Annotated in this window: 54 protein-coding genes (2 of these 54 running past the window's edge); 23 read left to right on the forward strand and 31 right to left on the reverse strand. The window is 68.3% G+C overall.

What is annotated here, in order from left to right:
* Positions 1 to 839, forward strand: the 3' portion of a protein-coding gene (locus EJP69_RS28025) for an ABC transporter permease (RefSeq protein ID WP_093206395.1). 94 nt of this gene lie to the left of the window's left edge; 839 of the gene's 933 nt are visible here — the last part of the coding sequence; its start codon lies beyond the left edge, outside the window; the stop codon is at positions 837 to 839.
* Entirely contained in the window at positions 836 to 1510 is a 675-nt protein-coding gene (locus tag EJP69_RS28030) for a cysteine hydrolase family protein (RefSeq protein WP_126473602.1), read from the forward strand. The genes EJP69_RS28025 and EJP69_RS28030 overlap by 4 nt, the downstream gene beginning before the upstream one ends.
* A gap of 6 nt (positions 1511 to 1516) precedes the next feature.
* On the opposite strand, the gene EJP69_RS28035 is transcribed toward EJP69_RS28030, so the two are convergent.
* On the reverse strand, positions 1517 to 2275 hold the full coding sequence (locus EJP69_RS28035; protein WP_126473604.1) for a hypothetical protein: 759 nt from the start codon (positions 2273 to 2275) through the stop codon (positions 1517 to 1519).
* A gap of 46 nt (positions 2276 to 2321) precedes the next feature.
* Between EJP69_RS28035 and EJP69_RS28040 the strand changes: the two genes are divergently transcribed.
* Genes EJP69_RS28040 through EJP69_RS28050 form a run of 3 tightly spaced genes read left to right on the forward strand, consistent with a single transcriptional unit; the run spans position 2322 to position 4385 of the window.
* Positions 2322 to 2921, forward strand: a complete 600-nt coding sequence (locus EJP69_RS28040) for a LemA family protein (protein WP_420824236.1) — start codon at positions 2322 to 2324, stop codon at positions 2919 to 2921.
* Between the two features lie 10 nt (positions 2922 to 2931).
* Entirely contained in the window at positions 2932 to 3834 is a 903-nt protein-coding gene (locus EJP69_RS28045; protein WP_126473606.1) for a TPM domain-containing protein, read from the forward strand.
* 5 nt (positions 3835 to 3839) lie between these two features.
* A complete protein-coding gene (locus EJP69_RS28050) occupies positions 3840 to 4385 on the forward strand; it encodes a TPM domain-containing protein (RefSeq protein ID WP_126473608.1) in 546 nt (181 codons plus the stop codon).
* Between the two features lie 114 nt (positions 4386 to 4499).
* On the opposite strand, the gene pdeM is transcribed toward EJP69_RS28050, so the two are convergent.
* Positions 4500 to 5177 (reverse strand): ligase-associated DNA damage response endonuclease PdeM, encoded by a 678-nt coding sequence (gene pdeM, locus EJP69_RS28055; protein WP_126473610.1) that lies wholly within the window; start codon positions 5175 to 5177, stop codon positions 4500 to 4502.
* 65 nt (positions 5178 to 5242) lie between these two features.
* On the opposite strand from pdeM, the gene trxC reads away from it, so the two are divergent.
* A complete protein-coding gene (gene trxC / locus EJP69_RS28060; RefSeq protein ID WP_093206391.1) occupies positions 5243 to 5692 on the forward strand; it encodes a thioredoxin TrxC in 450 nt (149 codons plus the stop codon).
* Positions 5693 to 5696: 4 nt separating this feature from the next.
* Here the strand turns inward: trxC and EJP69_RS28065 are convergent, their stop codons facing one another.
* The 20 genes from EJP69_RS28065 to EJP69_RS28160 all read right to left on the reverse strand — a co-directional run bounded on the left by EJP69_RS28065 (position 5697) and on the right by EJP69_RS28160 (position 26693).
* Positions 5697 to 8459 (reverse strand): ligase-associated DNA damage response DEXH box helicase, encoded by a 2763-nt coding sequence (locus EJP69_RS28065; protein ID WP_170217246.1) that lies wholly within the window; start codon positions 8457 to 8459, stop codon positions 5697 to 5699.
* Positions 8456 to 10111, reverse strand: a complete 1656-nt coding sequence (locus EJP69_RS28070) for an ATP-dependent DNA ligase (RefSeq protein ID WP_126473613.1) — start codon at positions 10109 to 10111, stop codon at positions 8456 to 8458. Before EJP69_RS28070 ends, EJP69_RS28065 begins: the two co-directional genes overlap by 4 nt.
* A 1-nt stretch (position 10112) precedes the next feature.
* On the reverse strand, positions 10113 to 11144 hold the full coding sequence (locus EJP69_RS28075; RefSeq protein ID WP_126473615.1) for a ligase-associated DNA damage response exonuclease: 1032 nt from the start codon (positions 11142 to 11144) through the stop codon (positions 10113 to 10115).
* Positions 11145 to 11221: 77 nt separating this feature from the next.
* Positions 11222 to 11764: a DUF3617 domain-containing protein gene (locus tag EJP69_RS28080; protein WP_126473617.1), complete on the reverse strand. Its 543-nt coding sequence runs from the start codon at positions 11762 to 11764 to the stop codon at positions 11222 to 11224.
* Positions 11765 to 11841: 77 nt separating this feature from the next.
* Positions 11842 to 12552: a phosphatase PAP2 family protein gene (locus EJP69_RS28085; RefSeq protein WP_240652313.1), complete on the reverse strand. Its 711-nt coding sequence runs from the start codon at positions 12550 to 12552 to the stop codon at positions 11842 to 11844.
* Between the two features lie 25 nt (positions 12553 to 12577).
* A complete protein-coding gene (locus EJP69_RS28090; RefSeq protein WP_093206386.1) occupies positions 12578 to 13744 on the reverse strand; it encodes a Gfo/Idh/MocA family protein in 1167 nt (388 codons plus the stop codon).
* A 170-nt stretch (positions 13745 to 13914) separates the two neighbouring features.
* The gene (locus EJP69_RS28095) at positions 13915 to 14877 is read right to left on the reverse strand and encodes a substrate-binding domain-containing protein (protein ID WP_093206385.1); all 963 of its coding nucleotides are present in this window, start codon (positions 14875 to 14877) and stop codon (positions 13915 to 13917) included.
* A 43-nt stretch (positions 14878 to 14920) separates the two neighbouring features.
* The gene (locus EJP69_RS28100) at positions 14921 to 15955 is read right to left on the reverse strand and encodes an ABC transporter permease (protein WP_126473619.1); all 1035 of its coding nucleotides are present in this window, start codon (positions 15953 to 15955) and stop codon (positions 14921 to 14923) included.
* Entirely contained in the window at positions 15915 to 17549 is a 1635-nt protein-coding gene (locus EJP69_RS28105; RefSeq protein ID WP_126473620.1) for a sugar ABC transporter ATP-binding protein, read from the reverse strand. The genes EJP69_RS28100 and EJP69_RS28105 overlap by 41 nt, the downstream gene beginning before the upstream one ends.
* Entirely contained in the window at positions 17546 to 18715 is a 1170-nt protein-coding gene (locus EJP69_RS28110) for an ROK family protein (RefSeq protein WP_126473690.1), read from the reverse strand. Before EJP69_RS28110 ends, EJP69_RS28105 begins: the two co-directional genes overlap by 4 nt.
* A 248-nt stretch (positions 18716 to 18963) precedes the next feature.
* On the reverse strand, positions 18964 to 19383 hold the full coding sequence (locus tag EJP69_RS28115; RefSeq protein ID WP_019657634.1) for a F0F1 ATP synthase subunit epsilon: 420 nt from the start codon (positions 19381 to 19383) through the stop codon (positions 18964 to 18966).
* Between the two features lie 12 nt (positions 19384 to 19395).
* A complete protein-coding gene (atpD, locus tag EJP69_RS28120) occupies positions 19396 to 20796 on the reverse strand; it encodes a F0F1 ATP synthase subunit beta (RefSeq protein ID WP_093206381.1) in 1401 nt (466 codons plus the stop codon).
* 134 nt (positions 20797 to 20930) lie between these two features.
* The gene (locus EJP69_RS28125) at positions 20931 to 21329 is read right to left on the reverse strand and encodes a hypothetical protein (RefSeq protein WP_093206380.1); all 399 of its coding nucleotides are present in this window, start codon (positions 21327 to 21329) and stop codon (positions 20931 to 20933) included.
* An 88-nt stretch (positions 21330 to 21417) separates the two neighbouring features.
* Entirely contained in the window at positions 21418 to 22293 is an 876-nt protein-coding gene (gene atpG, locus EJP69_RS28130) for a F0F1 ATP synthase subunit gamma (RefSeq protein WP_093206379.1), read from the reverse strand.
* 32 nt (positions 22294 to 22325) lie between these two features.
* Positions 22326 to 23879, reverse strand: a complete 1554-nt coding sequence (gene atpA, locus EJP69_RS28135) for a F0F1 ATP synthase subunit alpha (protein WP_093206378.1) — start codon at positions 23877 to 23879, stop codon at positions 22326 to 22328.
* Between the two features lie 38 nt (positions 23880 to 23917).
* On the reverse strand, positions 23918 to 24448 hold the full coding sequence (locus tag EJP69_RS28140) for a F0F1 ATP synthase subunit delta (protein ID WP_093206377.1): 531 nt from the start codon (positions 24446 to 24448) through the stop codon (positions 23918 to 23920).
* A gap of 8 nt (positions 24449 to 24456) precedes the next feature.
* Positions 24457 to 24927 (reverse strand): F0F1 ATP synthase subunit B, encoded by a 471-nt coding sequence (locus tag EJP69_RS28145; RefSeq protein WP_093206376.1) that lies wholly within the window; start codon positions 24925 to 24927, stop codon positions 24457 to 24459.
* Between the two features lie 82 nt (positions 24928 to 25009).
* Positions 25010 to 25273 carry a F0F1 ATP synthase subunit C gene (gene atpE / locus EJP69_RS28150; protein WP_019657641.1) on the reverse strand — a complete coding sequence of 88 codons (264 nt, stop codon included), beginning with the start codon at positions 25271 to 25273 and terminating at the stop codon, positions 25010 to 25012.
* Between the two features lie 60 nt (positions 25274 to 25333).
* Positions 25334 to 26203, reverse strand: coding sequence for a F0F1 ATP synthase subunit A (atpB, locus tag EJP69_RS28155; RefSeq protein WP_093206375.1), 870 nt, complete (start codon positions 26201 to 26203; stop codon positions 25334 to 25336).
* Between the two features lie 4 nt (positions 26204 to 26207).
* On the reverse strand, positions 26208 to 26693 hold the full coding sequence (locus EJP69_RS28160; RefSeq protein ID WP_093306922.1) for an ATP synthase subunit I: 486 nt from the start codon (positions 26691 to 26693) through the stop codon (positions 26208 to 26210).
* 157 nt (positions 26694 to 26850) lie between these two features.
* On the opposite strand from EJP69_RS28160, the gene EJP69_RS28165 reads away from it, so the two are divergent.
* Genes EJP69_RS28165 through EJP69_RS28205 form a run of 9 tightly spaced genes read left to right on the forward strand, consistent with a single transcriptional unit; the run spans position 26851 to position 35502 of the window.
* Positions 26851 to 27759 carry a D-amino acid aminotransferase gene (locus EJP69_RS28165; RefSeq protein WP_126473622.1) on the forward strand — a complete coding sequence of 303 codons (909 nt, stop codon included), beginning with the start codon at positions 26851 to 26853 and terminating at the stop codon, positions 27757 to 27759.
* Positions 27756 to 28064, forward strand: coding sequence for a YbeD family protein (locus EJP69_RS28170; protein WP_093206372.1), 309 nt, complete (start codon positions 27756 to 27758; stop codon positions 28062 to 28064). Before EJP69_RS28165 ends, EJP69_RS28170 begins: the two co-directional genes overlap by 4 nt.
* Positions 28065 to 28095: 31 nt before the next feature.
* Positions 28096 to 28797, forward strand: coding sequence for a lipoyl(octanoyl) transferase LipB (lipB, locus tag EJP69_RS28175; protein WP_126473624.1), 702 nt, complete (start codon positions 28096 to 28098; stop codon positions 28795 to 28797).
* 7 nt (positions 28798 to 28804) lie between these two features.
* Complete coding sequence (lipA, locus tag EJP69_RS28180) at positions 28805 to 29806, forward strand: lipoyl synthase (protein ID WP_126473626.1); 1002 nt, start codon at positions 28805 to 28807, stop codon at positions 29804 to 29806.
* Positions 29803 to 31188 (forward strand): glycosyltransferase family 4 protein, encoded by a 1386-nt coding sequence (locus EJP69_RS28185; protein WP_240652314.1) that lies wholly within the window; start codon positions 29803 to 29805, stop codon positions 31186 to 31188. The genes lipA and EJP69_RS28185 overlap by 4 nt, the downstream gene beginning before the upstream one ends.
* A complete protein-coding gene (locus EJP69_RS28190) occupies positions 31185 to 31964 on the forward strand; it encodes a hypothetical protein (protein WP_126473628.1) in 780 nt (259 codons plus the stop codon). The genes EJP69_RS28185 and EJP69_RS28190 overlap by 4 nt, the downstream gene beginning before the upstream one ends.
* A gap of 30 nt (positions 31965 to 31994) precedes the next feature.
* Positions 31995 to 32963 (forward strand): Gfo/Idh/MocA family protein, encoded by a 969-nt coding sequence (locus tag EJP69_RS28195; RefSeq protein WP_126473630.1) that lies wholly within the window; start codon positions 31995 to 31997, stop codon positions 32961 to 32963.
* Complete coding sequence (locus tag EJP69_RS28200) at positions 32960 to 34135, forward strand: DegT/DnrJ/EryC1/StrS family aminotransferase (protein WP_126473632.1); 1176 nt, start codon at positions 32960 to 32962, stop codon at positions 34133 to 34135. The genes EJP69_RS28195 and EJP69_RS28200 overlap by 4 nt, the downstream gene beginning before the upstream one ends.
* On the forward strand, positions 34117 to 35502 hold the full coding sequence (locus EJP69_RS28205) for a glycosyltransferase family protein (RefSeq protein WP_126473634.1): 1386 nt from the start codon (positions 34117 to 34119) through the stop codon (positions 35500 to 35502). The genes EJP69_RS28200 and EJP69_RS28205 overlap by 19 nt, the downstream gene beginning before the upstream one ends.
* A 118-nt stretch (positions 35503 to 35620) precedes the next feature.
* Here the strand turns inward: EJP69_RS28205 and EJP69_RS28215 are convergent, their stop codons facing one another.
* Together EJP69_RS28215 and baeS are read right to left on the reverse strand one after the other, a co-directional pair.
* Positions 35621 to 36325 (reverse strand): response regulator, encoded by a 705-nt coding sequence (locus EJP69_RS28215; RefSeq protein ID WP_093306914.1) that lies wholly within the window; start codon positions 36323 to 36325, stop codon positions 35621 to 35623.
* Positions 36326 to 36341: 16 nt separating this feature from the next.
* The gene (gene baeS, locus EJP69_RS28220; RefSeq protein WP_093306997.1) at positions 36342 to 37730 is read right to left on the reverse strand and encodes a sensor histidine kinase efflux regulator BaeS; all 1389 of its coding nucleotides are present in this window, start codon (positions 37728 to 37730) and stop codon (positions 36342 to 36344) included.
* Positions 37731 to 37865: 135 nt separating this feature from the next.
* Between baeS and EJP69_RS28225 the strand changes: the two genes are divergently transcribed.
* Genes EJP69_RS28225 through EJP69_RS28235 form a run of 3 tightly spaced genes read left to right on the forward strand, consistent with a single transcriptional unit; the run spans position 37866 to position 43754 of the window.
* Positions 37866 to 39119, forward strand: coding sequence for an efflux RND transporter periplasmic adaptor subunit (locus tag EJP69_RS28225; RefSeq protein WP_206169389.1), 1254 nt, complete (start codon positions 37866 to 37868; stop codon positions 39117 to 39119).
* 13 nt (positions 39120 to 39132) lie between these two features.
* Positions 39133 to 42279 (forward strand): efflux RND transporter permease subunit, encoded by a 3147-nt coding sequence (locus EJP69_RS28230; RefSeq protein ID WP_126473636.1) that lies wholly within the window; start codon positions 39133 to 39135, stop codon positions 42277 to 42279.
* On the forward strand, positions 42276 to 43754 hold the full coding sequence (locus EJP69_RS28235) for an efflux transporter outer membrane subunit (protein WP_206169390.1): 1479 nt from the start codon (positions 42276 to 42278) through the stop codon (positions 43752 to 43754). Before EJP69_RS28230 ends, EJP69_RS28235 begins: the two co-directional genes overlap by 4 nt.
* A gap of 6 nt (positions 43755 to 43760) precedes the next feature.
* On the opposite strand, the gene EJP69_RS28240 is transcribed toward EJP69_RS28235, so the two are convergent.
* Positions 43761 to 44252, reverse strand: a complete 492-nt coding sequence (locus EJP69_RS28240) for a hypothetical protein (RefSeq protein WP_126473640.1) — start codon at positions 44250 to 44252, stop codon at positions 43761 to 43763.
* 32 nt (positions 44253 to 44284) lie between these two features.
* Positions 44285 to 44527 carry a GlsB/YeaQ/YmgE family stress response membrane protein gene (locus EJP69_RS28245; RefSeq protein WP_093206317.1) on the reverse strand — a complete coding sequence of 81 codons (243 nt, stop codon included), beginning with the start codon at positions 44525 to 44527 and terminating at the stop codon, positions 44285 to 44287.
* A gap of 221 nt (positions 44528 to 44748) precedes the next feature.
* On the opposite strand from EJP69_RS28245, the gene EJP69_RS28250 reads away from it, so the two are divergent.
* The 5 genes from EJP69_RS28250 to EJP69_RS28270 all read left to right on the forward strand — a co-directional run bounded on the left by EJP69_RS28250 (position 44749) and on the right by EJP69_RS28270 (position 49588).
* Complete coding sequence (locus tag EJP69_RS28250) at positions 44749 to 46281, forward strand: class I adenylate-forming enzyme family protein (protein WP_126473642.1); 1533 nt, start codon at positions 44749 to 44751, stop codon at positions 46279 to 46281.
* Complete coding sequence (locus EJP69_RS28255; RefSeq protein WP_126473644.1) at positions 46262 to 47395, forward strand: SLC13 family permease; 1134 nt, start codon at positions 46262 to 46264, stop codon at positions 47393 to 47395. The genes EJP69_RS28250 and EJP69_RS28255 overlap by 20 nt, the downstream gene beginning before the upstream one ends.
* A gap of 52 nt (positions 47396 to 47447) precedes the next feature.
* The gene (locus EJP69_RS28260; RefSeq protein ID WP_093206315.1) at positions 47448 to 48143 is read left to right on the forward strand and encodes a helix-turn-helix transcriptional regulator; all 696 of its coding nucleotides are present in this window, start codon (positions 47448 to 47450) and stop codon (positions 48141 to 48143) included.
* 197 nt (positions 48144 to 48340) lie between these two features.
* Positions 48341 to 49180: a DMT family transporter gene (locus tag EJP69_RS28265; protein WP_093206314.1), complete on the forward strand. Its 840-nt coding sequence runs from the start codon at positions 48341 to 48343 to the stop codon at positions 49178 to 49180.
* A gap of 90 nt (positions 49181 to 49270) precedes the next feature.
* A complete protein-coding gene (locus EJP69_RS28270) occupies positions 49271 to 49588 on the forward strand; it encodes a hypothetical protein (RefSeq protein ID WP_093206313.1) in 318 nt (105 codons plus the stop codon).
* Positions 49589 to 49624: 36 nt separating this feature from the next.
* On the opposite strand, the gene EJP69_RS28275 is transcribed toward EJP69_RS28270, so the two are convergent.
* The 5 genes from EJP69_RS28275 to EJP69_RS28295 all read right to left on the reverse strand — a co-directional run.
* On the reverse strand, positions 49625 to 50644 hold the full coding sequence (locus EJP69_RS28275; RefSeq protein WP_126473646.1) for a fimbrial protein: 1020 nt from the start codon (positions 50642 to 50644) through the stop codon (positions 49625 to 49627).
* Positions 50641 to 53307, reverse strand: coding sequence for a fimbria/pilus outer membrane usher protein (locus tag EJP69_RS28280; protein ID WP_126473648.1), 2667 nt, complete (start codon positions 53305 to 53307; stop codon positions 50641 to 50643). Before EJP69_RS28280 ends, EJP69_RS28275 begins: the two co-directional genes overlap by 4 nt.
* A gap of 10 nt (positions 53308 to 53317) precedes the next feature.
* Complete coding sequence (locus EJP69_RS28285) at positions 53318 to 54136, reverse strand: fimbrial biogenesis chaperone (RefSeq protein ID WP_240652315.1); 819 nt, start codon at positions 54134 to 54136, stop codon at positions 53318 to 53320.
* 194 nt (positions 54137 to 54330) lie between these two features.
* Complete coding sequence (locus EJP69_RS28290) at positions 54331 to 54888, reverse strand: fimbrial protein (protein WP_126473650.1); 558 nt, start codon at positions 54886 to 54888, stop codon at positions 54331 to 54333.
* Between the two features lie 173 nt (positions 54889 to 55061).
* Positions 55062 to 55694, reverse strand: partial view of an NADP-dependent oxidoreductase gene (locus EJP69_RS28295; protein ID WP_126473652.1) — the 3' portion only. 411 nt of this gene lie beyond the right edge of the window; the window shows 633 of its 1044 coding nt (coding positions 412–1044); the start codon falls outside the window, past its right edge — the gene reads right to left on this strand; the stop codon is at positions 55062 to 55064.

Here is a 55694-nt window from a genome sequence, read left to right on the forward strand (position 1 = left end):
GCGCGGGCGTGCTCGCGCTCGGCGCCGAGGGCCTGATGCTGGTCGGCGCGCTGGCTGGCATCGGCGCGCAGATCGTCATCGGCCAGCCGGCCGTGTCGCTGGTGCTCGCGATGCTGGCAGCCAGTGTCGTGTCCGTACTGTTCGCAGTGATGGTGATCTGGCTGCGCGTGAACCAGGTGATCGCCGGGCTCGCGCTGGTGTTCTTCTGCCAGGGGCTCACGGCGCTGGTCGGCTCGATGGCCGAGTGGACCAACCATGCCACCGAAGGCATCGGCACGATGGGCCTGTGGCCGCTGTCTCTGCTGCCGGTCGTGGGCAGACTCTTCGAGCAGAACGCGATGGTATGGCTCACGCTGCCGATCTTCGGCGCGGTGGCATGGTTCTTCGCGCGCACTTCCGCCGGCCTGCGGCTGCGCGCGGTGGGCGAGAACCCGCAGGCGGCCGACGCAGCGGGCATCCGCGTGACGGCATGGCGCTTCGCGGCGGTGCTCGCGGGCTCGGCGCTCGTGGGGCTGGCGGGCGCCTACATCTCGGTGGTGAGCACCAAGCTGTGGATCGCGGGCATGACCGGCGGACGCGGCTGGATCGCCGTGGGCCTCGTGATCTTCGCGCGCTGGTCGCCTTGGAAGGCGCTGGTGGGCGCGCTGCTCTTCGGCTGCATCGAGGCGCTGATCCCGCAACTGGCCGCGGCCGGCGTGCAGCTGCCGCAGTACTTCGTGATGATGACGCCGTATGCGGTGACGCTGGGCGTGATGGTGTGGGTCGCGCTCTCCCGGCGCGGCGCCGATGAAGAGCCCGGTGCGCTGGGCCAACCCTATGTGCGGGAAGAACGCCGATGAAGGCCTGGGTCTACGACGAGGAGCGCGAGCTCGACACGGCGAAGTTCGCCGACTACCTGAATCCCACGACCACCGCGGTCGTCTCCATCGACATGCACCGTGGCCATCTCGACGACAGCCCCGACTGCCCCTGCCCCGCGCCGCGCGCACGCGACGTGGTGGCGCCCATCGACGGCTTCCACGACGCGGTGCGGGCTTTGGGCGTGCGCATCGTGCATGTGCGGTCGGTGCTGCGGCCCGGCGGGGTGGACGACATCAACGGCATTCCGTCCGCATGGCGCCGCACCTTTCCGCTGCACGTGGGCGAGATTCCGAATGCCGACGCGCATGCCATCGAGGGCTCGAAGTGGACCGAATGGGTCACGCGCGTGGAGCCCGGCGACATGCGCGTGGACGGCAAGCGCCGGCTCTCGGCCTTCTACCCGACCGACCTCGACTTTCTTCTTCGCAACCAGCGCATCGAGACGGTGGTACTCAATGGCGGCTTCACCGACTGCTGCGTTCTCAACACGGCCTTCGACGCCAGCAACCGCAACTACCGCGTGATCGTGCTGCGCGACCTGGTGCGCGGCACCGATGCGCACCTGGAAGGCGCGGCGCTGGCGATGGTGTCGCTGCACCTCGGGCTGGTGGTCGACTCGGAGCAACTGCTGCGCCAGTGGCGCGGCTGAACCTCGTCAGCCCAGCACACCCAGCCAGCGCGCGGCCACAGCCGGCATGTCGCCCTGCGCGGACTCCCACACCAGTTCGGGGGCAGCCACATGCACGCCGGGCGGCGCGATGCGCAGCGCCACGTCGACCAGCTCGGCCACCTTCGCCGCACGCACCGGCTGCTCGCTGCTGGGCACCATGAAGCGCACGACCGACAGCATCCACGCGGCCACCCGCTCGAAGGGGTTGGCGAGCTTCGCGTTCGCCGGCTTGCGCGCCGATCGCACGAGGATCACGCGCTCGAAGCCGCAGGCCACCACCGCCTGCTCGTCGAGGCTGGCGAGCCCGCGCTTGAGCGCCTCGGGCAGCTTGCCCTGGTCGTGCGGCTGCACGATGGCCAGCGTCTGTACGCCGCAAGCACGCAGCCAGCGGGCCAGCTCAGGCAGGTCGGAGGGCTCGGGTACCCACAGCGCGCGTTCGCGGTCGTGGTACAGGCGCGGCGGATCGAAGGCGATGATGGCGGTGTGGGCCGAGGTCGGCGGCCACTGCCCGATGGGCAGCTCCGGGCTCAGGTAGGTCTCGACACCGCGCAGCCCGTCGCGGATCGGCTCTTTCGCCAGCACGCGCGTATGTGCATGTCGGTGGCTGCCCGCCAGTCGCCGCAGCAGCTCTGCACCCAATGCGCCGGTCGCGCCCGCGATCAGCAGCGTTCCGAAGGCGGAAGAGGCAACAGGCAATACCGCACGATTGGCGGCTTGCAGGGCTTGTAGAGGATCGACGGGCATGGAGCCGTCTATGCTACCTTCCGCATCTTCTGCGGAGGTAATGCAAATGATGATGAAGCGCTGGCTCTTGATTCTCGCGGCTGTCGTGTCCCTGAGCGGCTGCGGCTACAACCAGTTCCAGTCCCTCGACGAGGCCAGCAAGTCGGCCTGGAGCGAGGTCCTCAACCAGTACCAGCGGCGCGCCGACCTCGTGCCGAACATCGTGGCCACCGTCAAGGGTGAGGCCAGCTTCGAGCAGGACACGCTCACCAAGGTGATCGAGGCGCGCGCCAAGGCCACCTCGATCCAGGTGACGCCCGAGACGCTGAACAACCCCGAAGCGTTCAACAAATTCCAGCAGGCGCAGGGCGAGCTTTCTTCCGCGCTGTCGCGGCTGATGGTGGTGTCCGAGCGCTACCCCGACCTCAAGGCCAACCAGTCGTTCCGCGACCTGCGCGTGACGCTCGAAGGCACCGAGAACCGCATCACCGTGGCGCGCAACCGCTACATCGAGAGCGTGCAGGAGTACAACGTGCTCGCACGCAGCTTCCCGACCAACATCACGGCCAAGGTCTTCGGCTACGCGACCAAGCCGAACTTCTCAGTGCAGAACGAGGCGCAGATTTCCGCGCCGCCAACCGTCGATTTCAGCGCTCCGAAAAAGTAAGCCAGCGCCGATGGCCATTGCCGCACTGCTCCGTCGCGCGCTGGCCGCGGTCGTCCTCGCGGCCCTGGCCGGCGTTGCGCTCGCACAAGGCCTGCTTCCGATCCCCACGCTCACCGCGCGCGTGATCGACCAGACCGGCACGCTCGACAGTGCGCAGCGCAACGGGCTCGAGACCAAACTCGCGGCCTTCGAGCAGCGCAAGGGCTCGCAGATCGTGGTGCTGATGGTGCCGACCACAGCGCCCGAGGACATCGCGAGCTACACGCAGCGCCTGGGCGATGCCTGGAAGATCGGCCGCAAGGACGTCGGCGACGGCCTGCTGGTGGTGGTGGCCAAGGACGACCGCAAGATGCGCATCGCCACGGCCAAGACGCTTGAGGGCGCGGTGCCAGACATTGCGGCCGCACGCATCATCGACGAGGAGATGAAGCCGCGCTTTCGCAACGGCGACTTCGCGGGCGGGCTGAACGCGGCGGTGGACCGGCTCATCGGGCTGGTCGACGGCGAGCCGCTGCCCGAGCCCTCGCGCAACACGGGCGGCGGCGGTGGCGGCAACGAGGGCTTCGACTGGGAGAACCTCGCGATCTTCCTGTTCGTGGGCGTCTTCATCGGCGCGCCGATCGCGCGCGCCATCCTCGGCAAGAAGCTGGGCACGATGGTCGTGGGCGGCGGCGTGGGCGTGGTGGTGTTCTTCATCACCACCAGCATCGTCATCGCGGTGATCGCGGGTCTGGTGGCGCTCATCGTGTCGCTGATCGCTGGCACGGGGCGGCCGGGCGGCGGCGGTGGTGGCGGCTGGAGTTCCGGCGGCGGAGGCTGGAGCAGTGGCGGTGGTGGCGGCGGCGGGGGCGGAGGTTTCAGCTCCGGCGGTGGCGGCAATTTCGGCGGCGGCGGCGCGTCGGGGGACTGGTGAAAACGATGCAGACCATGAACGCGAAGCCGACCGACGCGGGCCTCTTCACGAAGCTGGGCCGCATCTGGCGCCATCGCTGGATCGACGAATCCGAGGTTCGGCGCGCGATTCCTCCGGCCGCGCTGGAGCGCCTCGCCGGCCGCGTGAGCGCGAGCGAGCGGCGCCACAGCGGCGAGATCCGCATCTGCGTCGAGGCCGGCCTGCCGATGTCGTACCTGTGGCGCCATGCGCCACCGCGCGAGCGTGCCGTCACGCTGTTCGGCAAGCTGCGCGTGTGGGACACGGCGCACAACAACGGCGTGCTCATCTACCTGCTGCTGGCCGAACACGCCATCGAGATCGTGGCCGACCGGGGCATCGACGCGCACGTCGACGACGCCGAATGGGCTGCGATGGCGCAGCGAATGAGCGCGGCCTTTCGCGAAGGCCGCTTCGAGGACGGGCTCACGCAGGCGCTGGAAGAAATCTCCGCTCTGCTGGTCGAGCACTTTCCGCTGGCCGATGGTGAAGTGGACGTGAACGAACTGCCCGACGAGCCGGTCGTTCTCTGACTTCCTCCTCCCTCCCCCGCTGGGGGAGGGTTGGGGTGGGGGCAAGCAGCGCCCGCACTCGGCGCTCTGCCTGCCCCCATCCCGGCCTTCCCCCAACGGGGGAAGGAGCAAGAGTCACTCCTGGAACGGCAGCGACCACACTGCATCACCGCCCACAGCATGAAAGCGCCGCCCCGGCGCCGACTCCATCAACCAACCGCCCGTGAACTCGCCGAAGGCCGGCAGCACGGCCTGCTGCTCGTCGCTCGCGAAGCACGGCAACCGCACGCTGTCGCGACCCCGCCCCTGGAGCCTGCAGACGGGATGCAGATGGCCCGCGAGCACGAAGTGTGTCGCATGCGTCTGCGGATGGTGGCAGCAGGCGAAAGGCCCCAGCAGGAAGGGCTCGTCGACCACCTCGATGTGAAGCGCCTCCGGTGGGTCGCCCGCGCGGCTGTCGTGGTTGCCGCGCACCAGCGTCATGGAGATGGCCGCATGGCCTACGCGCCAGGCCTCCACGGCGGCGAGCACCGTGCGCGCCTGGGCCGCATGCAGGAAGTCGCCGAGGAACACGATGCGCTGCGGCTCATGCCTTTCGAGCAGCGCATCGAGCCGCGCCAGGTTCTCCTGCGTGGTGCCGCCCGGCACCGGCTGGCCGAGGGCGCGGTAGGTTGCGGCCTTGCCCAGGTGCAGGTCGGCCACGAACAGCACGCGCTGCGCGGGCCACCAGAGTGCGCGCTCCGGCAGCAGGTGCAGCAGCTCGCCTGCCCAGTGGACGGCAAGCGGCGAAGCGGAGGTATCGGGAGAAGCCACGAAGCCAGTGTCGCAAAACCTGCGACCGCCTTGCAAAGGCCCTCCAGAGCCCCCATCTGCCGGCCATGACCGAATCGCCCCCGCTGCACATCGTCTGCCCGCACTGCCACACGACCAACCGCGTGCGCACGGCGCAGCTGGGCAGCGCGCCCGACTGCGGCAGCTGCCATCGCCCGTTGTTCACCGGCCATTCCACCGCGCTGGCGGACGCGGCCACCTTCGACCGCCACATCTCCCGTAACGAGATCCCGGTGCTGGTCGATTTCTGGGCGCCCTGGTGCGGCCCCTGCCGGCAGATGGCGCCGGCCTACGAGCAGGCCGCCGCGCAACTGGAGCCCTACGTGCGGCTCGCCAAGGTCGACACCGAGGCGGTGCCCGCACTGGGCGCGCGTTTCAACATTCGCAGCATCCCGACGCTGGCGCTGTTCCGCGGCGGACGCGAGGTGGCGCGGCAGGCCGGCGCGATGGGCGCGGCCGACATCGTGCGCTGGGTGAAGGCGCACGGCGCGGGCTGAAGACTCAAAGCGGTGGCAGCGGCCGGGAAGGCCGTGAGGGCCGCCTGCGGTCGCGCCGTTGGCTCACCGGCTTCGGCGGCTTTCCCGGCCCTTCCTGCCCGAAGGCCAGCGTTCCCTTCACGCGCTCCACGCCGCCGGCCGTGACCGCGCCGCCCGCGGCTTTTTCGAGCTGCTCGACCATGCGTGCGATGCGGTCGGCCACGTTCTCATTCGACAGCTTCTCGCGGAACAACTCGACCATCAGCGGAAACGAAAAAGGCGTCGGCCGCGCGAGCGGCTTCAGCACCAGCTGCTGCATGGCGATTCGCTCCAGACTGGCGCGCAGCCGGCCGATCTCCAGCTCCTGCGAGAGCAGTTCCTGCTCGGCCTGCTGCAGCAGCCTGTTGCCGGGGTCGTACTTGCGAAACACCTCCCAGAACAGCGACGACGAAGCCTGCAGCTGCTTGCTGCTGCGCTTCTCGCCCGGATAGCCCTGGTAGATGAGACCCGACACGCGCGCGATCTCACGGAAGCGCCGCTGCGCGAGCTCGCTGGCGTTGAGCGAGGCCAGCACCTCGTGCAGCAGCAGTGCATGCGCGTCCTCTCCCTGCGGCAGCGCCAGCACCTGCGGCAGCAGCGCCGGCCAGTCGACCTCCGTCGCGCTCAACAGCTCGAAGCCGTAGTCGTTGACCGCGATCGAGAAGGTCCGCGCCTCGTGCTGCGCGATGCGCCAGGCCAGCAGGCTCGCGAGCCCGAGGTGCACGTGCCGGCCAGCGAAGGGATAGAGGAACAGGTGCGAGCCCTCGCGCGTGCTCAGCGTTTCGGCCAGCAACGTTTGCGGCGTGGGCAGTGCCGACCACTGCTGCTGTATCTCGAGCAGCGGACGCACGCACTGCAGCTCCGGCGAGTCGTAGCGACCCTCGCCGGCTTGCGCGAGCTGCTGCACCACCGCATCGGCCAGCGTGTTCGACAGCGGCATGCGCCCGCCGCCCCATCGCGGCACCGCGGCCCGCTTGCCGCTCGCGCGCCGCACCCAGGCCGTCATGTCGTGGATGCGCACCAGCTCCAGCATGCGGCCGCCGAAGAGAAAACAGTCACCGGCCTTCATGCGCGCGACGAAGCTTTCCTCCACGTTGCCGATCTTCGAGCCGCCGAGGTACTGCACCGAGATGCTCGCGTCGCTCACGATGGTGCCGATGTTCATGCGGTGCCGCCGCGCGAGCCGCGCATCGGGCACGCGCCAGACACCCTCGGCATCGGGCACCACGCGCTTGTAGTCCGGATAAGCCGCGAGCGATGGCCCGCCCTGCGCCACGAACTCCAGGCACCACTGCCAGTTCTCGCGCGAGAGGCCTTCGTAGGCGGCTGTGCCGCGTACCTCCTCGTACAGCTCGTCGGGTACGAAGCCGCCGCCCAGCGCCACGGTCACCAGGTGCTGCACCAGCACGTCGAGCGGCTGCTCGGGCGAGTGGCGCGCCTCGATGTGCCCTGCCGCGATGGCGGTGCGCGCGGCCGAGCCTTCCACCATCTCGACGCTGTGCGTGGGCACGAGCGTGATGCGCGAAGGCCGCCCCGGCGCATGGCCGGAACGGCCCGCGCGCTGCAGCAGCCGCGCCACGCCCTTGGGCGAGCCGATCTGCAGCACGCGCTCCACGGGCAGGAAGTCCACGCCAAGGTCGAGGCTCGAAGTGCAGACCACCGCCTTCAGCTCGCCGCTCTTCAGGCCCAGCTCCACCCATTCGCGCACCTCGCGGTCGAGCGAGCCGTGATGCAGCGCGATGAGCCCGGCCCACTCCGGCCTGGCCTCGAGCATGGCCTGGTACCAGATCTCTGCCTGCGATCGCGTGTTGGTGAAGACCAGCGTGGTGCTGCTCGCGGCGATCTCCTCGATCACCTGCGGCAGCATCGTGAGGCCGAGATGCCCGCCCCACGGAAAGCGCTCGGCGACGCCGGGCAGCAGCGAATCGACGACCAGCTTCTTCGGCACCTGCCCTTGCACGAGCACGCCGTCTTCATGGCCCAGCAGCGCATGCATCGCCTCGCGCAGGTTGCCCAGCGTGGCCGACATTCCCCAGATCGCGAGGCCCGGGTTCCATCGCTTCAGCCGCGCGAGCGCGAGCTGCACCTGCACCCCGCGCTTGTTGCCCAGCAGTTCGTGCCATTCGTCGACCACCGCCATGCGCACATGCCCGAGCACCTCGCGCGCATCGGCACGCGCGAGCATCAGCGAAAGGCTCTCGGGCGTGGTGACGAGCACCGTGGGCAGGCGCTGGTTCTGCGCGTTGCGCTCGGCCGAAGTGGTGTCGCCGCTGCGCGCGCCGGCACTCCATGGATGCACTTCGGCACCGAGGGCTTCGAGCGCCTGCTGCAGCGCGCGCAGCGTGTCGGCCGCCAGTGCGCGCATCGGCGTGAGCCACAGCACGGTGAGCGGCTCGGCAACGGGCCGTGCGTTTGCGTTCGCCTTGCGCGCCCGCGCGAAAGCCTGCAGCGCCCCGAGCCACACGGCATACGTCTTGCCCGCGCCGGTGGTGGCATGCAGCAGGCCCGACCTGCCATCGGCAATGGCCTTCCAGACCTCACGCTGGAACTTGAACGGCTTCCATCCGCGCGCGGCGAACCACGCATCGAGCGCGGCCTTGACCGCCCTGCTCCTTCCCCCTTTGGGGGAAGGTCGGGATGGGGGCAGACGGCCTTGAGCGGGCCGCGCACTGTTCGAACGCCGCGTGCCCCCACCCCCGCCCTCCCCCAGCGGGGGAGGGAGTGAAGACAGGTCCTGCGACTTGTTCATGTGGGCAACAGCGCCGCCAGCGTCTGCAGGGTGTCGGCCTCTTCCACCGGCTTGTCCTCGCGCCAGCGCAGCATGCGCGGAAAGCGCACCGCGATGCCGCTCTTGTGCCGCGTGCTGTGCGCGATGCCCTCGAAGCCGAGTTCGAACACCAGCGTGGGCCTGACGCTCTTCACCGGCCCGAAGCTTTCCACGGTGGTCTTGCGAATGATGGCGTCCACGCGCGCCATCTCGGCATCGGTCAGGCCGGAGTAGGCCTTGGCGAAGGGCACGAGCTTGCGGTCTTCCTGCCCGGGCGGGCCGTCCCACACCGCGAAGGTGTAGTCGCTGAAGAGGCTCGCGCGCCGGCCGTGGCCGCGCTGCGCGTAGATCAGCACCGCGTCGACGCTCAGCGGATCGATCTTCCACTTCCACCACACGCCCACGTCCTTGGTGCGGCCCACGCCGTACTGCGCGTCGCGGCGCTTGAGCATCATGCCTTCCACGCCCATGGCGCGCGCCGCTTCGCGCTGGCGCGCGAGGTCGGGCCAGTCGGGTCCTGTGAGCATCGGGCTGGGCAACAGCGAGGGGTGCCGCATGCGCTCGACCAGTTCGTCGAGCAGCGCGCGGCGCTCCGGCTGGGGCCGCGCGCGCAGGTCGCGCCCTTCCCATTCGAGGATGTCGTAGGCCAGCAGCACCACCGGCATGTCGCGCAGCAGCTTCGCGCCCAGGGTCTTGCGGCCGATGCGCTTCTGCAGCTCGGCGAAGGGTTGCACGCGGCCTTCGCGCCACACGACGATCTCGCCGTCGAGCACGGTGCCGTCGGGCAGCGCCTCGCCGAGCGCGGCGAGTTCGGGGAAGCGCTCGGTCACCAGCTCTTCGCCGCGCGACCACACCCATGCGGCGCCCGCGCGCTTCAGCAGCTGCGCGCGGATGCCGTCCCACTTCCATTCGACGATCCAGTCCTGCGGCGGGCCCAGCACCGCGTCGAACTGCTCTAGCGGCAGGTTGAAGGGATGCGCGAGGAAGAAGGGATACGGCTGGCCGCTGGTCTTCTGTTCCTGCTCCGCGCCCGACTCGGGCGCGACGAGCGCCTGGTAGTCGGCGGCCCGAGGCCTCCCGCCGATGTGCGTGTAGCCCATGAGGCGCTGCGCGACGCGCTTGGCGTCGATGCCTCCTACAGCCGCCAGTGCCTGCGTGACCTGCAGCTTCGACACGCCGACGCGGAAGGCTCCGGTGATGAGCTTGAAGTACACCAGCCGTTCCTCTGGCGCGAGTTGGCGCCATTGCGCGCGCAGGCGGTCGGCAAGCTCGTCGGGCGCGCTCTTCGCGACATCGCGCAGCGGCAACAGGTGCTGTTCGACCCAGCCTGCGAGGCCGAGATCGTGCGCCTCGCTGGGCGGCGGCAGCAGCAGCGCGATGGTTTCGGCGAGATCGCCCACGGCGTCGTAGCTCTCGTCGAACAGCCACTCGGGCAGGCCCGCCGCCTCCTGCGCGAGCAGGCGCAGCAGCTTGACTGGTACCAGCTGGCGCGGCTTGCCGCCGGCGAGGAAGTAGACGGCCCAGGCGGCATCCGCCGCGTCGGCCTCGCGCAGGTAGCGCTGCAATGCCGCCTGCTTGGCGAGGCTCGAGGTGCTGGCGTCGAGCTCGTGGTACAGCGCGGCGAAAGCCTTCATCTCACGCCTCCGCCCCCTGGTCGTCCTCGTCGCCGTACTCGGTCCTGAAGGCCTGCGCGTCGAGGCCGTTCTCGCCGAGCCACCGCACCATCACCTGCACGCTGCCGTGCGTGACGAACACACGCTGGGCTCCCGTGCCGGCGATGGCCTGCTGCAGGCCGGGCCAGTCGGCGTGGTCGGACATCACGAAGCCGCGGTCCACGCCGCGCCGCCTGCGCGTGCCGCGCAGCTGCATCCAGCCGCTCGCGAAGGCGTCGGCATAGTTGCCGAAGCGGCGCATCCACGGCGAGCCCTGCGCCGAGGGCGGCGCGAGCACCAGCGAGCGCTTCAGCAGCGCGGCATCGACACCCGCGTCGTCCGCGCGCAACGTGGGCGGCAGCGCCACGCCGGCCGCGCGGTACACGGCATTGAGCGGCTCCACCGCACCGTGCACGACGATGGGCCCGATGCTCGCGTCCACGCCGTGCAGGATGCGCTGCGCCTTGCCGAAGGCGTAGCAGAAGAGCACCGATGCGCGTCCCGCCTCTGCATTCGCGCGCCACCATGCGTCGATCTGCGAGAACAGCTCGGCCTGCCTGGGCCAGCGATAGACCGGCAGGCCGAAGGTCGACTCGGTGATGAAGGTATCGCAGGGCACCGGCTCGAAGGGCTCGCAGGTGCCGTCGGGCTCGGTCTTGTAGTCGCCCGAGGCTACCCATACGCGCCCGCCGTGCTCGAGCCGCACCTGGGCCGAGCCCAGCACGTGTCCCGCCGGATGCAGCGAGACGCGCACGCCGTGGTGCTCGATCACCTCGCCGTAGGGCAGCGTCTGCAGCGGGATGTCCTGGCCGAGGCGCGCGCGCAGCGTGCCGGCGCTGTCGGTATGCGCCAGGTAGTGCGCATGCCCCGGGCGCGCGTGGTCGGAATGCGCGTGCGTGATGACGGCACGCGCCACCGGCCGCCACGGGTCGATGTAGAAATCGCCGGGCGGGCAGTACAGGCCCTCGGGCCTGGCGACGACGAGGAGGTCTTCTTCCTGCTTTGCGGGAGGCATGGCACGCCATCGTAGGCGCTGCCGGGCTTTCGCGCCGCCGAACGGCGGGCGCGAAGCGTTGTGGGCTGGCTCCTACCCTACGGACGCTTCGGACGGTTCTTCATCATGTCGAGCACGTTCATCTTCATGCCGTTGGGCATGACCATGTCGCCCGGCTTCTGGTCGGCCTTGCAGGGGCCGATCCAGCGTGCTTCCATGGCGCTCGTGCCTTCGGCCCGGCCCATCAGCGGCGGGCTGTAGGTCGACCTGCTCTCCATGCGGTAGGCGGTGTTGAAGTCGCCGCTGATGACCGCATGCGAGGTGGCCACCGTGTTGCCGATCTTGCAGACCGAGTCCATGACCAGCTTGCCGCCGTCGGTGCGCAGCTCCTGCTTCGAGCACATGTCCTTGCCCATGCCCTGGCCCATGTCGCGCATGGCCTTGTCGGTGGCGGCGTCGATGCACTGCTGCATGGTGTGGGTGCCGCCGCCTGGGCTGGCGCCCTTGCCCGTGGCTTCACCGGTCTGGGTCTGGATCTCCCAGAGGCCGGGCTTGCGGGCGGGGAAGTCGAGCGCGAACGCCGGGCCCGCGACGATACCGGCCACGATGCAGGTCACGACGGCGGAAAGGCGAATCTTCATGGCGGACTCCCGCTCCTTCGGATGGCGAAGCCCGGGTTGTACCGTGCGCGCCGCCGCGTTGGAATACCGCGATCGGCCTACGCCTGCGCCCCGGGTCGTTGCCGCGTGGCGATGCCGAACGCCACGCCCAGCGCAAAACCGCCCAGCACGTCGATCAGCACATGCTGGCGCACCGCCATCGTCGAATAGACGATGCCCGCCGCCCACGCCACGTTGGCGACGCGCAGCCAGGCCGGTGCGCCCACCGCGCGCAGCTGCCGCGCCAGCGCGACGCAGGTGAACACCGAGAACGAGACATGCAGCGAGGGAAAGGCATTGCCGGCCGAGTCGACCATCTTGAGGAACTGCAGCGAGGTGCCCGGCGTGGTCTCGACCACGAAATTGGGAATCGCCGTGGGCATGAACCAGAACACGAGCAGCGCCAGCAGCGTCATGGTCGCGCAGCCCAGCGAGAAGCCTTGCAGCTCGCGCATGTCCCTGGCCAGCAGCACGGGCAGTGCGATGTAGCCCCAGAGCGAGAGATACACCGGCAGCAGCCACGGCCAGAAGGCGACCAGCCGGTCGATGGGGGTGAGCGGCAGCACCCAGGCCTGGCCCGCGTTCTTCATGATCCAGAAGTACAACGGAAAGAAGCCGAGCGTGGCGACGGTGTTGCCGACCAGCTTCAGCGGAAACAGCGTGATGCTGCGCTTCCACAGGGCCGTAAGCCACGGCGGCACCCTCGACGAAGACGATGCGGAAGAGGACGACGGAGAAGAAGAGGTGACGTCGGACGCGGGAGGTGTCATGGAGGCCCGGGCAGCGCGCGGCGCGCTACCAGGGCGTCCACTTTAATTCGCTTTTCGCCGAAGCCACCGTGCGTTCGATGAAGCGCACGCCGCGCGCGCCGTCCTCCACGCGCGGGTAGTCGGCAGCCAGCGGATCGGCCGGCAGGCCCGCGAGCCTGGCGCGGATGTCCGCCGCCACGCCCGCGTACACGTTCGCGAAGGCCTCGATGAAGCCTTCGGGGTGCCCCGCCGGCAGCCGGCTCGCGCGCTTCGCCGACTCGCACAGCCAGGGCGCGCCGCGCGTGAGCACCTGCAGCGGTCCGTCGTGCGGCAGGTGCACCAGCCGGCTCGGCTGCTCCTGGTGCCATTCGAGCGTGCCCAGCGTGCCCGACACGCGCAGGCGCAGGTCGTTCTCCAGGCCGGTGTTGATCTGCGAGGCGATGAGCACGCCGCGCGCGCCGCCTTCGAAGCGCAGCAGCAGGCTGCCGTCGTCGTCGAGCATGCGGCCCGGCACCAGCGCGCCCAGGTCAGCGCACAGGCTTTCGATGCGCAGCCCGGTGACGGTGGCCACGAGGTTCTCGGCATGCGAGCCGATGTCGCCGATGGCGCCGGCCGCGCCGCTGCGCGCGGGGTCGGTGCGCCAGTCGGCCTGCTTGTTGCCGCCGCTGGCCTCGACATGGCTCGCGAGCCAGCCCTGGTTGTATTCGACGACGACCTTGCGCACCTCGCCGATCAGGCCCGAGCGCACCATCTCGCGCGCCTGCCGCACCATCGGATAGCCGGTGTAGTTGTAGGTGACGCCGAACACCGTGCCCCGCTTGGCTACTGTGGCGACCAGCGCGTCGGCCTGCTCGCGTGTGTGCACCAGCGGCTTGTCGCACACCACGTGGAAGCCTGCTTCGGCGAAGGCCTGCGCCACCGGAAAGTGCACGTGGTTGGGCGTGACGATCGACACGAAGTCGATGCGCTCGCCCTCCGGGCGCTTCAGCTCGTCGGCCAGCAGCGCCTGCCAGTCGCCGTGGTTGCGGTCGTCGGCCAGGCCGAGGTCGCGGCCCGAGGCGCGCGCCTTCTCGGGGCTGGACGAGAGCGCGCCCGCGACGAGCTCGATCTGCCCGTCGAGCGCCATGGCCTTGCGGTGCACGGCGCCGATGAAGGCGTCGCGCCCGCCTCCGACCATGGCATAGCGCAGTTTGCGAGGAGGTGTGTCTGTCATCGATCGTCTCGGCGTTTCCGGAAACTGTTCCCTCTCCCCTTGGGGAGAGGGCTGGGGTGAGGGTGGCGGCATTTGCGCACGCACCGTTTTCGCCGTCGCCGCTGGCCCTCATCACCCCAACCCTCTCCCCAGAGGGAGAGGGAGCAAAGCAGGCCCGCCGCTTCAGAACATCAGAACGGCGAGTTCGGGTGGTAGAAGTCCTTCGCGTTTTCCTTGGTGATCAGCACCGACGGAATGATGGTCGTCGCCGGCAGCTTCTCGCCCTTCAGGCGCGCTTCGGCCGTGAGCTTGATCGCGTCGTAGATGAACTTGGGCGAGTAGCTCACGTCGGCCGTGATGCGCTTGTCCTTGCCGTCCATGATGGTCTTGACCATGTCCTTGGCGCCCGCGCCGCCGAACACGATCTTGATGTCGTCGCGCTTGGCCTGCGAGATGGCCTTGAGCACGCCCACGGCCATGTCGTCGTCGGCGGCCCAGATGGCGTCGATGTTCTTGAAGCGCGTCAGGTAGTCCTGCGTGACCTTGAAGGCGTCGTCGCGGTTCCAGTTGGCGTACTTGGCGTCGAGCAGCTTGATGTCGGGACTGTTCTTGAGCACGGCATTGAAGGCGTCCATGCGCTCGTTGTCCAGCGTGGTCGCGATGCCGCGCAACGCCACCACGTTGCCCTTGCCGCCGAGCTGCTTGACGATGTATTCGGCCGGGATCTTGCCGAAGGCCGTGTTGTCGCCGGCAACATAAGCGTCTTGTGCGCTGGTGTCGGTGAGGCCGCGGTCGACCACGGTGACATAGGCGCCCTTGGCCTTGACCTGCGCCACGGGCTTGGTCAGCGCCGCCGACTCGAAGGGGAACACGACCAGCGCGTTGATCTTGGTGACCGTCGAGAGGTCCTGCAGCTGGTTGGCCTGCTCGGGCGCGTTGGCGGCCGTCTTGATGGTGATCTTCAGGTCCTTGTGTTCCTTCTCCAGGTCCTTCTTCGCCTGGTTGGCCCAGTAGTTGATGCCGCCCATGAAGCTGTGCGTGGCCGCGGGAATCGAAACGCCGAGGTTGACCTTCTCCGCGGCAAGCGCGGGCAGGCTGGCGAACGCTGCGGCGGCAACCGCCGTGAGTGCGAGGCGTCGGGTGAAAGTCGTCATGCTGGATGTCTCCTCTTGGTTGATGGAACGGAACGGGAAAGAACTAGCGCCGGCCGCGTTGAAGGAACGCGACGATGATGATCACGAAGCCCTGCACCGCCGCGTTGAGGTACACGCTGATGATGCTGGTGAGGTTCAGGATGTTGCTGATGACCGAGAGCAGGATCGCACCCACCACCGTGCCGGTGATGCTGCCCGCGCCGCCCTTGAGCGCCGTGCCGCCGACGATCACCGCGGCGATGGCTTCCAGCTCCCACAGCAGGCCGGTGGTCGGCGATGCCGAGCCCAGGCGCGGCACGTACAGCAGCGTCGCGATGCCCACGCACACGCCGAGCAGCACGTAGGTGAGGATCTTCACGCGGTCGACGTCCACCGCCGCGTAGCGCGCCACCTGCTCGTTGGAGCCGATGGCCTGCACGTAGCGACCGTAGGCCGTGCGGTTGAGGATGAGGCCGCCGACGATGGCGACGATCACGAACACCCACACCGGCACCGGAATGCCCGCGAGGCTCGCGTAGTAAACGGGCGCGTAGAGGTCCGACAGCTCGTTGTCGAGCGTGAGCGCGCCGCCGTCGGCGAAGTAGGTGAGGTACGCGCGGAAGATGCCCAGCGTGCCCAGCGTCACGATGAAAGGCTCGATGCGGCCCTTGGTGATGAGCAGGCCGTGCGCGAGGCCGAACACCGCGCCGAGCACCACGGCCAGCACGGCGCCCATCACCACCGCCAGCAGCGGCGAACCCGAGGCCGGCCCGGCCCAGTTGATGAACATGATCACGCTGCCCGCGATCAGCGCGGCCATCGAGCCCACCGACAGGTCGATGCCGCCCGAGATGATCACGAAGCACATGCCCACCGCGATGATGCCGATGAAGGCCGTGCGCGTGAGCACGTTCATCGCGTTGTCGAGGGTCGCGAAGTCGCCGTTCAGCAGCGTGCCGGCGATGCACAGCAGCACCAGGCCGATGACCGGGCCGAGGCCGTGCAGGCGCTCGGTCCAGCGCGGCTTGGTCTCGCTGCGGTGCTGCTGCTGCGCGGCTTCAAGCGTGCGCGGCGGTTGTGTCTGCTGTTCCGGTGGCATGAGCGATGAGCTCCTCTTCTGTCAGATGGTCGGCGTCGAGCGTGGCGACGATGCGGCCCGCGCGCATCACCGCGACGCGGTGGCACAGGCCGATCAGCTCCATCAGCTCCGACGAGACGACGATCACCGCGAGCCCTTCGCGGGCGAGTCGCTGGATCAGGAAATAGATGTCGCGCTTGGCACCCACGTCGACGCCGCGCGTGGGCTCGTCGAGCACCACCACCTTCGGCCGCGGCTGCAGCACCTTGGCGAGTGCGAGCTTCTGCTGGTTGCCGCCCGACAGCGACGAGGCCTTCACGTCGAGCGAGCCGGTGCGGATGCCGTAGTCCTTCACCGCCTCGGCCAGCGCACCGCGCTCTGCCTCGGGCTTGAGCCAGGGCTGGGCATAGCGCTCGAGCGCCATCAGCGTGAGGTTCTGACGCAGGCCGAAGTTGACGTGCAGGCCCTTGCCCTTGCGGTCTTCGCTCAGGTAGGTGAGGCCGTCCCTTGCCGCGTCACGCGGATTGCGCCAGCCCTTGCCGTGCGGCACGGGCTTGCCGAGCATCTCGACGCTGCCGCCGCTCGCGGGTCGCAGGCCCAGCAGCCCCTCGAAGAGCTCGGTGCGGCCGGCACCGACGAGGCCCGCGAAGCCGAGGATCTCGCCGGGGCGCACCTCGAAGCTCGCGTCCTGTGCCCAGCCGGGCACGCTGAAGCCGCTCACGCGCATGGCGGGCGCGCCGGTTGCGGTGACCGCATCGCGCGGCGGATAGAGGTCGGCCAGCTCGCGGCCCACCATCAGGTTGGCCATCTGCTGGCGCGTGACGTCGGCCGTCGGGGCACGCGCGACGAAACGACCGTCGCGCATGACGATGACTTCGTCTGTCACCTGCTCCACTTCGTCGAGCTTGTGCGAGATGTAGACGATGGTGACGCCGTCGGCGCGCAGCTGCGCAATGAGCTTGAACAGGCGCTCCGTCTCGCCGGGCGTGAGCGTGGCCGTGGGCTCGTCCATGACGAGCAGGCGCGCGCGGCGGGCGATGGCTTTCGCGATCTCGACGAGCTGCTTCTCGGCGACGATCAGCTTGCGCACCTTGGTGCGCGGGTCGATGTTCAGGCCGACGGCCGCGAGCGCGGAGGCGGCGTCGCGCTCCATGGCGGCGTCGTCGAGCAGCCAGCCTTTCGAGGAAGCGCCGGGCCGCCCCAAGCTTCCTTGCTCCCCTCGGGGGACGGACGGCGCGAAGCGACGGCCAAGGGGCCACATCTTCTTTTCGTGGCCGAGGAAGATGTTCTGGGCCACGTTCAGGTCCTCGGCGAGGTTGAACTCCTGGTGTATCAACACGATGCCCAGCGCCTCGGCGTCGCGCGAGCTTGCGAACTGCTGCGGCTGCCCGTTGATCTTCAGCGCGCCGCCGGTGGCCGACTCGTACCCGGACAGGATCTTCATCAGCGTGGACTTGCCTGCGCCGTTCTCGCCGAGCAGGCCGTACACGCGGCCGGGCGCGAGCGCGAAGCTCACGCCGTGCAGCACCTGCACGGGGCCGAATGCCTTCACGATGCCGTCGAACTCGACGGCGACGCTGCTCTTCGCCTCGCGCTTGTCGACCGCGTTGGTCATGGCGCCACCCCGCGGGCCTTCAGCGTTTCCTGCATCGCGAGCACGCCGGCGCCGACCAGGCCACCCTGCATGCCCAGCGGCGTGTACTGGATCTCCAGGTGCCGCGTGGAGAGCGCCAGCGAGCGCTGGTAGACGCTCTGCCGCACGGCAGCGAGAAACAGCGGCCCGATGCGCGTGATGCCGCCGCCGATGAACACATGCGACGGATTGAAGAAGTTGACGACCGACGCGAGCATCTGCCCGATCAGGCTGCCCGCGCGCTGGATGATGGCGTTGGCCGCCGTGTCGCCGCCGCGGCTGGCCTGGCCGACGTCGACGGCATCGATGCGGCCGTGCAGGCGCAGGACTTCGGCCAGCGCGGCGCTCTCGCCGGCTTCGGCGGCCTGCACCGCCATGCGCGTGATCGCCGGGCCGGCGGCCATCGCTTCCACGCAGCCGAGGTTGCCGCAGTGGCAGCGCGGGCCTTCCTGGTCGACGCAGATGTGGCCGACGTCGCCGGCCGAACCCGCGGCGCCGCGGTACACCTCGCCATGGCACACGATGCCGCAGCCGATGCCGGTGCCGATCTTGATGACGAGGAAGTTCTGCAACGAGCGCCGCAGGCGCCACAGTTCACCGAGCGCCATCAGGTTCACGTCGTTGTCGACGAAGACGGGCGCCGCGTAGTCCTCGCGCAGGTAGTCGCGGATCGAGAAGCTGTCCCAGGCGGGCATCAGCGGCGGATTCGCGAGCTGGCCGATCTCGAAGTTGACCGGGCCGGGCACGCCGATGCCGATGCCGAGAACGTCCTTGGCCGCATGACCGCAACGGGCCAGCAACTCGCGCATGAGCGTGCGCACGCGGGCCAGCACGACGGCGGGGCCTTCGCGCACGTCGGCGGGTTCGTCGTGTTGCGCGAGCACACTGAGGTCCGGGCGCAGCACGGCCACGTCGAGGCTGGTGGCGCCGATGTCGACGCCGACGAGCACGCCGAGTCCGGAATGAAGCTGGAGGTTTTCGGGGCGGCGTCCGCCCGAGGAGCGCTGCAGGCCGGCTTCAGCGAGCAGGCCCTGGTCCACGAGGCCGGCGATCAGCCCGTTGGCCTTGCTCTTGGAGAAGCCGAGCTGCTCGGCCATGGCATGCCTCGAACCGCCGGCCGACCAGAAGGTCGTTTCCAGCAGCCGCATTTCGTCCGCGGTGATGCCACTCCAGGGTGCCACGCGTCTTGTCTCCGGTGTTCTTTGTCCTGGCCCGGCAGCGGCAGCCGCCGGACGAAGGCGAATACTAGGTGGCGGGCTTCAGCCGGACAAGGCCGAACTTCGACCTTGTTCAGACTGAAGATAGACAATTCGAAGATTAATGGACGAAAAAAAGCCGCCTGGGAGGCGGCTTTCTTCTTCGTTGCTTCGACGACGGGCCGGAAGCCCGACTTCGATTACTTCTTCTGACGGTACTTGCGCAGCGCCGCGATCTGGGCGGCCATCACGGCCAGCTCCGATTGCGCCATCGCGATGTCGATGTCGCTCTTCGCGTTCTTCAGCGCTTCTTCGGCGGCGGCCTTGGCCTGGTTGGCCTTCTCGTCGTCGAGGTCCTTGCCGCGGATCGCGGTGTCGGACAGCACGGTGACGGCGTTCGGCTGCACTTCGAGAATGCCGCCGGCCACGAAGACGAACTCTTCCTTGCCGTCGGCGGTTTCGATGCGCACGGCGCCGGGGCGGATGCGCGTGATCAGCGGGGTGTGGCGCGGGAAGATGCCGAGCTCACCGGCTTCACCGGGCAGCGCGACGAACTTGGCTTCGCCCGAGAAGATCGACTCTTCCGCGCTGACCACGTCCACATGAATGGTGCCTGCCATGGTGATTCCTTCTTAAGCGACCTTCTTGGCCTTCTCGAACGCTTCGTCGATGGTGCCGACCATGTAGAACGCCTGCTCGGGCAGGTGGTCGGCTTCGCCGTTCACGATCATCTTGAAGCCGCGGATGGTTTCGGCCAGCGGCACGTACTTGCCGGGCGAGCCCGTGAACACTTCGGCCACGTGGAACGGCTGCGACAGGAAACGCTGGATCTTCCGGGCGCGGGCCACGGCCAGCTTGTCTTCGGGAGCCAGTTCGTCCATGCCCAGAATGGCGATGATGTCGCGCAGTTCCTTGTAGCGCTGCAGCGTGCCTTGCACGGCGCGGGCCACGTTGTAGTGCTCTTCGCCGACCACGTTCGGGTCGAGCTGACGCGAGGTCGAGTCCAGCGGGTCCACGGCGGGATAGATACCGAGCGAGGCGATGTCACGCGACAGCACCACGGTCGAGTCCAAGTGGGCGAAGGTGGTGGCGGGCGACGGGTCGGTCAAGTCGTCGGCAGGGACGTACACGGCCTGGATCGAGGTGATCGAGCCGACTTTGGTCGACGTGATCCGCTCCTGCAGGCGGCCCATTTCTTCGGCCAGCGTCGGCTGGTAGCCCACGGCGGAAGGCATGCGGCCCAGCAGAGCCGACACTTCGGTACCGGCCAGCGTGTAGCGGTAGATGTTGTCCACGAAGAACAGAACGTCACGGCCTTCGTCGCGGAACGACTCGGCGATGGTCAGGCCGGTCAGCGCCACGCGCAGACGGTTGCCCGGGGGTTCGTTCATCTGGCCGTAGACCATGGCCACCTTCGAGTCCTCGAGCTTCTCGAGGTTCACGACGCCGGAGTCGGCCATCTCGTGATAGAAGTCGTTGCCTTCGCGGGTACGTTCACCCACGCCAGCGAACACCGACAGACCCGAGTGAGCCTTGGCGATGTTGTTGATGAGTTCCATCATGTTCACGGTCTTGCCCACGCCGGCGCCACCGAACAGACCCACCTTGCCGCCCTTGGCGAACGGGCAGACCAGGTCGATAACCTTGATGCCGGTTTCCAGCAGGTCTTGCGAGGGCGACAGTTCGTCGTACGCGGGAGCCTTGCGGTGGATGGAAGCGGTGAGCTCCTGGCCCACGTCGCCGCGCTCGTCGATCGGACGGCCGAGCACGTCCATGATGCGGCCGAGGGTGGCCTTGCCGACCGGCACGGTGATGGGAGCGCCGGTGTTGGTCACGACCAGGCCGCGACGCAGGCCGTCGGACGAGCCCAGTGCAATGGTGCGCACCACGCCGTCGCCGAGCTGCTGCTGAACTTCGAGGGTCAGCCCGCCGCCTTCGAATTTCAAGGCGTCGTACACCTTGGGCATCTGGTCACGCGGGAACTCCACGTCGACCACGGCGCCGATACATTGGACAATTTTTCCTTCAGCCATGGCGTTTCCTTCTGGATGGATCTCAATAAATTTGCGACAGGTTCTTGCAGAAGCGTCCTGGTGCCAAAACGGGCCGCTTTTGCAAGAATGCCGGCGGGGCCGGCACCCTTGAATGTCCTGCTGTCAGTTTCCCATCAGCACTTCATGGCCGTCGCCTGGGCGGCGAAGGCGTCGGAAGCAGCCTTGCAGGCCTGGCCCAGCGCGGCCTTGTCCGCGCCCATCGAAGCCCAGGTGGCCTTCGTCTGGTCGAGGCTTGCCTTCATGGCGTCGGCAGCAGCACCGCTTTGCGCAGCGACGCAGGTCTGGACCTTGGCCAGGTAGTCGTTGCATTCCTGCGGCAGGTCGGCGGCGGAAGCCGTCGGTGCTGCGGCAGGAGCTGCCGCCGGCGCTGCTGCCGGAGCAGGCGCGGGAGCCGGAGCGGGCGCAGCAGGTGCAGCGGCGGGAGCAGCCGGTGCAGGTGCGGGCGCCTCTTCCTTCTTGGAGCAGGCGGTCAGAGCGGCAGCAACAGCCACCAGAGCAAGCATCTTCTTCATTTTGCGCAGAGTCCCCTAAAAAAGGCCTTGGGTTATCGGGCGCGCGGAGCGCACCCGATCAGCAACGCGGCCTGTTGCATTGCCTCAATCAAACGCCTGCAGCCGCGGCCGCGCCGGACACGATTTCCGACAGTTCCTTCGTGATGCCGGCCTGGCGGGTCTTGTTGTAGACCAGCTTCAGCTCGTTGATCACGTTGCCTGCGTTGTCGGTCGCGGCCTTCATGGCCACCATGCGCGCCGAGTGCTCGGACGCCATGTTCTCGGCCACTGCCTGGTAGACCAGGGATTCCACGTAGCGCACCAGCAGCTCGTCGATCACGCTTTGCGCGTCGGGCTCGTAGATGTAGTCCCACGAGTGATGTCCCGACTCGGTCTGCAGCGTCTCGGCCTTCAGCGGCAGCAGCTGCTCCACCATCGGCTCCTGCTTGATGGTGTTGATGAACTTCGTGTAGCACAGGTACACGGCCGACAGCTTGCCTTCGGCATAGGCGTCCAGCAGCGTCTTGACCGGCCCGATGAGCTTGTCCAGATGCGGCGTGTCGCCCAGCTGCGTCACATGGGCCACCACGCGGGCGCCGATGCGGTTCAGGAAACCCAGACCCTTGTTGCCGATGGCGACCGACTCGACCACGCTGCCCGCGGACTGCGCTTCGCGCAGCTTGCCCGTGACGGCACGCAGCAGGTTGGTGTTCAAGCCGCCGCACAGGCCCTTGTCGCTGGTCACGATGATGAAGCCGACGCCCTTGGCGTCGTTCGTCTTCATGAACGCGTGGGTGTACTCCGGGTTCGCCTTGCCGAGGTTGGCCGCGATGTTGCGGATCTTTTCGCTGTAGGGGCGAGCGGCGCGCATGCGTTCCTGCGCCTTGCGCATCTTGGAAACCGAGACCATTTCCATGGCCTTGGTGATCTTCTTGGTGTTTTCCACCGATTTGATCTTGCCGCGGATTTCCTTACCAGCTGCCATGAGAGCTCCTTCTTGCGTCGATCAAGGGTCGATCAGGCGAACGACTTCTTGAACGAGGTCACGGCGGCCAGCAGTTCGGCTTCCGATTCCTTGTCGAGAGCCTTTGCCTTCTCGATCTTGTCGAGCAGCGCGGCGTGGCTGGACTTCAGGAACTGGTGCAGGCCATGTTCGAACGGCAGCACCTGCTTGATCTCGAGGTCGTCCATGAAGCCCTTGTTCACTGCGAACAGCGACGCGCCCATCAGCGAGATCGGCAGCGGGCTGTATTGCGGCTGCTTCAGCAGTTCGGTCACGCGGGCACCGCGGTCGAGCTGCTTGCGGGTGGCTTCGTCGAGGTCGGAAGCGAACTGCGCGAACGCAGCCAGTTCACGGTACTGGGCCAGGTCGGTACGGATACCGCCGGACAGGCCCTTGATGATCTTCGTCTGGGCCGACGAACCCACGCGCGACACCGAGATACCGGCGTTGATGGCGGGGCGGATACCTGCGTTGAACAGGTTGGTTTCCAGGAAGATCTGGCCGTCGGTGATCGAGATCACGTTGGTCGGAACGAACGCGGACACGTCGCCGGCTTGCGTTTCGATGATCGGCAGTGCGGTCAGCGAACCGGTCTTGCCCTTGACCGCGCCCTTGGTGAAGGCTTCGACGTAGTCGGCATTCACGCGGGCCGCGCGCTCGAGCAGACGGCTGTGGAGATAGAACACGTCGCCGGGGTAGGCTTCGCGGCCCGGCGGGCGGCGCAGCAGCAGCGACACTTGACGGTAGGCAACGGCCTGCTTGGACAGGTCGTCATAGACGATCAGCGCGTCTTCGCCGCGGTCGCGGAAGTATTCGCCCATCGTGCAGCCCGAGTAGGCCGACACGTACTGCATGGCGGCCGATTCCGAAGCGGAAGCAGCAACCACGATCGTGTAGTCCATGGCACCGGCTTGTTCCAGTGCGCGCACCACGTTCTTGATCGACGAAGCCTTCTGGCCGATCGCAACGTAGACGCAGGTCATGTTCTGACCCTTCTGGTTGATGATCGCGTCGATGGCCACGGCCGTCTTGCCGGTCTGGCGGTCGCCGATGATCAGCTCGCGCTGGCCGCGGCCGACGGGCACCATCGAGTCGATGGACTTCAGGCCGGACTGCATCGGCTGGTCGACCGACTTGCGGGCGATCACGCCCGGTGCGACCTTCTCGATCACGTCGGTCATCTTGGCGTTGACCGGACCCTTGCCGTCGATCGGCTGGCCCAGGGCGTTCACCACGCGACCGATGAGCTCGGGGCCCACGGGCACTTCCAGGATGCGGCCCGTGCACTTGACGGTGTCGCCTTCGGAGATGTGCTCGTACTCGCCCAGAATCACGGCGCCGACCGAGTCGCGCTCGAGGTTCAGCGCGAGGCCGAACGACGGCGTGCCGTCAGCCGTGGGCGGGAACTCCAGCATTTCGCCCTGCATCGCGTCGGACAGGCCGTGGATGCGCACGATACCGTCGGTCACCGACACCACGGTGCCTTCGTTGCGGATGTTGGCGCTGACCCCGAGGCCCTCGATGCGGCTCTTGATCAGTTCGGAAATTTCTGCGGGATTGAGTTGCATGACTCTTTCCTTCTTTCTTTGTAAGGGGCCGGGAGCCGTCAGGCCACCAGCGCAACTTTCATTTGTTCAAGGCGCGCTTTGACGGAGGTGTCGAGCACCTCGTCGCCGACCACCACACGGATGCCGCCGATCAGTTCGGGCTCTTGCCGAACCGTGACCTGGAGCTTGCGACCGAAGCGCTTTTCAAGCGCGGCCGAAACGTTGGCCAGGGCCGCGGCTTCGATCGGGAAGGCGCTGTAGACAACGGCGTCGGACGAACCGCTCTTCGCGTTGGCCAGTGCCCGGAACTGCTTCGCAATTTCCGGCAGCACCGAAAAACGCCCGTTCTCGAGGAGCGCGGACAGGAAGTTCTGGGCAGCGGGAGCCAGCGGTGCACCGAATGCACCGGCGACCACGCCGACCACCTGTTCGGCCGTGGCCTTCGGGTTGTCGGCGAACTGCTGGAGCTCCGGATTGGCCGCGATGGCGGCAATCTTTTCGAGCCAGGCGCTGGTTCCGGCGACGTCGGACGACGAAGCCTTGAAGAGCGCCTCGGCGTAGGGGCGTGCAATGGTGGCGAGTTCTGCCATGGCTTCTATCAGAGTTCGGTCTGCAGACGGGCGAGCAGGTCGGCGTGAACGCCCGCATTCACTTCCTTGCGCAGAATCTGCTCTGCGCCCTTGACGGCCAGTGCGGCGACCTGCTCGCGCAGGGCTTCGCGGGCCTTCAGTGCCTGCTGTTCGGCTTCGGCGCGTGCGGCGGCGACGATCTTGTTGCCTTCCTCGGTCGCGCGGGCCTTGGCCTCTTCAACGATGGCCTGGGCGCGACGTTCGGCGTCGGCAAGACGTTGCGCGGACTCGTTGCGCGCCTGACCCAGTTCGGCTTCCACGCGCTTGTTGGCGGCGGACAACTCGGACTTGGCCTTGTCGGCTGCAGCGAGGCCTTCGGCGATCTTCGCGGCGCGGTCGTCCAGCGCCTTCGCGATCGGCGGCCACACGTACTTCATCGTGAACCCGACCAGGATCAGGAACACGATCATCTGAACGATCAGGGTACCGGTAATGCTCACTTTTCACCCTCTCTATGGGATTGAATCGAAGCCATTCGCTAGCAGGGCCAGAGAACGACGACGCAGGTCCGACGAGAAAGACTTACTTCGGCAGGTTGGCGATTTGCGACAGGAACGGGTTGGCCGTTGCGAACCACAGGGCGATACCGGTGCCGATAATGAAAGCGGCGTCGATCAGACCAGCCAGCAGGAACATCTTGGTTTGGAGTTCACCCATGAGTTCGGGCTGACGTGCGGCCGACTCAAGGTACTTGCTGCCCATGATGCCGATGCCGATACATGCGCCCACAGCGCCCAGACCGATGATCAGGCCGGCGGCCAGTGCAACAAAGCTAATAACTTCCATGATGACTCCTAGAGGACTTTGGTTGAAGAGAAAAACAAAAACAAGAACGAAAACTGATGATCAGTGGTGATCGTGGGCCTGGCCGATGTAGACCAGCGTCAGCATCATGAACACGAAGGCTTGCAGCGTGATGATCAGGATGTGGAAGATGGCCCAGGCCGTGCCCGCGATGATGTGGCCGATGGCCAGGCCGATGCCGGTGGCCGACATGGACCAGGCACCACCCATCAGGGCGATCAGCAGGAAGATCAGTTCGCCGGCGTACATGTTGCCGAACAACCGCATGCCGTGCGAGACCGTCTTGGCGACGAACTCGATCATCTGCATGGCGAAGTTGAAGGGGTACAGGGCCCAGTGATTGCCGAAGGGCGCGGTGAACAGCTCGTGGACCCAGCCGCCGGCACCCTTGATCTTGATGTTGTAGTAGATGCAGATCAGCAGCACAGCCACCGACATGCCCATGGTCACCGACAGGTCGGCGGTGGGCACGACACGCAGATAGGCGTGGTGCGGATCTTCGCCCGCGATGTGGAAGATCTTGGCCCAGATCGCCGGGAACAAATCGACCGGGAACAGGTCCATTGCGTTCAGCAGGAAGATCCAGACGAAGATGGTCAGGGCCAGCGGAGCGACGAACTTGCGGCTCGTGGCGTTGTGGACGATGCCCTTGGCCTGCTGGTCGACCATTTCGACGAGCAGTTCGACAGCCGCTTGAAAACGACCGGGAACACCCGAAGTGGCCTTGCGGGCAGCCAGCCAGAGCAACCAGCAACCCAGGATGCCGAGCGTGATCGAGAAAAAGAGAGAGTCGAAGTTGAAAACCGAGAAGTCGGCCACACCTCCGGGCTTGGAGCTTTGCAGGTGCGTCAAGTGGTGAACGATGTATTCACCAGCGGTCTGACCATGTTCCGCAGCGTTTTCAGCAGCCATTCCGTTACTCGTCTCTCAGTTTCCGGCGCCGGGGCGAGAACATCACCGCCAACCAGGCCGCCTTCATTGTCACCACCAGGCCGATCAGCATTGCTGGCCAGCTCAGCGCCGTAATCAGCCTTGGCGCAGCGATCAGCATCGCCACCGACAAGGCCATCTTGACCATTTCCCACAGGAAGAATCCGAACACCGCAGTGCCCGGATTCAGGGAGGAAAACCGACCGGTCAGCCCGCGTGCGAAGACCGCCGATGGAACAACCACCGCGATCGCGCCATATGCGGCGGACCAGCCCAGATTTTGCCTCCCCGTCAGTCCCCAGGCAGCCAAAGCCACCACCAGACCGACAACCAACTGACCCGCGATCACCCGCCACGGGGAGATCGATGGGTTCTTTGCTCGCAGTTCACGCGCCTCATCGGCGGTCAACGGCTTGAATTCTGCGTCGAGGTCTTCAGCGACCTCCGAGTCCTGGCGGGCGATTGTTTTCATTTCGAATGAAGCCCGGATGACGACCCAGAATTTCTACAAAGCCATTGATTATAAGTAAAAACCCAGCCTGTCCCGCCACCCGCGCTGTCGCACACGCAAATCGGCACTGCATTCCCTGACGCGAACCCGACGCGGCGTGCACAACCATAATTCCTCCATGCACCCTATCACCGACGCCCTGCCCGCCACGCTTTGTTACCTCGATGGCGAGTACACCGCCCTGCGCGACGCGAAGATCAGCGTCCTCGATCGCGGCTTCATCTTCGGCGACGGCATCTACGAATACGTCCCCGTCTACTTCGGCCAGCCCTTCTGCTTCGAGGAGCACATGGCGCGCCTCGATCGCTCTCTCGCGGAGCTGCAGATCGAGAACCCGCTCTCGCTCGAGCAATGGCGGGAGATCGTGATGCGCCTCGTCGCGCCCGGCGGGGATGAACCCCAGTCAGTGTACTTTCAGGTAACGCGCGGCGTGGCCCCGCGCGACCATGCGATGGTGCGCGGCATCCGCCCCACCGTGTTCGTGATGGTGAACCCGCTGCCGCCCATCTCCGAGGCTGTGCGTGCCAAGGGCGTGGCCTGCGTCACCGCGGCCGACTTCCGCTGGCAGAAGGCGCACATCAAGAGCACCAGCCTGCTGGGCGCGGTGCTCGCGCGCCAGATCAGCGTGGAGGCCGGCGCGGCCGAGACCATCATGTTCCGCGACGACTGGCTCAGCGAGGCCTCGTCGAGCAACGTGTGGATCGTGAAGGACGGCAAGCTGATGGGCCCGCCCAAGAACAACCTCGTGCTGACCGGCATCCGCTACGGCCTGTTCGAGCGTCTCAGCAAGACACTCGGCATTCCCTTCGCGCTGCGCCCCATCTCGCGCGAGGAAGTGTTCGCCGCCGATGAGGTGCTGATCTCCTCGGCCAGCAAGGAACTGCTGCCGGTCGTCACGCTCGACGGCAAGCCTATTGGCAACGGCCGCCCCGGCCCCATCTACAAGAGCTTGTACGAGGCCTACCAGGAGGCCAAGGTACGCAACGCACAAACGCAGAAGCAGCAGAAGCACGGAGTCCCGGCATGACCGACAACACGACCACCACCGAAACCACCTCGATCCCCGATCCGCGCAAGGAATCGCTGATCGAGTACCCCTCGCAGTTCCCGATCAAGGTGATGGGTGCCAAGGCCGACGGCTTCGTGCACGCAATCACGCAGATCGCCGAACGCTTCGACCCCACGTTCGACGCCACCACCGTCGAGCTGCGCGACAGCAAGGCCGGCAACTACCTCGGCGTGACCATCACAGTCACGGCCACCAGCCGGGAACAGCTCGACGACCTGTATCGCGCGCTGTCCTCGCACCCGATGGTCAAGGTCGTGCTTTGACCTGCAAGCCGTTCGCACGGCAGGCCATGCAATGACAGACACAGCCGCCATCGCCGTTCCTGCCATCGAACTGCTCGCGCTGGGTCGCGTCGACTACGCCGACACCTTCGCGGCGATGAAGCAGTTCACGCTCGAGCGCACGCCCGACACGCCCGATGCGCTATGGATTTGCGAGCACACCCCGGTCTTCACGCAAGGCATCGCGGGCAAGCAGGACCACATCCTGAACCCCGGCGCCATCCCCATCGTGCAGACCGACCGGGGCGGACAGGTCACCTTCCACGGCCCCGGCCAGGTGGTGGCCTACCCGCTGATCGACCTGCGGCGCGCGGGCTACTTCGTCAAGGAATACGTGTTTCGCATCGAGGAATCGGTGCTTCGCACGCTGGCCCATTTCGGCGTCACGGGCCACCGCGTGGCGGGCGCCCCGGGCATCTACGTGCGGCTGGACGACCCGTTCTCCCACGCGGCGCTGACAGGCCCGATGCCCGCCGCCGACCCGTTCCGCGGCCTCGGCAAGATCGCCGCGCTGGGCATCAAGGTGAGCCGCCACGCCACCTACCACGGCGTTGCGCTCAACGTGCGGATGGACCTCGAACCCTTCTCGCGGATCAACCCTTGCGGCTATGCCGGCCTGCAAACGGTCGACCTTTCTACAATCGGCATCCAAACCACATGGGAAGAAGCCGCCGCGGTGCTGAGCCAGAAGCTCTCCACCTTCCTGGCGCCTTGACATACCGATGAGCACCACAGAAGTCGTCCGCGACGCCCAAAGCGCCGAAACCTACAACCCCCTGGCCAAGCAGAAAGCGGCGGCCAAGCTCTCGCGCATTCCCGTCAAGGTGGTGCAGAGCGGCGAAGTGCTCAAGAAGCCCGACTGGATCCGCGTCAAGGCCGGCAGCCCCACCACGCGCTTCTACGAGATCAAGCAGATCCTGCGCGAGAGCAACCTGCACACCGTCTGCGAAGAGGCTTCCTGCCCGAACATCGGCGAATGCTTCGGCAAGGGCACGGCCACCTTCATGATCATGGGCGACAAGTGCACGCGCCGCTGCCCGTTCTGCGACGTGGGCCACGGCCGCCCCGATCCGCTCGACAAGGACGAGCCGCTCAACCTCGCGAAGACCATCGCCAAGCTGCGCCTGAAGTACGTGGTGATCACCAGCGTCGACCGCGACGACCTGCGCGACGGCGGCAGCCAGCACTTCGTCGACTGCATCAGGAATATCCGCGAGCTCTCGCCCACCACGCAGATCGAGATCCTCGTGCCCGACTTCCGCGGCCGCGACGACCGCGCCCTCGAGATCCTCAAGGCCGCGCCGCCGGACGTGATGAACCACAACCTGGAAACCGCGCCGCGCCTCTACAAGGAAGCGCGCCCCGGCAGCGACTACCAGTTCAGCCTGAACCTGCTGAAGAAGTTCAAGGCGCTGCACCCCAACGTGCCCACCAAGAGCGGCATCATGGTCGGCCTCGGCGAAACCGACGAAGAGATCCTGCAGGTCATGCGCGACATGCGCGCCCACGACATCGACATGCTGACCATCGGCCAGTACCTGTCCCCGTCGGGCTCGCACCTGCCGGTGCGCCGCTACGTGCACCCCGACACCTTCAAGATGTTCGAGGAAGAGGCCTACAAGATGGGCTTCAGCCACGCCGCCGTGGGCGCGATGGTGCGGTCGAGCTACCACGCGGACCAGCAGGCAGGACACGTTCTGGCCGGCGCGCCGGCGCTCGATTGAACAACGACACCGCGGCGACACAGCCCGCCGCGGACGACGCCCCGCGGCAGGGCAAGCCCCTGCACATCCTCCTGGCGATGTGCTACCTGCTGCATCGCACGGGCGCCGAGATGTTCACGCGCGACCTGGCGATGTGGCTGCGACGCCGCGGGCACGCCGTCACCATCTTCGCGACGGCCTTCGGCGACATGGCGAACGAGCTGCGCTTCGCCTCCATCGCCTGCGTCACCGACCTGGCGGACATGGCGGCGCGGCCGGACGTGATCGTCGGCAACACGCATCACGAGACAGTTCGCGCCCTGCTTCACTTCCACGATGTGCCGGTCATCACGATCTGCCACGACCGCAGCGCCGACCACGGACGACCCGCGCAGTTCGCACAGGTCGTGCGCCATGTGGCGGTCGACGAGAACTGCGCGCAACGGCTGGTGCACGAGTTCGGCATCGAGCGCGAGCGCATCGAGCTGATCCAGAACGGCGTCGACCTCTCGCGCTTTCCCCTGCGCGGCGCACTGCCGCAGCGGGCCCGCACGGCGCTCGTCTTCAGCAACTACGCCTCGCACAACGAGCAGCTCGAGGAGATCCGCGCCGCCTGCGTGCAGCGCGGGCTGTCGCTGGACGTGATCGGCAGCGGCACCGGCAACCACCTGCCCGACCCGGCCGAGGCGCTGGGCCGCTACGACATCGTGTTCGGAAAGGGCCGCTGCGCCACCGAGGCGCTGTGCACCGGAAACGCGGTGGTGGTGCTCGATCCGGCCTGGGGCATGGGCGAAATGGTGACGGCCGCGACCGTGGCCCGCACGCGGCACTGGAATTTCGGCCGAGCGCTGTTGATCCAGCAGATCACGCGGGAGAGCGTAGGTGCCGAACTCGACCGCTACGACGCCGAGGATGCGGCCAGGGCTGGTGAATGGATGCGCACGCATGGCAGTCTCGACGCCACGCTGGGCGCGCTCGAGAGCTGCGTACAACGTATGGTCCGGGAGCATCCTGTGATCGAGGTTCCCGCGAGCCAGCGGGCGGACGAGATGTCCCGCTACATGCAGGACTGGATCCGGCGCGGCAATCCTTCGGCTGCGCAGCTGACCATTGCATTGCTGCAACAGCATGTCGCGGGGCTGCAGCAGTCCTTCAACGACCACCAGCACATGTACCAGAGCCGGATCGAGGCGGTGCAGGCCGAGGCGGAGCACGCGGCGCAGTCGAATGCCCACTGCAACGAACGGCTGGCCGAAGCCGTGCGGCAGGCGCAGCAGGCACGCACCGAACTCGCCCTGCTCCAGGCGCAACTGCGCGAGGTCTACGCCAGCCGCTCATGGCGCGTGACCGAACCGCTGCGCCGCATCTCGACTCTGGTTCGCCCCGGCGAACCGCAGGTATGAAGTCGCTGGTGATCGCCGCCCATTCGGGCCACGAACTGCTGCTTTGGAAGTGGCTGCGCAACGAGCGGCCCGACTTCGTGGTGCTGACCAACGGCGCCGGATCGACCGGCGTGCCGCGGCTCGAACCGACGGTCGACAATCTCTCGCGCGCCGGTGCCCGCTGGATCCCGGAGGTGGTGCAGCCGGTCGCCGACGCCGACATCTACCGCGCCCTTCTCGAAGGCGACACGAGCCTCTTCACGCGATGGGTCGATGCGCTGGCCGATCACGTCGTCGAGCAGGGTATCGACTGCATCGTCGCCGACGAAGCCGAGGACTACAACCCTTCGCACGACATGTGCCGCCTGATGGCCAACCAGGTCGCGGCGCAGGTCATGGCGCGCGGCCGCGAGGTCGTCTCGCTCGGCTATCCCACCGTGGGCCACCCCAGCCCGCCGGCGCGGCTGGCGTCCGAGCGCCACGTCGTGGTCGAGCTCGATGCGAACGAGCTGCAGGCCAAGCTGGACGACATGCACGGCTACGCGCGCCATTTCGGCGGCCAGCTGGAGCAGGAGCTGGCGGGCTTCATCGCCGAGTTCGGCGCCCAGGCCTACGGCCGCGAATGCCTCTTCGCCGCACAGCCCACGCGCTACGAACTGGCCCAGCCGCCCGCGGGCAAGCCCGCCTTCGAAGTCTTCGGCGAAGAACGCGTCGCCGCCGGCGTCTACAAGCACGTGATCCGCGGCTCCCACCTGCAGGCCGTGGCCGACCGGCTGCGCGGCGCCATTCGCCGTTGACCTGACGCATCAGCCAGCGACGACGCCGCGATGATCTTCACGACGCCCGCCAGCGACGACGACAGCACGGCCACCGTCGCCGATCCCGTCGTCACCGTACCGGCCCCGCTTGCCGCCGACACCGCGCTGTCCCATGCGGTCGTGGGCATCGGCCGCTTCGGCTGCGTGCACGCCCGCAAGCTCCTCTCCCTGCAAGGCTTCCATCTGCGCGCGCTGGTCGATTGCTCGCCGTCGGCCCGCGTCGCAAGCGAGCTTGCCGCGTTGCCGTTGCTGTCCAGCCTGGACGACATGCCGCGGGACATCGCCTCGGCCACCGTCGCCACCTGCGACGACGCGCATGCCGAGGTCGCGATGGCTTTGATGCGACGCGGCTGTCATGTGCTGGTGGAAAAGCCGCTGTGCATCGACCGGCACGAAGGCGCCCTGATGATCCGCACGGCGCGGCAATGCGGCGTCACCCTCGGCACCGGACACATCGAGCGCTTCAATCCGGTGTTCGACGAGTCGCTCCTGGGCCGGCTGCGCAACGCGGCCACGAACCATCGCCAGAGCCGGAGCGCCCGTCCGTTCATGCGCTTCCGGCGCTGCTCGACCCGCATCGCGACCGCCAGGGACAGCGTGCTGGACCTGATGGTGCACGACCTCGACCTGTTCGCATGGCTGTGCGCAATTCCCGGCGAGGCGCCACTCGAGCTACTCGCGCTGCATGTCGATGCGCATGGCGTGCGCGCCCGCGTGCGGCTGGATGCGCTTGTCGCCGAGTTCGAGAGCGGCTACGGCAGCCTGCCCGCGGCCCGGCTGCAGCTGTGCGACGGCCATCGCGAGCAATGGCTGGACCTGCGCGGCGCGGCGTCGACAACGGCGGCCGGCGGCGACGATGCCCTGGCGCGCCAGTACCAGGGCTTCCGGCGCGCGGTGCTGGGCGAGCCCAGCCGCATCGCGTCCGGCGCGGATGGCCTGGCGGCCGTCACCCGCGCCTGCCAGATACTGCGCGCATGAAGATCCCGCTGTTCCGGCCGGCGGCTTGCGCCGAACCGACGGCGGCGCGCCTGGCCCAGTCCCTGGCCGGCGTGCTGCGCAGCGGCACCTACATCCTCGGTCCGCAGGTCCAATCCCTGGAGACGCGGCTGTCGGCATTGCTGCAAGGCCGCGAGACGGTGGCCGCAGGGTCGGGCTCCGAGGCTCTGCTGCTGGCCTTCAAGAGCCTCGGCATCGGCAATGCGGGCGGCGGCGACGCGCTGGACGAAGTCCTGGTGCCGGCCTACACCTTCGTCGCCTGCGCGGAAGCGGTGCTCGCAGCCGGCGCGCGGCCGGTCTTCGTCGACAGCGCGCCGGACGACTTCATCCCCATGCCCGAGGATTTCCGCAAGGCCCGCACGCCTCGTACGCGCGCGATCCTCGCGGTGGGCCTGTTCGGCGATGCGAGCAACCTGCCCGAGCTGGCCGACTGGTGCCGCGACGAAGGGCTGCTGCTGGTCGAGGACGTGGCGCAGTGCCTGGGAGCCCGGGCCGGCGACGGCGCCACGACAGGTCACGCCGCCGGCACCTGGGGCGATGCTGCGGCGATGAGCTTTTATCCAACCAAGACCCTGGGCGCCGCCGGCGACGCCGGTGCGCTGGCCTTCAAGGACCCGCGCCACGCGGACAAGGCCCGGCTGCTGCGCAACCACGGCTACCGCGACGGCGTTCATCGCTGCCTCGGGCACAACAGCCGCATGGACGAGCTGCAGGCCTGCCTGCTCCACGCCGCGCTCGACGACTTCCCCGCGAACCTCGCGCGGCGTCGCGCCATCGCCGCGCGCTACCTCGCGGCCTGGTCGGACCTGCCGATGCGCCTGCCGAAAGACTCGGCCGGCCACGCCTGGAACTACTTCGTCGTCCGGCTGCCCGGTCCGCTCGAGCGCGAGAACTTCGCGGCCCGGCTGGCAGCGTCCGGCATCGCCACCCGCGTCTACTACGAGCAGCCGCTTCACCTGCACGAGGCGCTACGACCCTGGCACGGCGACCGCGGTGCCCTGCCGCACAGTGAAAGGCTGGCCGGCTGTTCGCTCGCATTGCCGCTGTACCCGATGCTCGACGACGAGGAAATCGGGTACATCATCGATGCCGTACGGCAAGCAGCCCGAGCCCCGGGCGCCCCGCACCCGACGACATGCCAGCCACCGTCCTGACCACGCTGTCGACTCGCCCCGTCCCGGGCCTGGTCGAGAACCACGCGGCCTATGCGCGGCGGCACGGCTACGCGCACCGCGTCGTCGACAGCACCCATGTGTGGGGCCCGCGCCAGCCGGTCTACTTCCGCTACCACGCGATCTACCACCACCTGGCGCAGATCGGCGAAGGCAGCCTGCTGCTGGTGCTCGACCAGTTCGCGGTGGTCTACGAGCCCCGTGCGCTGGAAGAGACTTTCGCGGGCATCGACGCGCTGGTCAGCGCGCAGCCCGACGACGACGCGCTCTGCAACACCAGCATGCTCCTGCTGCGCAACACGGCCGAGGTGCGCGAGAAGCTTCGCCAGCTGGTCGACCATGTCTCCCACTGGGCGGTGCGCATCCTGGAAGACGACGAGCAGCCTGAGAACTCGCTGGTCGCGCACGTCTTTCCGCCCCGCCCCTGCGGCCTGGCGCTGCCCAACGGCGTCTATACCAACGTGCAGGCCAGCTGGCCCGGCGGCGGATATCACGACTCCATCCGCGGCGTGCGGCCGCTGGTGGCCAGCGACGCGCCCACCTGGCGCCGCACAGGGCCCGGCAACCGGTGGACGCCGACGCTGGACTACGACTTCCGCGGCGTGCAGAACCTGGTCGACGAGGCCGCCGCGCTGGCCGCCGGCGAACGCCCGCCCTGCCTCGTGCTCGCCGAAGCCGCGCAGCCGGAGGGCGACGAGCTGCACCTGAACCCCGGCGCGCGCATCGCCTTCGTGAGCATCTACACGCACCACATCGCGAGCTACGGCCGCATCCACGAAGAGAGCTTCGCGCGCTACTGCCTGCGCCATGGCTACGGCTATCACCTCTACCGCAAGGTGCCGGAGTTCGCGAACGGGCTGACGGGCTCGTGGGCCAAGCCGCACGTGATGCGGCGCCACCTCGCGGAGCACGAGTTCCTGCTATGGGTCGACGCGGACATCATCGCGATGAACCAGTCGCTGCACATGGAGCCGCTGGTCGAGGGGCGGGATGCCCTGGTGGGCAACGACCACACGGCGTGGAACATGAATTCCAGCGTGGTCGGCGTGCGCAACACGCCCGCGATGCATGCGCTGGTCGAGGACGTCTGCAAGCAGATCGAGAACGCGCCCGACCGCTCGTCGATCCACGCCAACGGCGGCGACCAGACCTACTTCGCGAACGCGTTCAGGGCGCGCGGCCTCATCACGCAAGCCCAGGTGGTCGATGCCCTGTCGCTCGACGCCCCCGTGATCTACGCCACCGGCGAGAGCCACTTCGTGCATTTCCCTACGCAATACACGCCGCAGCGTGCCGCATCGATGCACGCATGGAACCAGCGCAGCCTCGCGCGCGACGCCGACGGCTAGAGAATCAGGCGCAGCCCCTTCGCGAGACACCGCGGAACCGGCTCCGCCGGGCCGCAGGTGTCGCCCCCGGCGAGGGGGTTGGCGCAGCGACACGAAGTGCGCGAAGCCTGGGGGAGTTTCACGGTAAGTCGAGCCTGTAGCCGACCCCGTAGATCGACCGGATCAGCTCCTGCCCTCCGCTCGCCGCGTCGAGCTTGCGGCGCAGGTTCTTGACGTGGCTGTCGACCGCGCGATCGGTCACGGCGCGCTGGTCGGCATGCACATGGTCGAGCAGCCTGTCGCGCGAGAGCACGCGGCCGCGCGCGTCGGCCAGCGCCTTCAGCAGGCGGAACTCGACCGGCGTGAGATCCAGCGGCGTGCCCTGCCAGGCGGCCTTGTAGGCCTGCGCGTCGATCTGCAGCGGCGACGCCTCGCGCGCCGCATAGCCGCTGCGCCGCAGCAGCGCCTTCACGCGCGCCACCACCTCGCGCGGGCTGAAGGGCGTCTTGCAGATGTAGTCGTCCGCACCGATCTCGAGCCCCATCAGTCGGTCGGCCTCCTCGACGCGCGCCGTGAGCATGATCACCGGCACCTCGCTGAACTGCCGCAGCTCGCGGCACACGCTCATGCCGTCCTGCCCGGGCAGCATGACGTCGAGCAGCACCAGGTCGGGCCGGCGGGCCTTCACGCTGGGCACCGCCTCCAGCCCGTTCGCGATCCATTGCGAGGTGTAGCCCGACGCCCGCAGGTAGTCGGCGAGCAGCGCGGCCATGCGCGGCTCGTCCTCGACGATCAGGATGTGGGCCGTCGCCGCCGGCGTGTCGTTCGTCGTTGCTGTCGTCATCGTCCTGCCCTCCTCCTCATGCCCTCGGCATGCGGATCGCGATCCACACGCCGCCCAGCGGCGAGGCCTTGGCCTCGATGGTTCCGTCGTGCGCCTCCACGATGCTGCGGCAGATGGCCAGCCCGAGCCCCGCGCCGCCGCTGGCGCGGTTGCGCGAGCCCTCGCCGCGGAAGAAGCGCTCGAAGAGGCGCGGCAGCAAGGCCTCGTCGATGCCCGGCGCGGAGTCCATGAGGTCGATGGCGATGCGGTCGCCGTCCTCGCGCGCCTCGATGCGCAGCACGCCGCCGGCGTCCGTGTAGCGGCAGGTGTTGAGCACGAGGTTGCTGAAGAGCTGCTGCATGCGCCGCTCGTCGGCGAACACCACGAGCGGCTGCGCGGGCAGCGCCAGCTCCAGCCGCAGGCCGGCCGAGGCCAGCCGCTCGCGGAAGGCATCGAGGCTCGGCTCCAGCAGGTCGCGCACGTCCACGTCGGCCTTGCGGTAGGCGAGCGCGCCCACGTCGGCCAGCGACAGGTCGTAGAGGTCGGTCACCAGCTGGTTGAGCATGCCGACCTCGTGCTGCAGCGAGCGCACGGCCTGCGCGTCGAGACGGCGCACGCCGTCTTCCATGGCTTCGAGTTCGCCGTGCAGCACGCCCAGCGGCGTGCGCAGCTCGTGCGACACGTCGGCCATGAATTCGCGGCGCATCTGCTCGTTGCGCTGCAGCGTGTTGGCGAGCGAATTGAAGTCGCGCGCCAGTTGCCCCACCTCGTCGTGCGAGGCCACGGCCACGCGGCTCGCGTAATCGCCCGCCGCCAGCCGATGGGTAGCCGTCGCCACACGCTTGACGGGCGCGAGCAGCACCCGCGCGATCCACCATGCGATGCCCGCGGCCAGCAGCACGCAGAGGCTGCCGATGACCCAGCTCGCGCGCAGCTGGTTCTTCTGGAAGCGCTGGTCGCCGGCCTCGCTCACGCTCTGGAAGGGCATCATGACGACCCAGCCCACGGTCTTGCCGTCGACCACCACGGCGCGCTCGACGGCGCCCTTGCGCACGTCCCTGAAGCCGATGATCACCCGCCTGTCGACATCGAGCAGCGAGATGCGCAGCACGGCACCGGTCAGGTCGGACACCAGCGCCGGCGAACGGCCCGGCTCGAAATGCTCGCCCGACGCGGAAGGCGCGGGCCGCATGATCTCGAACCAGGGGCGCGGGTTGTCGCGCAGGAAGTCCCAGCTGCCGTTCAGCCGGTAGGCCGCGGCGGCGTTCGGCACCACGGCGTCGAGCCGCTCTACGCCCTGTTCGTTGAGATAGCCGACGAAGCCGCGCTCGAAGTTCCAGCGCGAGGCGGCGCCCATGGCGACCACGGCCAGCACGGCGGTGGCCAGCACGGCGAGAAAGAGCTTGGTGGTGATGCTGATCTTCATGAAGGGCCACAAGATAAGCCAGATGGGGCCCGCGCGGTGCATCGCCGCCCCATGGCCGTGCGGGCCGCGGGGACCTCCACATTCGCTCCACATTCCCTGAAGACCATGGGTTCCAACCTGATTGGAACTCCGAACATGATGTCTTCCCGCTTCAACCGCACCGGCCTCGCGTGCGCCCTGGCCATCGGCCTGCTGGGCGCTGTCGCGGGATGCTCCGGCTCTTCCTCCACTTCGCCCGGCCCTTCTTCTCCTTCCGGCCCTCCCGGCCTCGCCGCAGGACCCCAAGGCGCTTCCGCCACGCAGGTCAGCGTGGTGACGGTGCAGCCCGAGAACCAGCCCGTCACCACCGAGCTCTCGGGGCGCACCCGCTCCCGCCTGAGCGCCGAGATCCGCCCGCAGGTGGGCGGCATCGTGCAGCAGCGCCTCTTCGAGGAAGGCGCGCTGGTGAAGGCCGGGCAGGTGCTCTACCAGCTCGACCCCGCCAGCTACAAGGCCGCCTATGCAAGCGCGCAGGCCACCGTCGCGAAGTCGGAAGCGACGGTCAACGCCGCGAAGGTCACGGCGCGCCGCAATGCGGAGCTCGCGAAGATCGAGGCCGTCAGCAAGCAGACCAGCGAAGACAGCCAGGCCACGCTGCAGCAGGCCGAGGCCGAGCTGGGCGTGGCCCGCGCCGCGCTCGACACGGCGCGCATCAACCTCGGCTTCACGCGCATCACTGCGCCCATCGCAGGGCGCATCGAAGCCTCCACGGTCACGCCGGGCGCGCTGGTCACGGCCAGCCAGACCACTGCGCTCACCACGGTGCAGCAGCTCGATCCGATCTACGTCGACGTGACGCAATCGACCACCGAGCTGCTGCGGCTGCAGCGCGAACTGGCGGCCGGCACGCTCAAGGGCAGCAGCGACAAGAGCGAAGCCTCGGTGAAGCTGCTGCTGGAGGACGGCAGCACCTACGGCCACGCCGGGCGCCTGCAGTTCTCCAGCGTCACGGTGAACGAAGGCACCGGTGCTGTCACGCTGCGCATCCTGGTGCCGAACCCCGATCGCACGCTGCTGCCCGGCATGTACGTGCGCGCAGTGCTGGAGGAAGGCGTGGCCGAGGGCGCTCTGCTGATACCGCAGCAGGGCGTGACGCGCACGGCCAGCGGCGACGCGTCGGCGCTGGTGGTCACGGCCGACGGCAAGGTCGAGAAGCGCGCGCTGAAGGTGTCGCGCGCGGTCGGCAACCGCTGGCAGGTCACCGAGGGCCTGAAGGCCGGCGAGCGCGTGATCGTCGAGGGCTCGCTGAAGGTGAAGGCGGGCGACTCGGTGAAGGCCGTGGCGGCTTCCGACGCCACGGTGGCCAGCGCGGGGGCCGCAGCCGCGGCCGCCGCGCCCACCGCGCGCTGAGGAGGCCACGCACATGGCACGCTTCTTCATAGACCGGCCCATCTTCGCGTGGGTCATCGCCATCGTCATCATGCTGGCCGGGGCGCTGTCGATCAGCACGCTGCCGCTGGAGCAGTATCCCGACATCGCGCCCACCAAGGTCACGATCAACGCAACCTACACGGGCGCCTCGGCCAAGACCATCGAGGACTCGGTCACGCAGGTGATCGAGCAGAAGATGAAGGGCCTCGACCGGCTCGTCTCGATGTCCTCGAGCAGCACCTCCTCGGGCACCGCGCGCATCGAGCTCACCTTCGAGGCCGGCACCAACGCCGACGTGGCGCAGATGCAGGTGCAGAACAAGCTGCAGCAGGCCGAGTCGCAGCTGCCGCAGTCGGTGCAGAACCAGGGCGTGACGGTCACCAAGTCGGGCACCGACTTCCTGATGATCGTCTCGCTGATCTCGCAGGACGGCAGCGCCTCGGCCACCGACATCGGCGACTACATCTCCAGCAGCCTGCTCGACGTGGTCAGCCGCATCGACGGCGTGGGCGACGTGCAGACGCTGGGCTCGGGCTACGCCATGCGCATCTGGCTCGACCCCGCGAAGCTGCAGAAGTATTCGCTGATGCCCTCGGACGTGACCACCGCGCTCACCAGCCAGAACACCGAGGTCTCGGCCGGCCAGCTCGGCGCGCTGCCGGCGGCCGCCGGCCAGCGCCTGACCGCGACCATCACGGCGCGCAGCAAGCTGCGCACCGCCGACCAGTTCCGCGAGGTGATCGTCAAGTCGGACAGCAGCAGCGGCGCGATCGTGCGGCTGGGCGACGTCGCGCGCATCGAGCTCGGAAGCGAGAGCTACACCATCAGCTCGCGCTTCGACGGCAAGCCTGCGGCCGCCATGGGCGTGAAGCTGGCCACCGGCGCCAACGCGCTCACGGTGTCGAACGCGGTGAAGGCCAAGCTCGACGAGCTTTCGCCCTTCTTCCCCAACCAGATGAAGGCGGTCGTCGGCTACGACACCACGCCCTTCGTGCGCATCTCCATCGAGGAAGTGGCCAAGACGCTGGCCGAGGCGATGGTGCTGGTCGTGCTGATCATGTACCTCTTCCTGCAGAACCTGCGCGCCACGCTGGTGCCCGCCATCGCGGTGCCGGTGGTGCTGCTGGGCACCTTCGGCGTGCTGGCGCTGCTGGGCTACTCGATCAACACGCTCACGATGTTCGGCATGGTGCTGGCCATCGGGCTGCTGGTGGACGACGCCATCGTGGTGGTGGAGAACGTCGAGCGGCTCATGACGGAGGAAGGGCTCTCGCCGAAGGAAGCCACGCGCAAGTCGATGGGCGAGATCACCGGCGCGCTGGTGGGCATCGCGCTGGTGCTGTCGGCGGTGTTCATTCCGATGGCCTTCTTCGGCGGCTCGACGGGAGTGATCTACCGCCAGTTCTCGGTGACCATCGTCGCGGCCATGCTGCTGTCGGTGCTGGTGGCGCTGACGCTCTCGCCTGCGCTGTGCGCCACGCTGCTCAAGCCCGTGGAGGCCGGCCACCACCAGGAGAAGCGCGGCTTCTTCGGCTGGTTCAACCGCAACTTCGAGCGCAACGCCGAGCGCTACCGCTCGGGCGTGGGCGGCCTGCTGCATCGCGGCAAGCGCAGCCTGCTGGTGTATGCGCTGCTGGTGGGCGTGCTGGGCGTGACCTTCATGCGCCTGCCCACATCGTTCCTGCCCGACGAAGACCAGGGCACGCTGATGGCGCAGGTGAAGCTGCCCGCCAGCGCCACCGACGAGCAGCTGCAGCAGACCATGAAGAGCTTCGAGCAGTACCTCTCCTCGCAGAAGGAGGTCGCCCACTTCATCACGCTGACCGGCCTGAGCGGCGACCAGGCCACGGGCAATGCCTTCATCACGCTGAAGGACTGGAGCGAGCGCGGCGGCAAGGCGCAGGACGCCGCATCGCTGTCGCGCCGCTTCACGATGGACATGGCCGCGCGCACCAGCAACGCCAACGTGTTCGTGATGCTTCCGCCGGCCGTGCGCGGCCTGGGCTCCAACGCCGGCTTCGACGTGCAGCTGCAGGACCTGGGCGGCATCGGCCACGAGGCGCTGGTGCAGGCGCGCGAGCAGTTCCTGGCGCTGGCCCGAAAAGACCCGGCGCTGAGCCAGGTGCGCAGCAACAACCTGGACGACACGCCGCAGTTCGCCATCGACATCGACGACCGCAAGGCCGCCGCGCTGAACCTGTCGACCTCGGACATCAACGACACGCTCTCGAGCGCGATGGGCGGCAGCTACGTGAACGACTTTATCAACAACGGCCGCGTGAAGAAGGTCTACGTGCAGGCCGACGCGCCCTTCCGCATGCAGCCCGACAGCGTGGACCGCTGGCACGTGCGCAACGGCAACAGCGAGATGGTGCCCTTCTCGGCCTTCGCCAGCAGCCGCTGGACCTACGGCTCGCCGCAGCTGTCGCGCTACAACGGCATGTCGTCCTTCGAGCTGATCGGCGACCCGGCCGCTGGCGTGAGCTCGGGCACGGCGATGGATGCGGTGGAACGCATCATGAAGCAGCTGCCGCAGGGCATCGGCTACGAATGGGCGGGCAGCTCCTACCAGGAGCGCCTGTCGGGCTCGCAGGCGCCGCTGCTGTACGCGGTGTCGATCCTGTTCGTGTTCCTGTGCCTGGCTGCCCTGTACGAAAGCTGGTCGGTGCCGTTCTCGGTGATGCTGGTGGTGCCGCTGGGCGTGCTGGGCGCTGTGCTGGCGACCAAGCTGGCGGGGCTGTCGAACGACGTGTACTTCCAGGTGGGGCTGCTGGCCACGGTGGGGCTGTCGGCGAAGAACGCGATTCTCATCGTGGAGTTCGCCAAGCAGCTGCAGGACGAGGGCATGGCGCTGGTCGAGGCCACGCTGCAGGCGGTGCGCCTGCGGCTGCGGCCCATCCTGATGACCTCGCTGGCCTTCATGTTCGGCGTGCTGCCGCTGGCGCTGAGCACCGGCGCGGGCTCGGGCAGCCGCCGCGCCATCGGCGTGGGCGTGCTCGGCGGCATCGCCACCGCCACCGCGCTGGGCATCTTCTTCGTGCCGCTTTTCTTCGTCGCTATCCGGCGCTTCTTCGCGCAACGGAAAAAGCCTACGACTCCGACCACGCCGGCCTCGCTGCCCGCATTGCCCGAGGCATGAAAGCCATGACACATCCTCGCTTCAGACTCCGCGCGCTTTGCGCGCTCCTCGCCGCCGCGACGCTGGCCGGCTGCGTCAACCTCGCCCCCGTGTACTCGCGGCCCGAGGCGCCCGTGCCCAAGGCCTGGCCGGCCTCAACGGACGCGAAGGACACAAAGGACACAAAGGACACCAGGGACGCCAAGGACGGCACCGTCTCCGCCACCACCGGCTGGCAGAGCTTCATCACCGACGACCGGCTGCGGCGCACCATCACGCTCGCACTGGCGAACAACCGCGACCTGCGCGTGGCCGTGCAGAACATCGAGAAGGCGCGCGCGCAATACGGCGTACAGCGCGCCGAGCTGTTCCCCAGCGTCTCGGCCACGGCCGGCGGCACGCGCCAGCGCACCTCGGCGGCCACGAGCAGCAGCGGCGAATCGTCCATCGGCAACACCTACACCGCCTCGCTGGGCTTCAGCAGCTACGAGCTCGACCTGTTCGGCCGCGTGCGCAACCTCAACGAGGCGGCCCTGCAGAGCTACCTCTCGACCGAGGCCACGACCCGCAGCACGCAGATCAGCCTGGTGGCCGAGGTCGCCTCGGCCTGGCTCACGCTGGCCGCCGACAACGAGCGGCTGAAGCTCGCGCAGGACACGCTCGCGAGCCAGCAGCGCTCCTACGAACTGACCAGCCGCATGAAGGCGCTCGGCGCCAGCACCGCGCTGGCGCTGGCCCAGGCGCAGACCACGGTGGACTCGGCGCGCGTGGACGTGGCCGGCTACACCGCGCAGGTGGCGCAGGACCGCAACGCGCTCGACCTGCTGGCCGGCGCCACTGTGCCGGACGAACTGCTGCCGGCCGCCGGCATGACCACCGCCAGCGCGCTGGTCGAGGTGCCCGCGGGGCTGCCCTCGACGCTGCTGCAGCAGCGGCCCGACGTGCTGGCCGCCGAGCACACGCTGCAGGGCTCGAACGCCGACATCGGCGCGGCGCGCGCGGCCTTCTTCCCGACCATCTCGCTGACCGCGAGCTCGGGCTCGTCGAGCACGGCACTGTCGGGCCTGTTCAAGGGCGGCAACAGCACATGGAGCTTCGCGCCCTCGATCAGCCTGCCGATCTTCAACGCCGGCAGCAACCGCGCCAGCCTCGATTCGGCGAAGGCGCAGCGCGAGATCGACCTCGCCACCTACGAGAAGACGGTGCAGACCGCGTTCAAGGAAGTGGCCGACGCGCTGGCCGTGCGCGGCTCGCTGGGCGAGAAGCTGGCGGCGCAGCAGTCGCTGGTCGATGCCACGCAGAAGAGCTTCACGCTGTCGGAAGCGCTCTACCGCAACGGCAGCTACAGCTATCTCGAAGTGCTGGACGCGCAGCGCTCGCTGTACACGGCGCAGCAGACGCTGATCACGCTGCGCCTGTCGGAGCAGAGCAACCGCATCACGCTCTACAAGGTGATGGGCGGGGGCGACACGGCGCAGCCGGCTTCGGCCGGCTGAAGCCGCTCAGCCGCGCGTCGCGTTTTCCTTCATCTTCGCCAGCGCGATGGCGATGGCCGCGCCGCCCAGCGTCTTGATGAGCCCGGAGTGCTGCGCGTAGAACTGGCTCACCTCGTCGATCACGCCCGCGTGCTGCTGCTCGGCGTGCGTGGCGATCTCTGTCACCTGCGCGGGCGAAAGCTGCGAGGCCTGGTCGGGCGTGACCTGCGTCTGCCCCGGCTGCAGGATGCGCCCGAGCACGCCGCCGGCCAGCGCGGAGGCTGCGGCCGGGCCGAGCGTGGCCAGGATCTGGTTGAGCACGCCGGCCTGCTGCGACGGCGAGGACTGGCCGAACAGCTGGCCGACCGTGTCGCCGAAGGGCGGCGTCTGGTCCGAGCGCATCGCCGCGGCGAGCCCCGCACCCAGCTCGCCGGGCGAGGCGTGCTGCGCGACCTGGTCGAGGTGGGCTTCGGCGTTGTTGTTGCCGATGGCCTGCTGGAGGATGTCGAGTAAACCCATGGCGAGCTCCTTGGTGATCGGATCAGTTGGCTTCAGCGGGTCACGAGGTGCCAGACCCCGAGCAGCACCGCGGCGCCGACCACCGAGGCGATGAAGCCGGCGCCCGCGCCCGCGGCATACCAGCCCATGGCCTGCCCGGCATAGGTCGCGACCAGCGAGCCGGCGATGCCGAGCACCGCGGTGAGGATGAACCCCATCGAGTTGTTACCCGGCAGCACGGCGCGGGCCAGGAGCCCGGCGATGAAGCCGATCAGAATCGTCCAGATGATGTGCACGGAAACTCCCTGTCCTTGGTGACAACAAGCGCCGCCGCTTTGTTGCGAAAGGCGCCCGGGGATCGTCGCCCCGCCTTCCTGAGCGGCAACTGACGGCGTGCCGTCCTGCACCCGGGCGGTCGCCAAGGCGCTGGCCGAAAGCGGGAGCATTTCGCTATCCTGCCGGCTGGCCAAGAAGAAGGAAGATGACTTTGCAAACGCACCCTGCCGTCCAAGCCGCCATGGAACGCAGTTTCGGCGCCATTGCCGACCTGATTAGCCTCCACGCGCAACACACGCCCGACCATGCCGCGCTGGCGGATGCCACCCGCACGCTGGACTACCGCGCGCTCGACGCGCTGATGGACCGCATCGCGGCCAGCCTGCAGCGCGACGGACTCAAGGCCGGCGACGCCATCGCCATCTGCGCCTCGTCGTCGGTGAACTACGCGGCCGTGTTCCTGGGCGCGCTGCGCGCGGGCGTGGCCGTGGCACCGCTGGCACCCGGCTCCACGCCCGCCAGCCTGGCCCGCATGATCGAGGACGCCGACGCGCGCATCCTGTTCAGCGACGCATCGGCCGCGGAAGTGATCGGCCCCGCGAAGGAAGGCGGCATCCCGCGCGTGGCGCTCGACGGCTCGCAGGTCGGCCGCGGCATCGACGAATGGCTCGCGCCGGCGGGCGCACGGCCCGAGGCCGTCGAGGTGCAGCCCGGCTGGGCCTTCAACATCATCTATTCGTCGGGCACCACGGGCGAGCCCAAGGGCATCGTGCAGGGCCACGGCATGCGCTGGGCCCACGTGCAGCGCGGCGCCAAGTACGAGTACGGCCCCGACACGGTCACGCTGCTGTCGACGCCGCTGTACTCCAACACCACGCTGGTGGTGTTCTTCCCCACGCTGGCCTTCGGCGGCTGCGTGGTGCTGATGCCCAAGTTCGACGCGCTGGGCTACCTGCAGCTGGCGCAGCAGCGCCGCGTGACGCACACCATGCTCGTGCCGGTGCAGTACCAGCGGCTGATGGCGCATCCGCGCTTCGACGAGCACGACCTGTCTTCGTACAGGCACAAGTTCAGCACCAGCGCGCCCTTCGGCGCGGCGCTGAAGGCCGACGTGCTCAAGCGCTGGCCCGGCGGGCTGGTCGAGTTCTACGGCATGACTGAAGGCGGCGGCACCTGCATCCTGGAGGCGCACCTGAACCCGACCAAGCTGCACACGGTGGGCCGGCCCGCCGAGGGCAGCGACATCCGCCTGATCGACGAGGAAGGCAACGAGTTGCCGCGCGACAACACAGAGGTGGCCGGCGAGGTGGTGGGCCACTCGGCCGGCATGATGACCGGCTACCACCGCCAGCCCGGGAAGACGCGCGAGGCCGAATGGTTCGACGCCACCGGCAAGCGCTTCATCCGCACCGGCGACGTGGGCCGCTTCGACGCCGACGGCTTCCTCACGCTGTTCGACCGCAAGAAGGACATGATCATCAGCGGCGGCTTCAACATCTACCCTAGCGACCTCGAGGCCGTGCTGCGCGGCCACGCCGCCGTGGCCGACGTGGCGGTGATCGGCGTGCCGTCGGAGCAATGGGGCGAGACGCCGGTGGCCTTCGTGGTGCGCCGCGAGGGTGATGCCACCAGCGAAGACGAGTTGCTGCAGTGGGCCAACGCCCAGCTCGGCAAGACCCAGCGCTTGGCGCGCCTCGCCTTCATCGACGAGCTGCCGCGCAGCGCGATCGGCAAGGTGCTCAAGCGCGAGTTGCGTGAACTCGTCGGCCGCTGACACCGGCGCGGCGGCGGCGCCCGACCACGGCGGCGGCGGCAACGGCCTGCTGTGGGTGCTGGTCGCGGTCGCGGTGCTGTTCGCCTTCCTTCGCCCGCGCGCGCCGATGGACTGGCTGCGGCTGGTCGACTGGCAGACGGTGGGCGCGCTCGCCGGGTTGCTGGCCATCACGCAGGGCGTGGAGCGCAGCGGCATGCTGCAGGCCGCCGCGCAGCGCCTGCTGGCACGCACGCACAACCAGCGCAGCCTCGCGCTGCTGCTGACGGCCAGCGCGGCATTTCTCTCGGCGCTGGTCACCAACGACGTGAGCCTCTTCCTGCTGGTGCCGCTCACGCGCGTGCTCGCCACGCAGGCGCACCTGCCGCTGGCGCGGCTGGTGGTGCTGCAGGCGCTGGCGGTGAACGCGGGCTCGGCCCTCACGCCCATCGGCAATCCGCAGAACCTGTACCTGTGGCACCGCTCGGGCGAGGGCTTCGTCGCCTTCATGGGGATGATGGGGCCGACGGTGGCGGTGATGCTGTTCTGGGTCTTCGTCGCGGTGTGGCTGCTGGTGCCGCGCACGCCCATCGAGCTGAAACCCGAGGCCGAAGCCGCGCCGGTGCAGCCGCGCATGCTGGCGCTGTCGGCGCTGCTTTTCGTCGGCTTCGTGGTCGCGCTCGACCGGCACTGGCTGCTGGCGGGGCTGGGCGTGGTGTTCGGCGTGTTCCTGGTGGCGTATCCGCGCGTGCTGCGCGGCATCGACTGGGCGCTGCTCGCGATCATCGCGCTGATGTTCGTGGACCTGCGGCAGCTCGCGGAGCTGCCCGCCGTGGTGGCGCTGCTGGGCCACTGGCCGATCACCGAGGGCTGGCGCGCGTACCTCGCGGCCATCGTCACCTCGCAGTTCATCAGCAACGTGCCGGCCGCGATCCTGCTGGACGGCCATGTGCGCGACCTGCCGGCGCTGGCGGCCGGCGTGAGCGTTGGCGGCTTCGGCTGCGTGCTGGGCTCGCTGGCCAACCTGATCGCGCTTCGGCTCGCCAAGCTGCCGAACGGGCTGCGCGAGTTCCACCGCATCAGCATTCCGTTCCTGCTGGTGTGCGCGGCCTCGGCGCTGCTGCTGCGGCTGGGATGACAGCGGCGGGCCGGAGTCGGACAATCGCGTCCTCCCTTCCCCGCTCCTTTCCATGCACACGCCCGCCACGCACACCCTGGCCCTGCGCGACTACGGCCACTCGCACGGCAGCCACGCGCACGAGCATTTCCAGGTGCTGATCGGCCTGGACGGCGTGCTCGAGATCGAGGTGGAAGGCCGTGGCGCCGGCATCGCCGCCGGCGAGGCGCAGGTGGTCGCGCCGGGCGACCGGCACGACTTCAGCGCGCAAAGGCATGGTGCCGTGTGCCTGGTGCTCGACACCACCCATGCGGGCTGGGCCCGCTGCGCCGCACGCGCATCTCCCGATTCGCCTCAGCTGCACACCCTGGCGCGCTACCTTGCGCAATGCATGAAGCAGCCGCAGGCCTCGGCGCTGGCCCTGCAGCACGGCCCCGCGCTGCTGCTGGAGGCATGGAATCCGGCACCGGCATCCTCATCGGATTCGCGCCGCCGCCGCATCGACTGGCCCCTGCTCGCCGACTGGGCACGCGCCCGTTGGCACCAGCCGCTGGCCGTGGCCGACCTGGCGGAGGTCGCCTGCCTGAGCCCCAGCCAGTTCGCGCAGCGCTGCCGCGACGAGCAGGGCATGGGCGCGATGCAGTGGCTGCGCTCGCTGCGGCTGGCGCATGCGCGCGAACTGCGGCTGGGCGGCTTGAGCGTGGCGGAGACGGCGCGCCGCACGGGCTACCGCTCGCCGTCGGCGCTGACGGCCGCCCTCCGACGCTGAGGCGCTGACTTTCTCCCTCCCCCGCTGGGGGAGGGCCGGGGTGGGGGCACGACGGCGACAAGAAAACACGGAGCGCGATCAACGGCCTGCCCCCATCCCAACCTTCCCCCAGCGGGGGAAGGAGCAAAGCCCAAACCGTCGTTTCGCGACGACGGACCGGCGTTGCGCGACGACCGCATCGCGTAGCCTCGCCGTCCATGCCATCGACCGCCTATGCCCTGATCGCCATCGCCCTGTGGACCACGCTCGCCTCGCTGGGCACGGCCCTGTCCCATCTGCCGCCCTTCCTGCTGACGGGCCTGGCGCTCATCATCGGCAGCGTGCCGAGCTGGCCGCTGGTGCTGCGCGACCGCGCCGCCTGGAAGGTGCCGCCGCGCACGCTGGCGCTGGGGATCTACGGGCTCTTCGGCTATCACTTCCTGCTGTTCATCGCGCTGCGCTACGCGCCGCCGGTCGAAGCCAACCTGGTCAACTACCTGTGGCCGCTGCTGATGGTGGTGCTGGCGCCGGTGCTGCTGCCGGGCGTGTCGCTGCGGCCGCTGCACCTGGTGGCGGGGCTGCTGGGCTTCGCGGGGGCCGCGGCGGCGATCCTCGGGGCGGGCGGCGGCAATGCGTCCTTCTCGGGTTACCGGGGCTTTCTGCCGGCGCTGGCCTCGGCCTTCGTCTGGGCCAGCTATTCGCTGTGGACGAAGCGCGTGCCGGCCTTCCCCACCTCGGCGATCGGCCTGTTCGGGCTGGTCTCGGGCGCGCTCTCGCTGGCCTGCCACGCGGTGCTGGAGCCCTCGGTGGCGCTGTCGGGCCGCGACTGGCTGCTGCTGGTGCTGTGCGGCCTGGGCCCGCTGGGCGCGGCCTTCTTTGTTTGGGACATGGCGCTCAAGCGCGGCGACGCGCGGCAGATCGGCATCCTGAGCTACATCACGCCGCTGGGCTCGACGGCGTTGCTGCTGCTCGTGACCGGGCGTCCGCTGACCTGGACCATCGTGCTCGCGGCCTGGCTGATCATCTCGGCGGCGATCATGGGCACGCGCGCGCGGTGATGCTTGCGTGCTGAATCAGGCTGTATCCGACGGGGCGGCTTCATTTTTTGTGGCTAGAGTGGAGGCTCAGGAAAAAAGGAGCCAACCCACATGGACGACAAGAACAGGGATTTCGAGATCACGCCCAAGCTGGTGTTCGACCTGAACCTGGCGCTGTACCTCGACCTGGTGGCCGCGCTGGAGGGCGCGGGCGCCGTCACCTACCGCCAGATGGCGGCCCGGGTGCTCAACATCAGCATGGATGCCCGCAACGACGGCGAAACCGGCCTGTCGACGGTGCTCGAGGGCATCGCCCGGGGCTTTGCGGGCCACGGCGACGGCCTGTCGATCGAGCTGCTGAAGGCCGCGCGCGGACTACGCGAGGACGACGCGCTGGGCGACATCCCGCTGCGGCCCGACCTGGGCTGAGCGCCGGCCCCGCCCCCGGGGCTCGGGCTATCGGGGCTACTTGTAGTCGAGGGTGAAGGTGGCAGTGCCGTCCGCGCGTCCCGGCGTCACCTTGTCGGCGGTCTGGTAGTAGCGCGCGGTGTAGGGCAGCACGTAGTCGCCGTCCTTCGACGGCCCGACCAGCGCCTCGTCGCCGAACTTGACCGGCTGGCTCTGGTTGTCCACCACCTGGATGCCCACGCCGGTCGCGGTGCCCGTGCCGCCCTGGGTGATCTTCAGCACCCCCTGCACGTTCGACGGATCCGGCGTGGCGTCCATGCGCAGGTAGACGGTGTTCTGCGCGTTCTGCCCGGCCTTGCAGTTGAGCCTGATGTCGAACTTGCGGTCGCCCGTGGTCGTGCCCTTGCCCTTGAAGTTGTTCTGGGGCACCTTGCCGAAATCCACCGTGATGTTGCGCGAGCCCAGGTCCACCGAGCACGAGGGCGTGATGATGGTGATGCCTTCGCCCAGCAGGTTCGTCGTGAGCACCGACTTGTTGTCCGCCACGCTGTAGTACTGCGTGTAGGTGCCCTGGGCCAGCGGGCCGTTGCCGGTCACGGTCGCGATCTTGAACAGCTCCACCTGGAAGCGGGAAGCCGCGTTGAAGTCGCCGAAATCCGTGGTGGTCGAGCGATCGTGCGGGTAGTAGTTGACCGCGGTCTGGTCGAAGTAGCGCGACAGCCGGATGCCGACGCCGGGCACGTTGGTGGTGTACACGTGGTCGTAGCCCGCCACGGGGGAGCCCTGCAGCATGACGCCCTTCACGTTGCCGCCGCCCGAGCAGGTCCACGGCTTGTTGGTGGTGCCCGTCAGAGGCAGCGGGAAGAGCTGGCTCTTGAACATGGTGCCGACCGCGGCGTCGTTCGGGATGACGACCCGGCCCATCGCCATGTTGACGGTCTTCTCGATGTAGCCCGGCGTCACGTAGCAGGCGGCGCGCGCGGCCTGCGCGCCGAGCAGCAGCGCGAGGGCCCCGAGGGTCGGAAAGGCGAGGCGCGCGATCTTCATCGCGCCGGATGAATGGCTGCTGCGGCTCATTCCGCTCCCTTCGGTTGCACGGCGTTCGGCCCGGTGGCGGCGCACTGGCCGTTCAGCTCGCGGATCGGCGGCGGGTTCTTTTCGTCGGGCAGGCTGTAGGGCACGACGCACTGGTCGGCCTGGCCCTGGCCCCATCGCACGGTCAGCCGCCCGCTGTCGGCCGCGCCGGTCACGAAGGACTGGCCGTCGGGCCCGACGATGCCGACCTCCTGGCCCGCCTCGTTCTCGATCTTCGAGCCCAGCGGCAGGGCCCGGCCCTTGCGGTCGGTGAGCACCATCAGCAGGCGGAAGCCCACCGAGGTCTCGAATTTCGCGACCACCACGGCGCCGCGCGTGGGCACCAGTTCGGTCGCGGCATTCTTCACTTCCACGGTGTCGCCGAGGTCGCTCGTGCGCACGGCCAGCCGGTTCAGCCGGTACGGCGTGAGATTGGGAATGACCGCGTTGCCGGCCCGGTCGGTCGCCACGCCGGGCTGCGACTCGAAGCCAACGCCCTGCGCCTTGGGCGCCTGCACCAGCGCCACCGTCTCGCCCAGCGGCTGCGACGCCGTGACGCCGCCGCCGTGGAACAGCAGGCCGCCGGCCACGCCGACGGTGCTCTGCCCGTAGCCGCGGCCCTGCGAGTACCCGAGATCGAGCCGGCCCACCGACGACAGATAACTGGCGCTCGCGCTGGCGCTGCTGCCGCCGCCCTGGTTCGCGTTGCTGGCCGTGACGTTGTAGGTCAGGCGGCTGTCGTCGAAGGCCGAGCCGTAGACGCTGGCCTGCTGGTTGAGGCGGCCAGTGCTGTCGCGGTTGACGGCGTACTGCGCGCTGGCACGGGTGTCTCCCAGCGGAATGCTCAGCGTGAACATCAGCTGGCGCACCGGCGCCCGGTTCAGGCTGGTGGTGTAGTTGTAGTAGACGCTGTAGCCGAACTGCCTGTAGTTGCCCGAGTAGCCGACCTGCACCAGCCTGTCCTTCGCGTTGGTGCCCCAGTAGCTCTGCTGGCGGGCCGAGGCGAAGACGCTGCCCCAGTCCTTGATCTGCTGCGAGACCTCGAAGCGGATCTCGTTGCGGCGGCTGTTGAAGGACTCGAAGGGCAGCAGGTCCTGCATCTGCACCGCTTCCTGGAAGGTGCGGAAGCCGCTGGTCGAGTAGCGGTAGCCCGCCACGCGGAAATTGGTGCCCGACGAAAGGATGGCCTTCGAGTAGAGAAAGCGCACCGACTGGCCGTTGAAGTTCCTCGCGCCGTTGACCGGCGTCCGGTCGGTGGTGCGCGCGGCCGAGAGGTCGACCGACACCGCGCCGAAGTCCTTCATGTTCTTGCCCACGCCCACCAGCACCGACTGGTAGATGTTGGCCGCCAGCAGGCCGCCGTAGAGCGTGAACTCGTTGCCGAGGCCGCGCGCCAGCGTCGCCTGCACGAAGGCGGGCTGCGTCAGCGTGGGGCGGCTTCCGGTGCTCGTCGTGCCGAAGTAGTTGTTGCGGTACTTGCCCACGGTGGCCGAGTAGCGCCAGGTGCCTTCGCGCAGCAGCGTGGGCACGGCGGAGAAGGCCTGCGTGTACTTGACCTCGCGGCCGTCGGCCTCGGTGATGGTCACCTCGATGTCGCCGCTGGACGCGGTCGGGTAGAGGTCGTCGATCACGAACGGGCCCGGCGCGACGAAGGTGCTGTAGATGATGTAGCCGTTCTGCCGGACCGTGACGCGCGCGTTGGTCTGCGCCACGCCGCGCACGGTGGGTGCGTAGCCCTGCTGGCTGTCGGGCAGCATCGCGTCGTCGGAGGCCAGCTGCGCGCCGCGGAAGGGGACGCTGTCGAAGAAGTTGCCGGGCGTGTTGCCGTCGCCGATCAGCAGTTGCCCGTTGATCGAGGCGATGTCGCGCTGCGCGTAGGTGTTGATGCCCTGCCAGCGGCTCTGGCCGTCGATCCCGCGGTTGTAGGTGGAGAAGTGGCGGAAGCGCCAGTCCTCGTAGTTGAAGCCGGCGCGCAGGCCCGCGAACAGCGTGTTGCGCTGCAGGGTCTTGTTCGTGTCGGCGAAGGGATTGCCGTCGAAGGCGCTCTGCGGCGTCGCGAACGGATTGACGTCGCTGCGGTACTTGTCGCCGCTGTAGCGCGCGAAGTTGAGCTGGTAGTCCAGCATGCCGGCGGTGATGCCCCTGCTCCACTTCTCGGGGCCGACCGCGCCGCGCGCCGAGCGCTTCAGCGCCGCCTGCGGGATGCTCACGAACAGGCGCTGCCTGCCGGCGTCGTAGCTGTACCTGGCCTCGGGGCTGATGGCGGACAGGTCGACGCAGGTGTCGTCCGCCGCATTCGCCAGCGCGGCGAACACCGCCACGTTGACGCCCCAGCCGTCGAGCATGCCGCGCGTGATGCAGGGCTCGGCGTCGTTCCTGCCTTCCTTGTCGACGAAGCGGATCTCGGCCTGGCCGGTGCCGCGCTCGTTGAGCGACACGTCGACCATGTACTTGCCCGCGAGCACGCGGTTGCCGAACGAGAAGAGCGACAGGTCGGCGTGGGGCTGGTCGCCGCCGATGTTCAGGAATTCCTCGTTGAAGCTGGAGGCGGCCTGCTGCTGCGATTGCCGCTGCTGCGCGTGGCCGGTCGCGCCCAGCGCGCCCAGCAGGGCCGCGCACAGGGTGAGCCGGAACGGCGCGCGAGGAGCGGACAGGCAGCGGCGCATGGGGGATGCCTCAGCGCTTTGCGCCGTCGGCGGGCGGCGGGGTGACCGTCTCGACCGTCACCGCCACGGGCTCAGCGCCGGCCGGCACCTGCACGCGCTCCTCGGGCGTCTCGCCGCCGTAGTCGTTGAGCGTGGTGTAGCCGACCTGTACAGCCTGCGGCGCCTTCACCGCGCTCAGCGGGTACGCCACTTCGCCGAAGGGCGGCACCATGTCGGCGTTGATGAGCTGCTGGCCATTGTTGACATTCAGCGCGGTGAAGGTCACGTGGTAGCCCGTGGGGTTGGCGATCTTCAGCACCGCGCCCTGCCCCTGCGCACCGGCGCTCACCGCCCACCTGAGCTGGCCGCGCGACTGGTCTGACTTGCCCTGCAGTCCCGAGGGCCGGTAGAACACCTTGATGCGGCTGCGCACCGCGATCTGGAGCACGTTCTCGTCCCTGGACTTCTCGGGGATCTCCTTGACGTTGAGCCAGAACACCGACTCGCGGTCCGACGGCAGCTCGCCCGTGGTGCGCATGATGCGCAGGATGTTCTCCATGCCCGGGTCGAGCCGCGACAACGGCGGCGTGACGAGCAGCGGCGTCTTGTTCCGGCCCTCGCCGGCGTCGATCCAGCTCTGCACCACGTAGGGCGAGACGCCGGTGTTCTTCACCGGGATGGAGGCTTCGCGGTCCTTCTCGCCGAGGATCACGCGGGTGCCGCCAAGCATCACGCCCGCGCCGGCCGGCCACTGCAGGCCCAGCGTCAGCAGGACGGCGAGAGCCCATCGGAAGCGGTTGTTGCTGCACATAAGAGAAGAGAAGAAGTCCTCGGCCCGGGCCGAACGCATGAAGGACGTGGAACACGCGAACCCGGCGCGACGGCGCGCGTTGCAGCGCCGTCGGAAAAAGCGGGAAGAAAAAGGGGATGCCGGCGCCGGCGGGGACGTGGAGTCCGGATGCGGCGCCGGGCATTGGCGGCATCGCCGGCCGACCCGAAGCGGCGGGCGCTTCGGCGGGCCGTGGATGCCGCGGGCGCGCCTGCTTACTTGTAGGCGACGGTGAACTGCGCGACCGAGTTGGCCGGACCGACCGTCACGGTCGTCTTGGTGGCGACGTAGGCAGCCTGGAAGTTCAGCGAGTTGTCGCCGAGGCCCAGCACGTACTGGCCCGATTCCGAACCCAGCGGGATCTTGGTGCCGGCCGAGTCGCCGAGTTCGATGGCCACGCCCGAAGCCGAGCCCACGCCCACCTGGCCGGCGTTGGCGATGCGCAGGTTGGTGGCGTCGTCGAGGTCGGCCGTGCCCGAGAAGGTCACGGTCGCGCCCTTGGCGGTGGCGCCGCAGCCGAGCAGGTCGATCTTGAACTTGGAGGGGGTGGCCTTCTTGCCGACCACTGCCGTGCCGGCGGTGGCGCCGTCGAACGCAGTGCGCGAAACCTTGCCCAGGGGCACGGTCATGTTCTGGCTGTTGGGAGAGATCGAGCAGGGCGCGTCGACGATCTCACCGGTGAAATTGATGGTGCCGTCGGCGGCGAATGCGCCGTGCGACAAAGCGCCGGCGATGGCCAGCGCTGCGAACTTCGTGATTACAGACTTCTGCATTTCTTGCGTTCCCTGGGGATTGATGTGACTGAACTGCGACCTGCTGATGCAAGGCAGGCGCGCAGTCTATGCAGTCGATGACGCAAGAAGAAGGTGCGTTGGCGCTAGTTAACCGTAGTTAACATTGCACTCAAGATGTCTGTGAAATTTACACGAACGTTAACAACTCGACACTAGATTTCGGCGACCTGCAGCACCAGCTTGCCGAAGTTCTCGCCCGCGAAGAGCTTGTTGAGCGACTCGGGGAAAGTGTCCAGCCCCTTCACGACGTCTTCCTTGCTCTTCATGCGCCCATCTTTCAAGTAGCCGGCCATTTCGGCGATGGCGATGTGATAGCGGTCGGCATAGTCGAACACCACGATACCTTCCATGCGGGCGCGGTTCACCAGCAGGCTCAGGTAGTTCTTCGGACCGGCCGAGGGCATGCTGTTGGCGTTGTTGTACTGGCTGATGGCGCCGCAGATGATGATGCGGGCCTTGCGCGCGAGACGCGCCAGCACCATGTCGAGGATCTCGCCGCCGACGTTGTCGAAGTAGATGTCCACGCCCTTCGGGCAGTGCGTCTTGAGGCCCTCGCGCACCGCTGCGGCGCCGGCCTTGTAGTCGATGCAGGCGTCGAAGCCCAGCTCCTTCACCACCCAGTCGCACTTGGCCTCGCCGCCGGCGATGCCGACCACGCGGCAGCCCTTGATCTTGGCGAGCTGGCCCACGGTCTGGCCGACCGCACCGGCCGCGCCGGAAACCACCACCGTCTCGCCCGGCTTGGGCATACCCACGTCCATCAGGCCGAAGTAGCCGGTCATGCC

This window comes from Variovorax gossypii, from assembly GCF_003965815.1.
Classification (GTDB): domain Bacteria; phylum Pseudomonadota; class Gammaproteobacteria; order Burkholderiales; family Burkholderiaceae_C; genus Variovorax; species Variovorax gossypii.

Excerpts from the sequence above, each read along its gene's own strand:
- EJP69_RS28030 (WP_126473602.1), top strand. The coding sequence starts at position 836 with ATGAAGGCCTGGGTCTACGACGAGGAGCGCGAGCTCGACACGGCGAAG.
- EJP69_RS28035 (WP_126473604.1), bottom strand. The coding sequence starts at position 2,275 with ATGCCCGTCGATCCTCTACAAGCCCTGCAAGCCGCCAATCGTGCGGTA.
- EJP69_RS28040 (WP_420824236.1), top strand. The coding sequence starts at position 2,322 with ATGATGATGAAGCGCTGGCTCTTGATTCTCGCGGCTGTCGTGTCCCTG.
- EJP69_RS28045 (WP_126473606.1), top strand. The coding sequence starts at position 2,932 with ATGGCCATTGCCGCACTGCTCCGTCGCGCGCTGGCCGCGGTCGTCCTC.
- EJP69_RS28050 (WP_126473608.1), top strand. The coding sequence starts at position 3,840 with ATGCAGACCATGAACGCGAAGCCGACCGACGCGGGCCTCTTCACGAAG.
- trxC (WP_093206391.1), top strand. The coding sequence starts at position 5,243 with ATGACCGAATCGCCCCCGCTGCACATCGTCTGCCCGCACTGCCACACG.
- EJP69_RS28065 (WP_170217246.1), bottom strand. The coding sequence starts at position 8,459 with ATGAACAAGTCGCAGGACCTGTCTTCACTCCCTCCCCCGCTGGGGGAG.
- EJP69_RS28070 (WP_126473613.1), bottom strand. The coding sequence starts at position 10,111 with ATGAAGGCTTTCGCCGCGCTGTACCACGAGCTCGACGCCAGCACCTCG.
- EJP69_RS28075 (WP_126473615.1), bottom strand. The coding sequence starts at position 11,144 with ATGCCTCCCGCAAAGCAGGAAGAAGACCTCCTCGTCGTCGCCAGGCCC.
- EJP69_RS28080 (WP_126473617.1), bottom strand. The coding sequence starts at position 11,764 with ATGAAGATTCGCCTTTCCGCCGTCGTGACCTGCATCGTGGCCGGTATC.
- EJP69_RS28085 (WP_240652313.1), bottom strand. The coding sequence starts at position 12,552 with ATGACACCTCCCGCGTCCGACGTCACCTCTTCTTCTCCGTCGTCCTCT.
- EJP69_RS28090 (WP_093206386.1), bottom strand. The coding sequence starts at position 13,744 with ATGACAGACACACCTCCTCGCAAACTGCGCTATGCCATGGTCGGAGGC.
- EJP69_RS28095 (WP_093206385.1), bottom strand. The coding sequence starts at position 14,877 with ATGACGACTTTCACCCGACGCCTCGCACTCACGGCGGTTGCCGCCGCA.
- EJP69_RS28100 (WP_126473619.1), bottom strand. The coding sequence starts at position 15,955 with ATGCCACCGGAACAGCAGACACAACCGCCGCGCACGCTTGAAGCCGCG.
- EJP69_RS28105 (WP_126473620.1), bottom strand. The coding sequence starts at position 17,549 with ATGACCAACGCGGTCGACAAGCGCGAGGCGAAGAGCAGCGTCGCCGTC.
- EJP69_RS28110 (WP_126473690.1), bottom strand. The coding sequence starts at position 18,715 with ATGCGGCTGCTGGAAACGACCTTCTGGTCGGCCGGCGGTTCGAGGCAT.
- EJP69_RS28115 (WP_019657634.1), bottom strand. The coding sequence starts at position 19,383 with ATGGCAGGCACCATTCATGTGGACGTGGTCAGCGCGGAAGAGTCGATC.
- atpD (WP_093206381.1), bottom strand. The coding sequence starts at position 20,796 with ATGGCTGAAGGAAAAATTGTCCAATGTATCGGCGCCGTGGTCGACGTG.
- EJP69_RS28125 (WP_093206380.1), bottom strand. The coding sequence starts at position 21,329 with ATGAAGAAGATGCTTGCTCTGGTGGCTGTTGCTGCCGCTCTGACCGCC.
- atpG (WP_093206379.1), bottom strand. The coding sequence starts at position 22,293 with ATGGCAGCTGGTAAGGAAATCCGCGGCAAGATCAAATCGGTGGAAAAC.
- atpA (WP_093206378.1), bottom strand. The coding sequence starts at position 23,879 with ATGCAACTCAATCCCGCAGAAATTTCCGAACTGATCAAGAGCCGCATC.
- EJP69_RS28140 (WP_093206377.1), bottom strand. The coding sequence starts at position 24,448 with ATGGCAGAACTCGCCACCATTGCACGCCCCTACGCCGAGGCGCTCTTC.
- atpE (WP_019657641.1), bottom strand. The coding sequence starts at position 25,273 with ATGGAAGTTATTAGCTTTGTTGCACTGGCCGCCGGCCTGATCATCGGT.
- atpB (WP_093206375.1), bottom strand. The coding sequence starts at position 26,203 with ATGGCTGCTGAAAACGCTGCGGAACATGGTCAGACCGCTGGTGAATAC.
- EJP69_RS28160 (WP_093306922.1), bottom strand. The coding sequence starts at position 26,693 with ATGAAAACAATCGCCCGCCAGGACTCGGAGGTCGCTGAAGACCTCGAC.
- EJP69_RS28165 (WP_126473622.1), top strand. The coding sequence starts at position 26,851 with ATGCACCCTATCACCGACGCCCTGCCCGCCACGCTTTGTTACCTCGAT.
- EJP69_RS28170 (WP_093206372.1), top strand. The coding sequence starts at position 27,756 with ATGACCGACAACACGACCACCACCGAAACCACCTCGATCCCCGATCCG.
- lipB (WP_126473624.1), top strand. The coding sequence starts at position 28,096 with ATGACAGACACAGCCGCCATCGCCGTTCCTGCCATCGAACTGCTCGCG.
- lipA (WP_126473626.1), top strand. The coding sequence starts at position 28,805 with ATGAGCACCACAGAAGTCGTCCGCGACGCCCAAAGCGCCGAAACCTAC.
- EJP69_RS28190 (WP_126473628.1), top strand. The coding sequence starts at position 31,185 with ATGAAGTCGCTGGTGATCGCCGCCCATTCGGGCCACGAACTGCTGCTT.
- EJP69_RS28195 (WP_126473630.1), top strand. The coding sequence starts at position 31,995 with ATGATCTTCACGACGCCCGCCAGCGACGACGACAGCACGGCCACCGTC.
- EJP69_RS28200 (WP_126473632.1), top strand. The coding sequence starts at position 32,960 with ATGAAGATCCCGCTGTTCCGGCCGGCGGCTTGCGCCGAACCGACGGCG.
- EJP69_RS28205 (WP_126473634.1), top strand. The coding sequence starts at position 34,117 with ATGCCAGCCACCGTCCTGACCACGCTGTCGACTCGCCCCGTCCCGGGC.
- EJP69_RS28215 (WP_093306914.1), bottom strand. The coding sequence starts at position 36,325 with ATGACGACAGCAACGACGAACGACACGCCGGCGGCGACGGCCCACATC.
- baeS (WP_093306997.1), bottom strand. The coding sequence starts at position 37,730 with ATGAAGATCAGCATCACCACCAAGCTCTTTCTCGCCGTGCTGGCCACC.
- EJP69_RS28225 (WP_206169389.1), top strand. The coding sequence starts at position 37,866 with ATGATGTCTTCCCGCTTCAACCGCACCGGCCTCGCGTGCGCCCTGGCC.
- EJP69_RS28230 (WP_126473636.1), top strand. The coding sequence starts at position 39,133 with ATGGCACGCTTCTTCATAGACCGGCCCATCTTCGCGTGGGTCATCGCC.
- EJP69_RS28235 (WP_206169390.1), top strand. The coding sequence starts at position 42,276 with ATGAAAGCCATGACACATCCTCGCTTCAGACTCCGCGCGCTTTGCGCG.
- EJP69_RS28240 (WP_126473640.1), bottom strand. The coding sequence starts at position 44,252 with ATGGGTTTACTCGACATCCTCCAGCAGGCCATCGGCAACAACAACGCC.
- EJP69_RS28250 (WP_126473642.1), top strand. The coding sequence starts at position 44,749 with ATGGAACGCAGTTTCGGCGCCATTGCCGACCTGATTAGCCTCCACGCG.
- EJP69_RS28260 (WP_093206315.1), top strand. The coding sequence starts at position 47,448 with ATGCACACGCCCGCCACGCACACCCTGGCCCTGCGCGACTACGGCCAC.
- EJP69_RS28265 (WP_093206314.1), top strand. The coding sequence starts at position 48,341 with ATGCCATCGACCGCCTATGCCCTGATCGCCATCGCCCTGTGGACCACG.
- EJP69_RS28270 (WP_093206313.1), top strand. The coding sequence starts at position 49,271 with ATGGACGACAAGAACAGGGATTTCGAGATCACGCCCAAGCTGGTGTTC.
- EJP69_RS28275 (WP_126473646.1), bottom strand. The coding sequence starts at position 50,644 with ATGAGCCGCAGCAGCCATTCATCCGGCGCGATGAAGATCGCGCGCCTC.
- EJP69_RS28280 (WP_126473648.1), bottom strand. The coding sequence starts at position 53,307 with ATGCGCCGCTGCCTGTCCGCTCCTCGCGCGCCGTTCCGGCTCACCCTG.
- EJP69_RS28285 (WP_240652315.1), bottom strand. The coding sequence starts at position 54,136 with ATGCGTTCGGCCCGGGCCGAGGACTTCTTCTCTTCTCTTATGTGCAGC.
- EJP69_RS28290 (WP_126473650.1), bottom strand. The coding sequence starts at position 54,888 with ATGCAGAAGTCTGTAATCACGAAGTTCGCAGCGCTGGCCATCGCCGGC.